At 68.2% G+C, this 56819-nt stretch carries 56 protein-coding genes, 1 tRNA gene and 1 other RNA gene (2 of these 58 cut by a window edge); 17 read left to right on the top strand and 41 right to left on the bottom strand.

The genetic code is table 11. From position 1 onward, the window contains the following. Together ACN6LB_RS02535 and ffs are read right to left on the bottom strand one after the other, a co-directional pair. Positions 1-2233 carry the 5' portion of a DNA polymerase III subunit gamma and tau gene (locus ACN6LB_RS02535; RefSeq protein ID WP_445024348.1) on the bottom strand. 119 nt of this gene lie to the left of the window's left edge, so the window shows 2233 of its 2352 coding nt (coding positions 1-2233); the start codon lies at positions 2231-2233; its stop codon lies beyond the left edge, outside the window. 83 nt (positions 2234-2316) lie between these two features. Beyond that, positions 2317-2415, bottom strand: an RNA gene (gene ffs / locus ACN6LB_RS02530) — signal recognition particle sRNA small type. 71 nt (positions 2416-2486) lie between these two features. Here ffs and ACN6LB_RS02525 point away from each other — a divergent pair. After that, positions 2487-2574, top strand: a tRNA-Ser gene (locus tag ACN6LB_RS02525). 666 nt (positions 2575-3240) lie between these two features. On the opposite strand, the gene ACN6LB_RS02520 is transcribed toward ACN6LB_RS02525, so the two are convergent. From ACN6LB_RS02520 to ACN6LB_RS02455, 14 genes are all read right to left on the bottom strand, one after another. Further along, positions 3241-4488, bottom strand: a complete 1248-nt coding sequence (locus ACN6LB_RS02520; protein WP_445024347.1) for a tyrosine-type recombinase/integrase — start codon at positions 4486-4488, stop codon at positions 3241-3243. A 10-nt stretch (positions 4489-4498) separates the two neighbouring features. Next, positions 4499-4720: an excisionase family DNA-binding protein gene (locus ACN6LB_RS02515; protein ID WP_445024346.1), complete on the bottom strand. Its 222-nt coding sequence runs from the start codon at positions 4718-4720 to the stop codon at positions 4499-4501. Then, complete coding sequence (locus ACN6LB_RS02510; RefSeq protein ID WP_445024345.1) at positions 4713-6032, bottom strand: replication initiator; 1320 nt, start codon at positions 6030-6032, stop codon at positions 4713-4715. Before ACN6LB_RS02510 ends, ACN6LB_RS02515 begins: the two co-directional genes overlap by 8 nt. 153 nt (positions 6033-6185) lie before the next feature. After that, positions 6186-6485: a hypothetical protein gene (locus ACN6LB_RS02505; RefSeq protein WP_445024368.1), complete on the bottom strand. Its 300-nt coding sequence runs from the start codon at positions 6483-6485 to the stop codon at positions 6186-6188. Positions 6486-6502: 17 nt separating this feature from the next. Further along, entirely contained in the window at positions 6503-6697 is a 195-nt protein-coding gene (locus ACN6LB_RS02500; RefSeq protein WP_356082405.1) for a hypothetical protein, read from the bottom strand. A gap of 10 nt (positions 6698-6707) precedes the next feature. Further along, positions 6708-6899 (bottom strand): mobile element transfer protein, encoded by a 192-nt coding sequence (locus tag ACN6LB_RS02495; protein ID WP_445024344.1) that lies wholly within the window; start codon positions 6897-6899, stop codon positions 6708-6710. Continuing rightward, positions 6896-7084, bottom strand: coding sequence for a hypothetical protein (locus ACN6LB_RS02490; RefSeq protein WP_445024343.1), 189 nt, complete (start codon positions 7082-7084; stop codon positions 6896-6898). The genes ACN6LB_RS02495 and ACN6LB_RS02490 overlap by 4 nt, the downstream gene beginning before the upstream one ends. Positions 7085-7102: 18 nt before the next feature. Then, positions 7103-7762: a DUF2637 domain-containing protein gene (locus ACN6LB_RS02485; RefSeq protein ID WP_445024342.1), complete on the bottom strand. Its 660-nt coding sequence runs from the start codon at positions 7760-7762 to the stop codon at positions 7103-7105. A gap of 5 nt (positions 7763-7767) precedes the next feature. Further along, positions 7768-7974, bottom strand: coding sequence for a hypothetical protein (locus ACN6LB_RS02480; protein ID WP_445024341.1), 207 nt, complete (start codon positions 7972-7974; stop codon positions 7768-7770). Between the two features lie 90 nt (positions 7975-8064). Continuing rightward, entirely contained in the window at positions 8065-9438 is a 1374-nt protein-coding gene (locus tag ACN6LB_RS02475; RefSeq protein WP_445024340.1) for an FtsK/SpoIIIE domain-containing protein, read from the bottom strand. 4 nt (positions 9439-9442) lie between these two features. Continuing rightward, entirely contained in the window at positions 9443-9793 is a 351-nt protein-coding gene (locus ACN6LB_RS02470) for an SCO3933 family regulatory protein (RefSeq protein WP_445024339.1), read from the bottom strand. A gap of 135 nt (positions 9794-9928) precedes the next feature. Then, positions 9929-10657 carry a GntR family transcriptional regulator gene (locus ACN6LB_RS02465; RefSeq protein ID WP_445024338.1) on the bottom strand — a complete coding sequence of 243 codons (729 nt, stop codon included), beginning with the start codon at positions 10655-10657 and terminating at the stop codon, positions 9929-9931. Between the two features lie 101 nt (positions 10658-10758). Beyond that, the gene (locus ACN6LB_RS02460) at positions 10759-11202 is read right to left on the bottom strand and encodes an ATP-binding protein (RefSeq protein WP_445024337.1); all 444 of its coding nucleotides are present in this window, start codon (positions 11200-11202) and stop codon (positions 10759-10761) included. 280 nt (positions 11203-11482) lie between these two features. Then, positions 11483-12223 (bottom strand): GntR family transcriptional regulator, encoded by a 741-nt coding sequence (locus tag ACN6LB_RS02455; RefSeq protein WP_445024336.1) that lies wholly within the window; start codon positions 12221-12223, stop codon positions 11483-11485. A 77-nt stretch (positions 12224-12300) separates the two neighbouring features. On the opposite strand from ACN6LB_RS02455, the gene ACN6LB_RS02450 reads away from it, so the two are divergent. Both ACN6LB_RS02450 and ACN6LB_RS02445 read left to right on the top strand, forming a co-directional pair. Next, positions 12301-13395, top strand: a complete 1095-nt coding sequence (locus ACN6LB_RS02450) for a DUF1152 domain-containing protein (protein WP_445024335.1) — start codon at positions 12301-12303, stop codon at positions 13393-13395. A gap of 443 nt (positions 13396-13838) precedes the next feature. Beyond that, entirely contained in the window at positions 13839-15119 is a 1281-nt protein-coding gene (locus ACN6LB_RS02445) for a hypothetical protein (RefSeq protein WP_445024334.1), read from the top strand. Between the two features lie 313 nt (positions 15120-15432). On the opposite strand, the gene ACN6LB_RS02440 is transcribed toward ACN6LB_RS02445, so the two are convergent. The 3 genes from ACN6LB_RS02440 to ACN6LB_RS02430 all read right to left on the bottom strand — a co-directional run bounded on the left by ACN6LB_RS02440 (position 15433) and on the right by ACN6LB_RS02430 (position 18905). Then, positions 15433-16638 carry a hypothetical protein gene (locus ACN6LB_RS02440; RefSeq protein WP_445024333.1) on the bottom strand — a complete coding sequence of 402 codons (1206 nt, stop codon included), beginning with the start codon at positions 16636-16638 and terminating at the stop codon, positions 15433-15435. Next, on the bottom strand, positions 16635-17117 hold the full coding sequence (locus tag ACN6LB_RS02435) for a DUF4365 domain-containing protein (RefSeq protein ID WP_445024332.1): 483 nt from the start codon (positions 17115-17117) through the stop codon (positions 16635-16637). Before ACN6LB_RS02435 ends, ACN6LB_RS02440 begins: the two co-directional genes overlap by 4 nt. A gap of 669 nt (positions 17118-17786) precedes the next feature. Further along, positions 17787-18905, bottom strand: coding sequence for a TIR domain-containing protein (locus tag ACN6LB_RS02430; RefSeq protein WP_445024331.1), 1119 nt, complete (start codon positions 18903-18905; stop codon positions 17787-17789). 1430 nt (positions 18906-20335) lie between these two features. On the opposite strand from ACN6LB_RS02430, the gene ACN6LB_RS02425 reads away from it, so the two are divergent. Further along, positions 20336-21631, top strand: coding sequence for a hypothetical protein (locus tag ACN6LB_RS02425; protein ID WP_445024330.1), 1296 nt, complete (start codon positions 20336-20338; stop codon positions 21629-21631). 371 nt (positions 21632-22002) lie between these two features. On the opposite strand, the gene ACN6LB_RS02420 is transcribed toward ACN6LB_RS02425, so the two are convergent. The 13 genes from ACN6LB_RS02420 to ACN6LB_RS02360 form a co-directional block, all read right to left on the bottom strand. Next, a complete protein-coding gene (locus tag ACN6LB_RS02420; RefSeq protein WP_445024329.1) occupies positions 22003-23286 on the bottom strand; it encodes a tyrosine-type recombinase/integrase in 1284 nt (427 codons plus the stop codon). Between the two features lie 79 nt (positions 23287-23365). After that, positions 23366-23584 (bottom strand): excisionase family DNA-binding protein, encoded by a 219-nt coding sequence (locus tag ACN6LB_RS02415; protein WP_445024328.1) that lies wholly within the window; start codon positions 23582-23584, stop codon positions 23366-23368. Positions 23585-23792: 208 nt separating this feature from the next. Then, the gene (locus ACN6LB_RS02410; protein WP_445024327.1) at positions 23793-24977 is read right to left on the bottom strand and encodes a DUF3631 domain-containing protein; all 1185 of its coding nucleotides are present in this window, start codon (positions 24975-24977) and stop codon (positions 23793-23795) included. Next, positions 24974-25324 (bottom strand): hypothetical protein, encoded by a 351-nt coding sequence (locus ACN6LB_RS02405; RefSeq protein WP_445024326.1) that lies wholly within the window; start codon positions 25322-25324, stop codon positions 24974-24976. The genes ACN6LB_RS02410 and ACN6LB_RS02405 overlap by 4 nt, the downstream gene beginning before the upstream one ends. Then, complete coding sequence (locus ACN6LB_RS02400; protein WP_445024325.1) at positions 25321-26232, bottom strand: bifunctional DNA primase/polymerase; 912 nt, start codon at positions 26230-26232, stop codon at positions 25321-25323. The genes ACN6LB_RS02405 and ACN6LB_RS02400 overlap by 4 nt, the downstream gene beginning before the upstream one ends. Positions 26233-26316: 84 nt before the next feature. Continuing rightward, complete coding sequence (locus ACN6LB_RS02395; RefSeq protein WP_445024324.1) at positions 26317-26454, bottom strand: hypothetical protein; 138 nt, start codon at positions 26452-26454, stop codon at positions 26317-26319. Positions 26455-26473: 19 nt separating this feature from the next. Then, complete coding sequence (locus ACN6LB_RS02390) at positions 26474-26938, bottom strand: hypothetical protein (RefSeq protein WP_445024323.1); 465 nt, start codon at positions 26936-26938, stop codon at positions 26474-26476. Between the two features lie 204 nt (positions 26939-27142). Next, positions 27143-29281, bottom strand: a complete 2139-nt coding sequence (locus tag ACN6LB_RS02385) for an FtsK/SpoIIIE domain-containing protein (protein ID WP_445024322.1) — start codon at positions 29279-29281, stop codon at positions 27143-27145. 81 nt (positions 29282-29362) lie between these two features. Beyond that, on the bottom strand, positions 29363-29533 hold the full coding sequence (locus ACN6LB_RS02380) for a pRL2-8 (protein ID WP_445024321.1): 171 nt from the start codon (positions 29531-29533) through the stop codon (positions 29363-29365). A gap of 2 nt (positions 29534-29535) precedes the next feature. Next, positions 29536-29853 (bottom strand): hypothetical protein, encoded by a 318-nt coding sequence (locus tag ACN6LB_RS02375; protein ID WP_445024320.1) that lies wholly within the window; start codon positions 29851-29853, stop codon positions 29536-29538. A gap of 2 nt (positions 29854-29855) precedes the next feature. Then, complete coding sequence (locus ACN6LB_RS02370; protein ID WP_445024319.1) at positions 29856-30236, bottom strand: RRQRL motif-containing zinc-binding protein; 381 nt, start codon at positions 30234-30236, stop codon at positions 29856-29858. Beyond that, positions 30236-31126, bottom strand: coding sequence for a DUF2637 domain-containing protein (locus ACN6LB_RS02365; RefSeq protein WP_445024318.1), 891 nt, complete (start codon positions 31124-31126; stop codon positions 30236-30238). Before ACN6LB_RS02365 ends, ACN6LB_RS02370 begins: the two co-directional genes overlap by 1 nt. Beyond that, the gene (locus ACN6LB_RS02360) at positions 31123-31389 is read right to left on the bottom strand and encodes a DUF6284 family protein (RefSeq protein ID WP_445024317.1); all 267 of its coding nucleotides are present in this window, start codon (positions 31387-31389) and stop codon (positions 31123-31125) included. Before ACN6LB_RS02360 ends, ACN6LB_RS02365 begins: the two co-directional genes overlap by 4 nt. Before the next feature lie 540 nt (positions 31390-31929). Between ACN6LB_RS02360 and ACN6LB_RS02355 the strand changes: the two genes are divergently transcribed. The 5 genes from ACN6LB_RS02355 (at position 31930) to ACN6LB_RS02335 (ending at position 38011) form a co-directional block, all read left to right on the top strand. Continuing rightward, positions 31930-32706 (top strand): GntR family transcriptional regulator, encoded by a 777-nt coding sequence (locus ACN6LB_RS02355; protein WP_445024316.1) that lies wholly within the window; start codon positions 31930-31932, stop codon positions 32704-32706. A gap of 13 nt (positions 32707-32719) precedes the next feature. Next, complete coding sequence (locus tag ACN6LB_RS02350) at positions 32720-33268, top strand: UTRA domain-containing protein (RefSeq protein ID WP_445024315.1); 549 nt, start codon at positions 32720-32722, stop codon at positions 33266-33268. Between the two features lie 606 nt (positions 33269-33874). Continuing rightward, positions 33875-34009: a hypothetical protein gene (locus tag ACN6LB_RS02345; protein WP_445024314.1), complete on the top strand. Its 135-nt coding sequence runs from the start codon at positions 33875-33877 to the stop codon at positions 34007-34009. Positions 34010-35394: 1385 nt separating this feature from the next. Then, positions 35395-36549: a M23 family metallopeptidase gene (locus ACN6LB_RS02340; protein ID WP_445024313.1), complete on the top strand. Its 1155-nt coding sequence runs from the start codon at positions 35395-35397 to the stop codon at positions 36547-36549. Positions 36550-37564: 1015 nt separating this feature from the next. Then, positions 37565-38011, top strand: coding sequence for an SCO4402 family protein (locus tag ACN6LB_RS02335; RefSeq protein WP_445024312.1), 447 nt, complete (start codon positions 37565-37567; stop codon positions 38009-38011). A gap of 58 nt (positions 38012-38069) precedes the next feature. Here ACN6LB_RS02335 and ACN6LB_RS02330 read toward each other — a convergent pair whose 3' ends face one another. Together ACN6LB_RS02330 and ACN6LB_RS02325 are read right to left on the bottom strand one after the other, a co-directional pair. After that, positions 38070-39017, bottom strand: coding sequence for a hypothetical protein (locus ACN6LB_RS02330; protein ID WP_445024311.1), 948 nt, complete (start codon positions 39015-39017; stop codon positions 38070-38072). A 273-nt stretch (positions 39018-39290) separates the two neighbouring features. Then, positions 39291-40499 (bottom strand): serine hydrolase domain-containing protein, encoded by a 1209-nt coding sequence (locus ACN6LB_RS02325; protein WP_445024310.1) that lies wholly within the window; start codon positions 40497-40499, stop codon positions 39291-39293. A 224-nt stretch (positions 40500-40723) separates the two neighbouring features. Here ACN6LB_RS02325 and ACN6LB_RS02320 point away from each other — a divergent pair, with 224 nt between their 5' ends. Next, positions 40724-41584, top strand: coding sequence for a tetratricopeptide repeat protein (locus ACN6LB_RS02320; RefSeq protein ID WP_445024309.1), 861 nt, complete (start codon positions 40724-40726; stop codon positions 41582-41584). 70 nt (positions 41585-41654) lie between these two features. On the opposite strand, the gene ACN6LB_RS02315 is transcribed toward ACN6LB_RS02320, so the two are convergent. After that, the gene (locus tag ACN6LB_RS02315; RefSeq protein ID WP_445024308.1) at positions 41655-42353 is read right to left on the bottom strand and encodes a hypothetical protein; all 699 of its coding nucleotides are present in this window, start codon (positions 42351-42353) and stop codon (positions 41655-41657) included. 250 nt (positions 42354-42603) lie between these two features. On the opposite strand from ACN6LB_RS02315, the gene ACN6LB_RS02310 reads away from it, so the two are divergent. The 5 genes from ACN6LB_RS02310 (at position 42604) to ACN6LB_RS02290 (ending at position 48427) form a co-directional block, all read left to right on the top strand. Further along, positions 42604-43209, top strand: a complete 606-nt coding sequence (locus tag ACN6LB_RS02310) for a hypothetical protein (protein ID WP_445024307.1) — start codon at positions 42604-42606, stop codon at positions 43207-43209. A gap of 123 nt (positions 43210-43332) precedes the next feature. Then, positions 43333-44586, top strand: coding sequence for a peptidoglycan-binding protein (locus ACN6LB_RS02305; RefSeq protein WP_445024306.1), 1254 nt, complete (start codon positions 43333-43335; stop codon positions 44584-44586). Next, positions 44583-45281, top strand: a complete 699-nt coding sequence (locus tag ACN6LB_RS02300; protein ID WP_445024305.1) for an ABC transporter ATP-binding protein — start codon at positions 44583-44585, stop codon at positions 45279-45281. The genes ACN6LB_RS02305 and ACN6LB_RS02300 overlap by 4 nt, the downstream gene beginning before the upstream one ends. A 149-nt stretch (positions 45282-45430) precedes the next feature. Further along, a complete protein-coding gene (locus tag ACN6LB_RS02295; RefSeq protein ID WP_445024367.1) occupies positions 45431-46558 on the top strand; it encodes an ABC transporter permease in 1128 nt (375 codons plus the stop codon). Between the two features lie 135 nt (positions 46559-46693). After that, complete coding sequence (locus ACN6LB_RS02290; RefSeq protein WP_445024304.1) at positions 46694-48427, top strand: sensor histidine kinase; 1734 nt, start codon at positions 46694-46696, stop codon at positions 48425-48427. Here the strand turns inward: ACN6LB_RS02290 and ACN6LB_RS02285 are convergent. The 6 genes from ACN6LB_RS02285 to ACN6LB_RS02260 all read right to left on the bottom strand — a co-directional run bounded on the left by ACN6LB_RS02285 (position 48413) and on the right by ACN6LB_RS02260 (position 55348). After that, the gene (locus tag ACN6LB_RS02285) at positions 48413-49120 is read right to left on the bottom strand and encodes a response regulator transcription factor (RefSeq protein WP_445024303.1); all 708 of its coding nucleotides are present in this window, start codon (positions 49118-49120) and stop codon (positions 48413-48415) included. The two genes, ACN6LB_RS02290 and ACN6LB_RS02285, sit on opposite strands and share 15 nt — an antisense overlap. An 82-nt stretch (positions 49121-49202) precedes the next feature. Next, the gene (locus ACN6LB_RS02280) at positions 49203-51104 is read right to left on the bottom strand and encodes a copper resistance CopC/CopD family protein (protein ID WP_445024366.1); all 1902 of its coding nucleotides are present in this window, start codon (positions 51102-51104) and stop codon (positions 49203-49205) included. A gap of 190 nt (positions 51105-51294) precedes the next feature. Next, entirely contained in the window at positions 51295-52068 is a 774-nt protein-coding gene (locus ACN6LB_RS02275) for an SDR family NAD(P)-dependent oxidoreductase (protein WP_445024302.1), read from the bottom strand. Continuing rightward, on the bottom strand, positions 52065-52544 hold the full coding sequence (locus ACN6LB_RS02270) for a cupin domain-containing protein (RefSeq protein ID WP_445024301.1): 480 nt from the start codon (positions 52542-52544) through the stop codon (positions 52065-52067). The genes ACN6LB_RS02275 and ACN6LB_RS02270 overlap by 4 nt, the downstream gene beginning before the upstream one ends. Positions 52545-52575: 31 nt before the next feature. Next, complete coding sequence (locus ACN6LB_RS02265) at positions 52576-53196, bottom strand: GNAT family N-acetyltransferase (RefSeq protein WP_445024300.1); 621 nt, start codon at positions 53194-53196, stop codon at positions 52576-52578. Beyond that, the gene (locus ACN6LB_RS02260; RefSeq protein WP_445024299.1) at positions 53189-55348 is read right to left on the bottom strand and encodes a penicillin acylase family protein; all 2160 of its coding nucleotides are present in this window, start codon (positions 55346-55348) and stop codon (positions 53189-53191) included. Before ACN6LB_RS02260 ends, ACN6LB_RS02265 begins: the two co-directional genes overlap by 8 nt. A gap of 80 nt (positions 55349-55428) precedes the next feature. On the opposite strand from ACN6LB_RS02260, the gene ACN6LB_RS02255 reads away from it, so the two are divergent. Both ACN6LB_RS02255 and ACN6LB_RS02250 read left to right on the top strand, forming a co-directional pair. After that, positions 55429-56151, top strand: a complete 723-nt coding sequence (locus tag ACN6LB_RS02255; protein WP_445024298.1) for a siderophore-interacting protein — start codon at positions 55429-55431, stop codon at positions 56149-56151. Between the two features lie 66 nt (positions 56152-56217). Beyond that, positions 56218-56819, top strand: partial view of an HhH-GPD-type base excision DNA repair protein gene (locus tag ACN6LB_RS02250; protein ID WP_445024297.1) — the 5' portion only. The gene runs 4 nt beyond the window's last position; only the first 602 of its 606 coding nucleotides appear in the window; its start codon is at positions 56218-56220; the stop codon falls past the right edge of the window.

Here is a 56819-nt window from a genome sequence, read left to right as displayed (position 1 = left end):
GAGCCACCGGAGGCGGTTCCGGGGCCGACTGCGTTACGGCGGGGGCCCCGGACGGGGCTGACGGGCCCCGGTTCTCGGACGGTCCGGGGCCCGGAGAGGCGGCGGGCCGGGAAGCCGGAGCCGCGGACTGCGGAGCGGGGCGCGGCGCGGCCGGGGCGCCGCCGCCGAAGCCCGCGTTGCCACCGTTGAACCCGGGGCCCCCGCCGCTGAAGCCTCCGCCGCCCCCGGCGCCCGGCAGCGGTGCCGAGCCGCCCGACGCGTCGACGATCGCCTCGACCCTCCACTGGACGTTGAACTGCTCGGACAGCGCCTGCCGCAGCACTTCCTCGCTGCCGCTGCTCGCGAAGTTGTCCCGCGCGCCCGCGTTGACGAAGCCGATCTGCAGGGTCGTGCCGTCGAAGCCGGTGATCTGCGCGTTCTGGCTGAGCAGGATCCAGGTGAACCGGCGCCGGTTCTTCACCGCCTCCAGGATGTTCGGCCAGAGCGTCCGGGGGTCGGGGCCGCCGCCGGAAGGTGCGGGGGCGGCGGAGGCAGGTGCCGAGGCAGAGGCGGGGTTGGAGGCGTAGGCGGCGCCAGGGGCGGGCGCGGCGGCCGGCGGGTTCGCGGGCGTCGCCGTGGGCCAGCCGCCGGGGCGACGGCCACCGCTGCCACTGCCCGCGGCCGTCGCTGCGGGCCAGGCTCCGGGTGCGGCCCCCGCCGGGGCGGGCTGGGCGACCGGAGCCTGCGGCTGCTCGGCCACCGGAGCGGGCGCCGGCGCCGCGGCGGGCGAAGGCTCGGTGGACGGCGGAGCGACAGATGGCGGAGCGGAGGACGGCGGAACCTGGGTCGGCGCCGGTCCGCCGGCAGGAGCCGATCCGGCACCCTGGGCCGCCGCCGCACCGCCCCCTGCCCCGTACGCCTGCGCAGGCGCTCCTGGCCCGGTGGTGCCCGCCCCCCGCGCGGCGGCCCGGGCCGCGGCGGCCCCGCCGCCCGACGGAACCGAAGGCCCCGGAGCGGCAGCAGCTCCACCGTGCACCTCGGGCCCCGGCACGTACCCCATGGCGGGCGCGGCCGCTGCGCCCGCGCCCACGAAGTTCACGCCGCGCTCGATGCGGTCCAGCCGGGCCATGACGGAGCGCTCGTCGCCGTAGGCCGCGGGAAGCAGCACGCGCGCGCAGATGAGTTCGAGTTGGAGCCGGGGGGAGGTGGCCCCGCGCATCTCCGTCAGGCCTTCGTTGACGAGGTCGGCGGCGCGGCTGAGCTCGGCGGCGCCGAAGACGCCGGCCTGGGCCTGCATCCGCTCGACGACGTCGGAGGGGGCGTCGATGAGCCCCTTCTCGGCGGCGTCGGGCACGGCGGCCAGGATGACCAGGTCCCGCAGCCGTTCCAGCAGGTCGGCGACGAAGCGCCGCGGGTCGTTGCCGCCCTCGATGACCGTGTCCACGACCTCGAAGGCCGCGGCCCCGTCCCCGGCGGCGAAGGCTTCGACCACCGCGTCGAGCAGGGTCCCGTCCGTGTAACCGAGCAGCGAGGTCGCCATGGCGTACGTCACACCGTCGGTGGCTGCTCCCGCGAGCAGCTGGTCCATGACGGACATGGAGTCACGCACGGACCCGGCACCGGCTCGCACGACCAGCGGCAGCACGCCGTCCTCGACGGGGATGCCCTCCTGCCCGCAGACCTCGCCCAGGTACTCCCGCAGGGTCCCCGGCGGGACCAGCCGGAACGGATAGTGATGTGTACGCGACCGGATCGTCCCGATGACCTTCTCGGGCTCGGTCGTGGCGAAGATGAACTTGAGGTGCTCCGGCGGTTCCTCGACGACCTTCAGCAGCGCGTTGAAGCCGGCCGACGTGACCATGTGGGCCTCGTCGATGATGTAGATCTTGTACCGACTGCTCGCAGGCCCGAAGAAGGCCTTTTCCCGCAGGTCACGCGCGTCGTCCACACCACCGTGCGAAGCGGCGTCGATCTCGATGACGTCGATCGAACCCCGCCCGTTGCGCGCGAGGTCCTGGCACGACTGGCACTCCCCGCAGGGCGTCGGCGTGGGCCCCTGCTCGCAGTTCAGACACCGCGCCAGGATCCGGGCGCTGGTCGTCTTCCCGCACCCGCGCGGCCCGCTGAACAGGTACGCGTGATTGACCCGGTTGTTCCGCAGCGCCTGCTGCAACGGGTCGGTGACATGCTCCTGCCCGATGACCTCGGCGAACGACTCCGGGCGATAGCGGCGGTACAGCGCGAGAGACGACACGTATACGAGGTTATAGGCGCCCACTGACAACGCGGACCGCCCGCGGGACAACCCTGAGCACGGCCCCCCGGCACGGCCCCGGAAACGCAAGCGCCCCCCACGCACCCGCCAGAGCCAACCTACCCTTGCTGCCTTCCGGCCCTGGGGGAGTTCAGTCAGATAGCGCCACGTGAGGGGCTCCGCACAGGGTACAGGATCCTGAGGGTGGGAACGAGTTCGCGAGCACTCCCTAACGTCTTGTATTGTTTGCCGCGGAGGATTCGCCTAGTGGCCTAGGGCGCACGCTTGGAAAGCGTGTTGGGGGCAACCCCTCACGAGTTCGAATCTCGTATCCTCCGCCAGTGCCTCACCGGGCACGATGTCGAAGGGCCCCACCGTTCGCGGTGGGGCCCTTCGTCGTTGTCCGTCTCAGTTTCCGTCTCAGTTGGCCTTTGGCGGCTGACAGGCCCACACCGCAGTGCCAGCCACAGCCGCCCGTTCCGCATGTGGTCACGTCCGTGCCTTGGGATGCGCCGGTTTCTCCACAGGAGCACGATGTTCCTATGAGGTTCGACAGCGCTCGGGCCCCGCGACGGACATGGTGGGCAGCAGGCCTGATGTCCCTCCTGCTGTGCCTAGCTGGCACAACTGCATGCGGTGGCGGTGAGTCTCCGCATGAGACGCCCACGCCGACGAAAACCGTCACGGAGACCACCCAGGTCCCCGGGGACACCGAGACAGACACTGAAGAGGGACTCCTACCAGACCTGACTGGCAAGGTCCTGCAAGAGGCCCAAGACACAGCGCAGGCCCACGGCTTCTACGATCTGGAATCCAGTGATGCCGCAGGCAGTGACAGGCTCCAGGTCTGGGATCGCAACTGGATGGTCTGTTCCCAAACCCCAGAGCCAGGGCAACACCCAACAGACGTCACGGTCACCTTCAACGTCGTCAAGCTCGACGAGAGCTGCCCTTGATTGATGTCCCGTCGGGTGGCGGAGCAACGTGAACCACGATGAAGGACCTGGTCAGTTCCCTTCTGAGTTTGGCGGCTCCCACAGGACCTCGCCGACCTGTTGCGCCACCTTCCGGAGCATGGGCCCAGTGATGTGCATGTACCGAGCGCGCATCCGTGCCGCTCCCCCGGGCTCCCACCCCATGATCGCGTCGATCACAACATCCGGGACGCCGAGGATCAGCAGCACCGTCGCCGCCGTGTGGCGAGCATCATGAAGCCGACCGTCCCGGACGCCAGCGTCCCGAAGAAGCCGCTTCCAGACGTGGAAGTCGGTGTTCGGGCTCAGCGGCCCGCCGATCGGCGAGGCGAAGACGTACCCCTTGCCCTCCCAGTCCGCGCCTGCCGCGATCCGTTCCCGCTCCTGCACCTCCTGGTGGTGCCGGAGGATCTTGATCAGCGGATCGGGCAGGCCGATCGTGCGCCGTCCCGCGCGGGACTTCGTGGACTTGTGCTCGCGGCGGGTCTGCTGCCGCTTGGGGCAGTACCCCGCCTTCCGGCCGCACGGTTCATCGTCGCCGCAGCCGTGCGCGTACTTAGGCCGGAGTCGGTTCTTGCGGATACGGAAGTACCCCGCATCAAGGTCGACGTCCTCCCAGTGGAGCCCGAGCGCTTCCCCTTGCCGTAGCCCGAGCGCCAGGGCGACGACCCACCGCGCGCTGTTGCGGAGCTTGGCCGCCTCGACGAGCAGGCTCTGAACCTCCTCGATCGTGTACGGCTCGATGTCCTCCTCTTCGAGCCGTGGAGCCTTGGCGATCTCGGCCGGGTTGGTGGGGACGTGCCCACGTCGTACCGCCTCGCCCAGGGCCGTGCGGATCGTCCGGTGCGCGTGGTGGGCGGTGCCGGCCGCGCTGCCGGTGCGCTGCATCTTTTGGTAGAAGCGCTCCAGGTGCTCGGGCTCCAGCCGCTCAAGCCGGTGGGCGCCCAGGCCCGGAACCAGATGCACGCGGACATCCACCTCGTACCCGTCGTACGTGTTCTCGGAGACGTACGGCTTGGCGATGTTCTCGACCCAGTGCTCAAGCCAGCTCTGGACGGTCCAGCCCTTGCCCGGCTTCCGGAGTTTCTTGTCGTCACGGGCCCGCTCCATCTCGCGGACAGCCTTGGTCACCTCGGCCTTTGTCCTGCGCTCGACGTGACGACGGTCGGGCGTGCCGTCATCGCGAACGCCGACCGTCACTCGCCCGTGCCACTTCCCGTCCTTGCCGAAGTAGATCGACGAGGCGCCGTTGGGCTGACGGGTGCGCTTCTTCTCTGCCATGGCCGCCCCCTCACGCCGCTTCGGCAGGACGACGACGGAGCTCGGAGACGTAGGTGCGCAGAGCGTCGGGCGGAACACGGCGGAGTCTTCCGACCATCACCGACTCGATCTCGCCTGCGCGCACCAGCTTGAAGCACGTCGTCCGGCCGATACGGAGCCGCCGTGCCGCCTCTTCGACGGTCAGCAGGACCAAGGAGGGATCGACAGCGCGCGTGCCTTGAGCCTCAGCCATGCGTCGGCTCTCCTTCCGTTCCGGGGGCAGGAGCGAGGGTCGCGGCGAGCCATTCCTCACCACGTGTGAGGCCGATTCCGGCGAAGGACCAGTGCGCGAGGACGTACGTCGTTTCCTCCTGGTCGTCGAGGTCGCGGCGCAGGTCCTCGGGCAGGGCCGCCAGTGCCTCTGCGCGCCGCCATTCGGCGCGGGCGGTGCGGAGGGCGCCCAGGGTGGTGGAGTAGCGGCGGGTCTTGGTCGAGAAGTGGCCGCGGAAGCCGAGCATGTGAGCCCAGGCCCTGAGCCGCAGCTCTTCCAGGTCGCGGCGAGCGCCGAGGGTCCAGGCGGTTCGGATCAGCCGACGTGCGTGCTCCGTGATCCGTACGCGGTCGAGCTCGGCGAGGAACTTGAGCGGCCGGTCCAGGGTGCCGGTCGCGGCCTCCGCGCCCTTGGTCGCGTACTTGGCGATGTAGGCCGCCACCGCGCGTTCCGTCAGCTCGGTCGAGCCGTCGAAGTCGGCGGATCGGATGGGGCGTACGTCGAGTTGGCGCCCGAAGGTGAAGTGGTGTGCCCGGCCGTCGAGCACGGGGCCGGGCACTGTTGCCTTGGCCGTCGCGGCGGCGATGGCGTCGGTCAGGAGCTCGGCCGTGGCCCAGGCCGGAGGGGCGCTGCTCCCGCCCTCCGGACCGTCGACGCGGATCACGGCGTGAAAGTGCACGGCGCCCCGCCGCTGGTACTCGGCCACCTTGGCGAAGGACACGCGGGCGTGGTCAGGAAAGGCCCGCTGGGTGAGCCCAGCGCGCTTGGCCACCTCTCTGCGGAGATAGATGGAGAACCGGCGCCAGAGCATTCCGGCGTGAGCGTTCCAGAGCACCGCCGCTTCGTAGTCGTACGTGGCCGGATCGAGCGGAGTGCCGAGGATGCCGTCGTCCTGGTCGTGGAGGGTGCCGCAGCGGCACGGGCGCACGATGCCGCGCCGGTCGGCGGGTCGGTTGTGGACCGGACCGAAGCCGGGCGCGGTGAAGGTGGCGAACACTCGGGGGTGCGCGGCGACGGTCTCGGGGGTTCCCTTGCCGCCTCGCAAGCCCGCTGTGATCAGGTGGTAAGTGTCGCGCCGGTAGGTCTCGGCGCAGGCCGAACAACGCGTCGTACGGCGGTTGTTGCACCGCACGAGCAGACGGCCGGCGGGGAGCGTGGACGAGTCCAGGTGGTGCAGGACACGGCCGATCTCTCCTGTCTGAGTGTTGAGTTGGTACTCGGTCCGGTGCCCGTCGAGGCGTACGGGGTTCGTACACCCGCCAAGGCCGCGCAACTGCCGCACGAGGGATGGCATGTTGCCGAGCGTCGCGAGCGCCCCCAGGTCTGCGAGCGGGGGCGAAGTGCGTCCGGTAGTAATGGAGCTGTCCTTTCGACTGTGTTCGGGAGGGTCCGCGCCTGCCGGGGCGGCGGGATGCTTGGCGGTATCGAGGCCGCCCCGGCAGGCTGGTCAGCGCTTCGGAGCGCCATTGAGCAGAGAGCGCACCACTACGGCCGCGATGGACACGGACACGGCCGTTATGGCGACCGTGGCCAGGAGCGCGGTCAACACCACGCCTACGACCACAACGGCGGCGACAGCACCGGCGCCGAGGCCCATGAACGTGGAGACCTGACGACCGGCGGAGGGCGCCGGGGCGTGAGCGCAGGAGCAGGCAACCGGGGTGTGGTGACGCTCGGCGGGAACGGCCGAGGTGATCACGTGAGTGGCCGGGAGCGGTGCCGCGTCGGGCAGTTTCGGGCGAAGCAGCATGGCGGTTTCTCCTCTCAGCGATTGGTGCCGTTGACGACGTCGACGCCGGACCGCGTACCGGACTCGATGGCAGGGGCGAGGAAGGTCTGCGAGAGCCAGAAGCCGAACAGCGCGATCACGACAGCGACCCAGAGGCGGATGCCGAGGAACTTGATCGCGGCCCAGGCGATGACGCCGAGGACGAAGACGAGGGGCAGGCTGACGATCACGGCGATCTCCTCAGCGGACAGAGCAGCGGTGGGTACGGGCAGCCAGCTCGGCGGCGGCCCGGCTGTCGTAGTCGGTCGAGAAGCCGCAACGGGGCGCCGTACAGGCCGCGGTGTGCTTCTCGCGGCCTCGGCCGTCGTAGAAGGTCCCGACCTGTACGGGGCCGATCCGGATCACTCGACGGAAGCGGCGTTCTGCGGTCATGACTGGCTCTCCTTCTGTTCGGTGAAGTCGGCGACGTGCTCGGCCAGCCAACGGCGGATCTCGGCGCCCTCCTGGTCGTCGGCGCTGAAGATCACGGGCTCGGCGACGAGCACGGCCTCGGTGAAGCAGTTCTGGCGGGTCAGTTCGGCAGCGCGCTGGAGAGCGCGCAGGGTGGACGGTCGCAACGGCGGATTCCTTGTCGATCAGGGGAGTTGGGCTGCGATGGCCTCCGCGAGCGGGGCCGGGACACCGAGCCGGGCGCGAAGAGTGGCGGTGTCGATGGGTGATCCCGTACGGGTGCGGTGTTCGGCGGCGACCTTCCGGGCGTGGTCGACCAGAGCCGCCGGAAGCCGGTCGACCGGACGGGCGGCAGGTTCGGTGACTGGTTCAGGCGCCGGGGCGATGGCGGGAGTCCCGGGGGCAGCCTCGGAGACCGGTGCCGGCTCGGGTGCCGTATCGACCGTGTCGTCGTACGACTCGGCGACCGGTACGGGGCGATCGGCCGGACCATGGGCGAGCAGGGTGCCGCCGAGGAAGGCGACCGCCGGCCAACCGGCAACGGCGATGCGGAGCCAGGCCGGAACGTCGTCGAGGTCGAGGAGACCGGCTGTGGCGACGTTCGCCCCGAGACTGGCAACGAGCGCGACCAGGAACCAGGACCACCCCGCCGCCTTGGACTCCCCCGACCGCAGCCGCTTCCAGGCGACGACCAACAGGAGGTCGACGCTCACCGGATAGGCCCACGCCTTCCAGCCGTCCTGTCCTGCGGCAACGGCCACGTCGTGCAGATGCGCGAAGGACAGCGCGGCGGCGATGACCGCTTGGATCAGTACGGCATCTACGCGGACCAGCCCGGCGCGCATCGGGCTCACCGTCCCTCGGCCTCGTCGGCAGCGGCACGAGCGATGCGCGCGACTTCAGCGGCCTCGGCATCACCGGGCATCGCGGCGGCGATCCGCTCCAGCAGATCGGCCTTACGAGCCGCCAGGCCAGCCGAGTTTCCGTCGCCGGTACGAATTTCCCTGACGTCTGCCAAGAACTCGGCGATCTCGTGCACGGTGGGGCGTTCGACCATCGCTGATCACGTCCTCTCATTCGATTTCGGGCATGGCGGGGGTAGGGACTCGGCGCGAGACGGTCACGCCAGCCGGTGAGGGGGTGGGGGTCAGCCGGTCGCAGGACTCGGCTTGGCCACCGCAACCGGAACGGTCACAGGCGAGACAGGCGCGTGCGGCCGGAAGCGCTCCAAGGCCGGTACATTCGGGGCGAGTTCGGCCGTCTCGCGGCAGGTGGCCGCAGCTTCGGCGAGGGAGAGGTACGGGGTACGGATGCGCGCCCAGCCGCCGGAGGAGTCGCCGACCACGGCCAGTCCCGGCAGCTTGGCCGGAATCGTGGAAGCGACGCCGACCGCCTCGGGGGCGATGTCGCCGAGCGCCATCTTGGCCGACGCCTCATCGTTGACGCGGTGGCAGACGCGGCCCGTGAGTTGAGCGCGAAGCATGGTCGCTCCCTTGCCGAGCTCGGCGCCGAAGCGCTGCCCGCAGACCTCCAGGTAGATCCCCGCCGCCCGGCCGAGCTGAGCGAGCCGGATGAGTTGGGTGACCATCTCGTCGCGCCGTTCCTCGTCCTTGCGCGTGGCGACGAGGAACAGTTCGGCGACCTCGTCCACGAACAGCACGATCGGCGCGGGGCGTTCGTCCTCCGGAAGACCCCAGATGTCCGAGGTGATCTCCTCGTCGGGCATGCCGGGCGCTATCCCCTGCCGGGCCTTGATCAGGTCGTACCGGTCCTCCATTTCCTTGATGAGTACGGGCAGCAGTTCCGCGGCCTCGCTCGGCTCGGTGGCCAGCGCCGACAGTCGAGGAGCGAACGGCGCCAACTCCACACCGCGCTTGCAGTCGATTCCGACGAGGGCGACCGGTTGAGTCGCGAGCCCTGTCAGCAGGTTCCGCAGGAACATCGACTTCCCCGACAGCGTGGCCCCGAGCACGAGTTCATGTGGGACGGCCCTGTAGTCACGGACGAACGCGGTCGCGTCCTCCCGCAGAGCCACCGGCACCGCCAGGAGGTCACACTCGACCCCGCGAGGCATCTTCACCTTCCGCAGCACGTCGAAGCCGACCAACCGCAGCTCAACCACACCCGGCTTGATGCTGCGGACGTGCACGGCATGGACGCCCCAGGCGTGCCGGAGCCGTTCGCATGAGGCAGCCACGTCAGCCGGCTCTTGGCCGGGCGCGAGCCGCAGCCGCACCCGCAGCCCCGTGGATGTCGGGCGGAGCAGACCCCGCCGGGGAGGCACCGGGCGTACCTCGCGGCGCGTCGTCGCCCTTACGGCGAGGGCCCGCAGCCGGGACGGTTCGACGGTCAGACCGCACGCATCCATCGTCGAGCCGTACGAGGTCATCAGCCGTACCGCCGACATCGGCAGCCCGACCGTGGCCCAGTAGACCGCCGGGTGTGCCTTCCGGGCGTAGACCGCTCCGCCTATGGCGGTGAGCGGCCCGCCCAGCTCTACCAGCGTCATCAGCTCGGACACGAGATCAGCTCTCCTGCCCGGTGGGGAAGGCTCCGGGAACCACAGCAGCCGCCCGGTAGGCGATGCCGTGGCGGGCCTGCCCGCTGAAGACGCTTTCCCACGGCCGGGCGATCAGCCCGGGGAGGGAGACCGGAGCGCCGACGGCCAGGCCGTCCGTCACCCCACTCTCCGGGACGGTCACCGCGATCAGCGAGGACTCCCCCTCGTCGATGTAGACCACGCCGACCTTCATCAGCGACTCGCCGCTGACAGCATCCTTGGCGATCTCGCCCGTCTGCCGGTCCTTGACCTTCGGCTCGGGAGCTTCGGTCAGCAGGATCGTCGCGGCCGAGGTCTCGACACGGATCACACGCACAGAACTTCTCCTTCGATCGGTACCCGCCAGACGACCTGACAGGTTGACTTAGCAAGTTCGAAGTTATGGATGCCAAGTTGACTTGTCAAGTGAGATCCCGGGGGAGGGGATCGCTCAACACCCCTTATCCGCTGGTCAGTTCAGCCGGTAGACGTCTTCGAGTTCCTGGCGATCAGCAGGCAGAAGGACGTCTGACACCTGGAGCGCCTCTCCCGACACGTCACAGGCCACGACGAGCACGCTGAGAACCGGCCCGCCTTCGGCCATGTCCAGGAGACCCGCCTCATCCTGCGAGGCCAGACGAGCCGACACGCGCTCGGTGACGTGATCGAACCGAACCCTCTTCCGTGATTCGAGATGCGCGCGGGCACTCTCGCCCAACTCCGCAGGTTCGGCCAGCTCCGTCCCCTCGGCCAGGCCCACGGGGAAGTACGAGGAGACCAACTCGATCGGCTCGCCGTCCTCCTCGACGAGGAATCGCCGGGCAAGCACCTTGGTCCGCTTCGGCACGCCCAACACCGAGGCAACCCGCTGCGGCGCCGGCACCACACCCACGTGCACGAGGCGCCCAGGAGTCTGCGACTCGTCGCGCTCCAGCGCGGCACGGCCGCGGCGGTCTCTCTCTTCGACCACTTCGGGGCGGCCACGAACGATCGTGCCGAACCCCTGCCGGGACTCAAGCCAGCCGTCCCGCTTCAGGAGCTCCAGCGCCCGTACGACGGTGGGCCGGGACATCCCGAACGACTGCACCAGCTGGTTTTCGCTCGGGACGCGGGAGCCGGGCGGATACGTGCCGTCCTCGATGCGGCGCTGAAGCGTCTGCGCCAGACGCACGTACTTCGGCGCCTCCACCTCGTACGCCATCGTTGTCCACCCGTCAGATTGGCCAAGTCAACTGGTCAACCACTCTAGCGTTCCATCCATGGGCGGAACATACCGTCCACGGATGGAACGATGGCTCCCGCTCAGGCAGGCCACGCCTTCTCGACGACGAACGACACCACGGTCCCGCCGTACGAGCTCGGCCCCGCGTACCAACTGTCCGACAGTGCGTTGACCAGGCATAAGCCCCGCCCGTGTGCGTCATCGGCAGTCGGATCCCGCAGGCGGACATTCGCCGGGAACCCAGGGTTGTGCACGTCGACGCGCAAGGAGCCGCGCTCGCGCCACCATTCGACTCGCACGAGCCACTCCTCGTCGGCCTTGCCGTAGAGGATGGCGTTGGTGACCAGCTCGGAGATCATCAGTACGCAGTCGTCGAGCGGGCACATCGGTTGGTGGGGCTCGATGAACTTGCGGAACCATCGACGCGCCCGGGGAACTGATTCCGCCATGGGATAGAGCGTCATGGCGCCGAGCGGTTCCCGCTTCTTCGTGGCGCCGCCACGGTCATCTTCACTGCCCTGCATACGCGCCTACTCCTCACCGGTGCCGTCACAGTCGAGGCAGCGGCGCTTGGACGTTGCGCGGGGCCGGCCGTTGGCCGACGCCATCACGAGAGCCGAGCGGGAGCTGACGTGCTTCCAGCCTCGCCCACGACACCCCCGGCAGACGGAACGTGCCTCGCTCCTCGGCCGGTCAACGCCCACGACGCGCCCCTCTCCATCCAAGTGGCTAAGGCCACTTTCTGGATAGTGGCATTAGCCACTTGGAGCCCGCAAGCACTTCGCCGAGATCGGCGGCATCAACTCACGTGAGGGGGTAGCCCTGTTCGAACGCCCAACGACCGGGCGGGTAGGTGGCCTCGGCGAATTCGAGGGGCCGATCCTGCAGGTCATAGACCACGTGATGCACGATCAGGACCGGCGCCGACGACTCCAGCCGAAGGTCTGCGACCTCATCCTCGGTGGCCGCTCGCGCACACATCCGGTCCTCGGCATAGCTGCCTTGACGACCCGTCATGTTCTCCACGTACATCAGCGTGCCCTCTTGGATGCGCTCCGGGTCCATCAACTTCGGTGCACGCTGGCCGACTTCCGGGGCGAACCAAGAGGTAGAGATCGTGATCGGACCGTCCTGGTTGTTGGTCACGCGCCGCCTGTGCACAGCCCGCCGATCCTTGACCAGGCCGAGCGCCTCCGCGACGTGGTCCGGTGCATCCATCCACCCGGCCGAAGTGATCACGGCGTACTCACCGGCCGTGTAGATCTTCCCGGTCTGCCGAGCCCGGCCGTAGAGCTCCCGGGCCCGCCGATTGACCTGAAGACTGCGTACGTACGTGCCCGAACCCTGCCGCTTCTCGACGAGACCCTGTTGCCGCAGCGCCTCCAACGACCGAGCCGCCGTCGGCCGCGAAACGCTCCAGTCCGAGGCAAGCTGCCGCTCCGAGGGCACCTCGTCGCCCGCCCGCAGGTCACCGCGCAAGATCTGATCGCGGATGAAGTGCGCGATCTGCAGGTACTTGGGCTGCGCCTCTTCGATCTGCGGCATGAACCCTCCCTCAAGTGGCTAAGTCCTCTTGCCACTATAGGGTGAGTGGCTAAGCCGCCAACCCGTAGGCTGACCGGGTGACTCGGTTGATCGTGGCAGCCGGAGGCGGGGGCGATGCAGTCGCCGCCGCGATGCTGGACGCCGCCTTGTACGGCGACGAAGACCCGGCGGTTGTCCTCACGTACGCGTGGGACCGCCTATTGATCGACCCGGTGCCGGGCCCCCGCGGCCCCGCCAACTTCACAGGCTTGCGTCCGCTGACCCCCACGGTCCGCGCCGTGCCCGGCAATGCGGCACCGATAGCGCCCGCGGGCTCGACGCTCCCCCGCCTGGCGCGCGAACTCCCGCAGACCTTCGCCCTCATCGACCCGCACCACGGCGCCGAAGGCATCACACGCCAGCTCGAAGAACTGATCGCCCACCTCTCGCCCACTTCCATCGATCTACTCGACGTAGGCGGCGACATCCTGGCCCAGGGCGACGAACCCACACTCCGCAGCCCGCTGGCTGACGCCCTCACGCTCGCAGCATGCTCCCAAGTCCTCGCCCCGGTACGCCTCTTGGTCGCCGGCCCCGGCCTGGACGGAGAGCTCCCCACCGAACAACTCCGCAGCTACCTCGGTCCAGTTGCTCTCACCCTGACGCCTGCGCACGTCGAAGCGATCAGCGGCGTACTGGAGTGGCACCCCTCCGAAGCAACCGCGATGCTGGCCGCCACAGCACGAGGCGTACGTGGCCTCTGCGAAGTCCGAGACGCGGGCCTGCCGGTCCCCCTGACCGACGAGGGCCCGATCATCCACGAAGTCGACCTGGACGAGGCCCTCAGCCGAAACCGTCTGGCGCAAGCCCTCGTGATGACGACGAGCCTCGACGAGGCCGAGCAGCACAGCCGCGAGATCTGCGGTCACTCGGAGATCGACTACGAGCGCAACAAGGCCTCGTGGCTCGGCACTCTGCCTCAGCAGGAGCTCGACCCGAAGACCACGCTGGACCAGGTCGCCCAGTTCGAAGCTGAGGCCCGCTCCCGCGGAGTCACACACACGACCTTCCGCCGCATCACCGAGGCCATCGGCCTTTCAGGAGCCCAGCGCGAGCCTCTCCGAGCGCTACTCATCGAGAGCCGACCGGAGCAGTACGCAGCTCCACTGTGGATCATCACTCCCGCAGACTGAGTAACAACCTTCCTCACGGGTTCAAGGCCCGCGCAAGCGCGGGCGCGCGCCGCCTCTGCGGCGCGGCCTGCCTCCTGTCTGCGCCCCGGCTGGCCGCGCCCGGCGGCGCGCTCGGCGGCTGCGGGCATGAAGTGGGAGAGACCCTCTGTGGCTGGGGCGGTCGGCTCCACGGCTTTAGGCAGCCACTTTGGGGCGAGCCTCTAAGATCATGGCCCCAACGTCGTGCTTTAACGGGCAGGTCCACAGACTGCCCGACTCGCCTGAAGCTTACGGGGCCATGATCACTCGCCCCAAAGCAGCTCCAGCCCAAAGCCGCTCCACCAACCGCGCGGTTCATCGTGGCCGACCAACCAGGCCCGCGAGATGCATCCCGAACTGACCAGCCGTATCATCGAATTGATGGGGGTTACTCAGTCGAAGCATTGCATCGAGGAGGCCGCCACATGGCATCCTGGCATGATTTTGGATTGAGACAGAGCCCCTACGATGTGCGCCCTCTCCGAGCGACAAAAGAAGGCAGTGACCTCCTAGTTGGTCGCGATCAGGACGCCCAGAGGCTATCGGACCACCTCAAATCTTCAACAACCCACGCGACAATTGAAGGTGATTTTGGGGTTGGCAAGACAAGCCTAGCGTCTGTGGTTGGATATCGACTCAGGCAGGCTTTCAAGGAGCAGGGTGGGCCGCCTTTCATACCACTCAACCGAAGGCCATTTCAGCCCGATGAGCGCGAAACCAATGAGGGTTTTGCCAAGCTCGTAATTCTAGAAATTGCGAGCACACTGGCACAAAATGAGCGTGTACTGAAAGAGGCAGGTTTCACGTTCCCTTCTATGGCCTCCATTAAGCGATCCATTGAAAATGCGGAGTACCGCGGCACAGGCCTAGGCGCGGCAATTCTAGGGTTTGGGGGAAACTTCTTCCGGAGTAGCAGCCCCAACACCTCCGACCTGTTCACCGAAGCGGGAATCCCTCTCTTCGTCGACACTTGCCTGAGCCAGTGTTTCCCGGACCATGCCAGCGGTGGCGTTATTTGCATACTCGACAACATGGAGATGCTGGGAAAGTCACCCGAGCACAAGGTAATGATCGAATCTCTGCGCGACACCGTCTTTGGGCAGGAGGGACTGCACTGGATCATGTGTGGAACCGATCACGTGATCCGGACTGTCGTCTCAACACCAATGCTTCAAGGGCGTCTAGCTGAACCTATATCCTTGCAGCCTATTAACGATGACCAGATCGGCGAACTTATTGCTAGGCGCCTGGAGGTATATTCCGATGGGCGAGTCGCCGCGCGCCCGCCCGTCGGTGCGGAGGAATTCCGGCACATTTACGAAGAAACTGGTCGACATCTGCGGCAAGCACTCAAAGCGGCAGAGGATTTCACGCGAGATTGCGGCGAAAGTATCTACCGAAGCGGTGGTCAAGATGACCTGAATCTCCTCGATAAGTGGCTGAAGGAACAGGCTACTCGTTATTTCAATTCTGCCAGCGCACGTGTCACAGACAGGGGTTGGCAGCTCTTCGCACTACTCGCAGAGTCGGGAGGTCGTTGTACATATAGTCAGCACCAGGAGTTCCATTTCCGAACGCCGGGGGCTATGCGGGATCAGGTCCAAATTCTAAAGAGCGCCGGACTCGTCGACATCGAGACATTGGGAAATAGACACTCGGTATCCATAGCATCTAAGGGCTGGTGGGTGGCGCTTCATTTTAGATAAGAAGTGACGCTGCCGCCCCCTCATAGGCGCGAGAATGACCGCCGCTCGCTAAACTGCCCATACCAGAAGCCTTCCCGGTCCTGACATCTGCAGCTGACATCAACGACGGCGCAGAGCCCCACTCTAGAGAGACCTAGCGCGGCAGTCGGACGTCCAGGCGTACACGAGGCACGAGGCCACCGATCGACCTCCAAATCGGTGGCCGACGGCGACCTTATGCCCTTCGACTGCCCGATCGACAGAACTTGGGCGGCGGCGCTGGACTGAGCCATTGAGACTCCACCGACGCCAGAAGGTTTTCGTGAGCTATGCTCTAGAAGAGCGGATGCTGTTCGGAACTCGGCGATTCGGCTTGAGTCTGGACCACTTCCATAGGGATAAGCTCAATACGCTCTGGATCATAAAGCCAGTAATAGCGGCCCTCGATCTCCTGCCTCCCGGTCACTTTAATCGCCATATTGTTGCGATGGGCATCCATGGCCAGATCGTAGTCCTCTGCTTTCAGACGGACACGCATTTTCTTGGCCGTGCTACCAGACAGAACATCTACCCGAATCAACCCAGGACGGCCGAATTGCGGACGATCAAGTAGCGTCACCGCGCCCAAAACAGTGACACGCTGGGGCCGGGAAGTAGCCGCAAGGACGTTTCCTGCCGTCTCCAGCACTGGGTAGTCCGCCGGGGAGAATTCCAAAGAGTATGTCTCAATGCGGGAATCTTGGAATAAATCTGCGGCCACATTCATCTCGATTCCGACTTCCGCCCCGTCTGAATTTCTAACGAGATCACGCACCGCCTGTGTAATCTCGAAACAAAATCCGCGATCCACGTTGTCGATGAACCCCGCATTGGAACCAGTTTCTGCATAGTGGTCGACAACTTCTCGTGTAATTTGAAGTACATCAACCAGGCTGCGAGTGATGTCGCGGCCAGTATGAGTTCCCGTAGTGGGAAGAGTGTCCCCAGGGCGCAGCTTCTTCTCGGTGAAGATCTCCGCAGGAGGCACGTACGCCGTCACGACGTAGCTACCTACCTCAGTCTGCCCCATCAGTACTGACTCTAGAAAAGATCTAGCAAGGTGTGCATTCGAGTTACCAAAGTACGCGAGTCTAGACTTGCGTGACTTCGCAGCGACGGCCATCGACTTTCGAGCAGCTGCATGCAAGTCTTCACCTGCCAGCCATGGAATCGTACCCTCATACGTTCTGGCTTCTTTGTGAAACTTCATCTCGTCACCCAGGGCCTGCGTGGTCATAGCCCTTTCCAGTAGCGCCCTGAGGCGCACACTTCCCAAATTCCAGGCCTGGGCAACTGCTTGCGCGAAGAGATCGGAGTAGTCTGCCAGTTCCTCATTCTGCGGAAGTAATATTCCACGCGCCGATTCATCCCCCATAGGGCGCCACCGGCTGTACACGTTCGCCTGACCGCCGAACCTCTCCCAGCCATTCTTCTCGAGCAAACGAGCAAGCTCGCTGTCGCTAATGCGAGAAGCGAATTCCGCAAACTTAGGTGAGTTCACGGGGCCCCTCCCTGTCCTATCCTCTCCATTATTTGACAGAGTGCCACATCATCGAATATTTGGCCGGTGGGCACGCGGATTGCAGTGCTTTCTTTCCCCGAGGGTGCCTCTCCAGTCACACTGCGCCAGTAGGCGCAATGTCGGAGGGAAAGATAGTCATGACTGGCTTCGACCCAACCAGCAAAATCCTTCGGCACGATCATGGCTACCAAGATTCGGTGCACCGTGACGGGAGTTCGTGCAAGCATCTTGAGGCGGTCATTACTCAAGTTCACGGATACAAATCCGTTGGGCGGATTTGGCGCAGAAGTAAACGTACTCTTTAATTGGATCTTCAGGTCGATCTGACAATCGACCACATGCGACGTGGAGGAGTGCGTCAACTGCCAGTCGATGCCGTCGTCAGGTTCGGGCTTTGCCATGGTGCATCCAGAAGCGGCAGCAACAGCCCGCAGGTAGCTGTCCTGCAACATCTCCATGCGATCCGTCTGCCGAAGGTCGCCTCTGAGCGGCTCAATAGGCATCTGTGCGCTTATGCTCAACACGTGGCGTGTCTCCCCCCGGAGGTACTAGGGCCATACGGTAGGTGCCCATCTCGCAGTTGGGTAGATCGCGTGGCAGCCCGTCTGTAGATCGTGACTGCACGATCGAAGTGGCCGCACACTAGAGAACCATCGACGAGGCAGCCGTGCGCGTGCCCGTCCACATCTGTCGAATGCGTGTCGAAGTTCCTCGTCCGGCGACGCCCCAATCAGCCGTCGGATCAGCTCAGACGCGTTGCGCGGGTACATCAACCAAGCGCCTTCTAAGTGCTTGGCCGCAGGTTCGAGTCCTGCCGGGGGCGCCCCTGGGAGCCCTTCTTTCGGGGAGGGCCTTTTTGTTGCTCAAAGGGTGTTTGGCGGCTGCCGTTCGAGGTGTGAAAGTTGTCCTGAACTCAACGGGCGTGAGTGGCCGGCGGGGCGGGAGCGTGTCGTCCGCCGCTGCCGGGGCGGCGGTCTGCGCGAGACGACCTGCCGGCGGAGCCGCGGCGGGCACGGACGGACGGGCCGACGTACTGGCGGCCGTCCGGGTCGCGGTAAGCGCGAAGGCCCGGAGGCTCGACGCCGTGACCACGAAATGACCATCCGGCTCAATTGCGCCATTGACGGTTACTGCGGTCCCAGCAATCCTTCCCTCTCCAACACTTGTCGAACCTCCTCAAATCGCGCCGAGATATCCCCTTTAGGGAACCTGATTTGAGAGAGTCCGGTAATATTCGAGAATTCCTCGCACCCGTCTTCCAGCATCACGATCGCACGCTCAAAGCCTAGCCTTCCCTGAAACAGTCCTACCTCGTGGATCACGTTTTGACGCGCTAGAACCCTACCGTCTGCAGTTTCATCTTCCGCGGTCAAAACCAAGAATGCCACGGCCGCCCGGTCGAGCATATCTCCCAACCGACTGACCGTGGTAACCCCCGCCACTGGAACTCGATTAAATTCGTCATGGGGTAGCTTGAGGCGATCGGTCACGAAATCTTTGAGAACTCTCCACACTCCACTGCCGCCATGTCCAATGAAGACACGCTCACCCGTCTGACGCACAGTGATAGCCGGAGCGGTCGCCCGTCGATCGACGTGATTAGCTGCCCTTTCCAGCAGGAACAGCATCTCCCGACATACCGCAAAGGATCTGCGGACTGAAGTGACTTGAGACCAGAGCTTTTGATGTTCTGCCGCCTTCCACCCTTGATTGATGGCGGTCGCATCTCGGGACACCATTCCGTCTGGGCGCAGCGCTTGGATTAGCTGATGTGGAGTCGGAGCGGACAGCTTATCAATCTGCTGCGTGAGATCCTCAATGTATTCGTCAGGCGTAAATTGAAGGTAAGAACTCAAAATTGACCGCGTCTCGGCTTTTGCAAGCTTGAGAGCCTCTCTGGCTTCGATCGACCTCTGTAGTGCTCCGGAGAGATCTGCACCTGCCGATAGCTCTCGCAACTTTTCGGTGATGTCCTCCTCGGAATACTCCACCCACTCGCCAGTTGTTCCTCGAATGGCACCAGTAAGTCCCCATTCCTTGTTGAAGTGGGAGCCGGGCGGCGGTTGCGTGAAATCCATGTGATAGACGCAGGAGTGGTAGCCGATATTGGAGCCAGACCAAGCTTTTGTGAGCGCATTAATGGCGTTATCGGCAGAGTTTAGAGTCTCCGCGAAAGCGTCGGACTCGGTCGGGAAACTCGCTTTCAGCTGGTCGTGCTGTGCGCGCAGGTCGCTTGAGTAGGTCATGACCTGGATTGTGCCGCAGACTGCACAGAACGTTATAGGTATCCGCAAAACTGACACCCACCAGAGTCGACGAGGCCCTCCGGCCGCCGGTATGTCGGACTTCGAGACACCGGGAACGGGTCCGGCGCGAGGGGCAGTGGTGCATGGAAGTGCAGCACCTGCAGGTTGGGAGGTGCTTCGCTCTTGCCAGACCTTCCTCGCAAAGCACCATGCCGCAATGGATGGAGTGTTTTGGCTGGGGCTTGTCCTCGGCGCCTTGGTCGGCGTCGCAGCAGATTTCTGGAAGCGGCCCCTTGACCGCCTTCTTGACCGCAGGCTCGAACACCGCACAGCAGTACGCGGCGACAGCATCATGAGGCAGGTGCAGGACGATCGTCAGGCTCTCCGTGACCACCTAGTAGAGGTCATCCTTCAGACAACACTCGTGGGCTCCCTGATCGGCATTTTGGCTGGGCTGGCCTGGGGCGTGTCCAACTTCCTTGCACTGGCGGACTCTTCGGCTCCAGCCGGTGTACAGGTCACACTCGCCACTACCGGACAGGTGCTGTCCGTCGTCGGAGCCGCGTACATCGTCAGGATGGCCGGGGATGCCCTGGTGATTGCTCGACGCGTCTCCAGCGCCCGCCGGGAGGACCCCCCGCCAGACCCTGATCCGCCTGTACCGCCAACGCCACCCACTCCTTGACAACGACCATGAGGCGCCGACCAGCAGTGTTGTCCGAGAACCAAGGGCCTCCGGAGCCGTTGCGGTTCTGGTGCCGCGGAGTTCAGCGCAGGGACCGCCGCTCGTCTATGCGGCGCGTCGGCACACCAAGGAACACCTCGGGCATCGCAGAGCCATAAAGGATATTGAACGTCTCCAGTCGATAGGACCAGGACCCGTCACAACGGCCGACGAACCGCTAGTTGATCTGCCTGTGCAGCCATTGGCCAGGAGCCAGACGAACGGGAGGTTGCCAGATACTGCGGGGAACCACGGGGACCAGCGGTCACCAACCCAGAGACGCCCTCAAGTCATGGCGTCGCTCAGCAGCAGGTCAGCGGGACAGTCGACCCTGTAGAACCCAAGCTTCCCAAGCTGAGCGTTCTCGGGATGGACGCAGGCGTTCTGACATCTTCTCGGGCCCGGTTCGGTGTCGAGTTTGAGCGCCGCGGTAGGCGCCAGAATCACGACACGAGCAGCGGGGAAGACTGCGGCTGAGGTTTGGAGCGCTTCTATGCACCGGGTTCGCATACTCGTGGCCGTAGTGGACGATCCACACGAGGTGACATTGGCCAAGCAACTGTTCGCGGAACGTGGTTGGCATGTACGTCCATGGGAAGCATCGCAAGAACGTGTCACCACCTTGGGCAACCGGCGCACTGGCCTCGTAGTCGAGGCGGGGTTGGAAGGGTCCCGCTCCGGTGCTGTCCGGGCCGCAGTGCGTTTAGTGGACTTTCTTGCCAGAGACCGCCACATCGGAATGTGGGCACTGGACGCAATTGTGTACAACCCGCGCCACGAGGACGACCCGTTCAGGATGTACGAGGTCCGAGACCAGCCTGAGGAAGACACCAGGCGTCCGTGGCGCCATCCGTGGCTGTGGTTCATGCGCCTGTGGCGCTCAGCCGAGAACCGCGTCGTCGCTCGGCCCATGAGCTCAAGCCGAGACGGGGTCGAAGCAGAGTTAGCACTCTGCCAGGGAGCCTTACTCGACTTCCCTTTCGATCCCGTGCGGCACAAGGTGTCAGAAGCTGGAGACTCCATATCCCCCCTTCTCTCGGCCTTTGCCAGCAGAAGGGCACAGTGGGGACGACTGCTACTCACCATATTCTTCGCCGCTGTCGTCGGCGCCTTGGCTCACGTGGTCGTCTTGCTGATCGTGGTCGGGGTGCCGGTGTTGCTGGTACTTGCTTGGTGGCTCGGAGAGGACGTCGTCCCAGTCGGACATCCTCGGGCCTGGCGACTGCCACGCGGGATTGTCCTCGTAGCCATACTCGGCTGCGCCCCGTATCTCGCGGCGAGCCGACAGCAGGGCCCGCAGGTCGTACGTGGAGCACTGCTGATCATCATGAGCGGGCTGGTGCTCTGGCTGATGGGACTCGCTGTACGCAACTCGTGGATCAGCCGGAACGCTTCTTGGATAGTGCCGGTACTCCTGCCCGCGCTCGCCGTGAGCCTGCCGTGGCTCGGTCGGCTTCAGTACGCCACCTACCTGGACAGCGGATTCGGCATCCCGTCAGACGCCGTGTCTGTCGCCATACCCGCGCAGTACGCCGTCACTCAACTCCCGCTCATCTCGGCAGGAGCCATGTTCATCGGGGTGACGTTCATCGTCGGAATCTGCCGTTACTACTACATTCCGGTCGGACGCGATCGACTCGCGATCAGTAGCCAGCGGGTTCTTCTGATCACTGGCACCATCGCCGCAATCGCCGTGCCCGTGATCGTCGGCATCTCGACGGCCGACAATAGAGCCGACGAGGCGCGTACGGCAGCAGACGCCGACCGCACACCTGAGCCGTACTACGGTCTGCACGGGAGGCTGGTGTGTGTTCGCATGCTCCAGCCGGACCTCCCCGTCTTTAACGGACCGATTCCTGCTGGCCGGCCCATACTCACGTTCGGCTCATCCGGTGACCAGGTGTGGCTTTGGGACCCCATCGCGGGCGAGGCGCTTTCCGTACCGGTCGACGGCGTCGCACTGGAACGGTTCGTCGGCGGAGAGCCACGGTGCGGCGTTTGACCCAATATCGAAGGCGCAGCGGGCACACGCGGCGTGCGGGAGGGTATGACCATGGTAGGTAGAGGTTCGCCTGACGCATGAATGGATCTGAACGCTCCCCGCCGAAGTCCCGCTGCCGTCTCAGTTTCCGTCTCATTCATTGCCGTTCACGGACGTTCAGGCGAGACCAGTAGCCCGGTCGTGCCCACGAAGCCAGCTGCGCATGAACCCAGGTGAACGCCCCTGCACGCAACCCAACGTCCCACCACCACAGTTGGAAAGCGTGTTGGGGGCAACCCCTCACGAGTTCGAATCTCGTATCCTCCGCCAGTGCCTCACCGGGCACGATGTCGAAGGGCCCCACCGCGAGGTGGGGCCCTTCGTCGTTGTCCTCAGACCCCGTTGTCCTGGTTTTTGTCCACAGCGGGTGTTTCCGGGGTTCCCCAGATGGCTTCGGCGATCTTCCGGGCGACGTCCTTGAGCATCGCGTCCGGCACGTGGAGGTACCGCGCCCGCATGCTCGCGGAGGTACCCGGCTCCCACCCCATGATCTGATCGATGACGCGGGCCGGGACTCCGAGCAGCATGAGCACTGTGGCGGCCGTATGCCGTGCGTCGTGCAGCCGCCCGTTCCGGACTCCCGCGTCTTTCAGAAGCCGCTTCCAGTCGTGATAGTCCGTGTTCGGGCTCAGTGGGCCACCCAGCGGTTTGGTGAACACGTAGTCCGACTCGGTCCACAGGTCGCCAGCCGCCTTGCGCTCTCGCTCTTGTGTCTCGCGGTGTACACGAAGCATGGCGACCAGCGGCCCCGGCAGGGGCACGGCGCGGCGGCCCGCTCGGGACTTTGTGTTCTTGGTCTCGCGCCGGACCTGCACCTTGCCGGGGCAGTACCCCGCCTTCCTGCCGCACGGGGAGGCTTCCGGGCATCCGTGCTCGTATCTGGGGCGCAGACGGTTCCGGCGCAGCTTCAGGTACTCGTTGTCCAGGTCAACGTCAGACCAGCGCAGTCCGAGCGTTTCACCCTGCCGCAGTCCGAGCGCGAGCGCGAGCATCCAACGGGCGCTGTTCCGGCGCTTGTTGGCTTCGAGCAACAAGCACTGAACCTCTTCCACGGAGTAGGGCTCTACCTCGGATTCGTCCTCTTCCATCCGTGGCGGCTTCGCCAATGCGGCGGCATTCTTCGCCGCGTAACCGCGCCGTACCGCCTCCCCCAGCGCGGTTCGGGCGGTGCGGTGGGCCTGGTGAGCCGTACCGGCCCTGCGCTCCCCGTTCGCCTGCATACGGCGATAAAGGCTCTCCAGGTGTTCGGGCTGCAAGCGGTCAAGGCGGTGCTTGCCGACACCAGGCACGAGGTGAACACGAACGGCGACCTCGTAACCGTCGTACGTGTTCTCGCCGACGACCGGCTTGGCAATGTTCTCAACCCAGTGCTGAAGCCACTTCTCAACCGTCCACGCCTTGCCCGGCTGCTGCGCCGAACCCCCATCGCGCTGCTTCTCCAGCTTTTTGACTTCCTCGACCAGCTCCTCACGCGTTTTACGCGTCAGATGCCGACGGTACGGCTCCCCGTTGTCCTTGTAGCCCATCGGCACACGGGCGTGCCAACGCTCGTCTTTCCCAAAGTAGATGGCCGATTCGCCATTGGCCCGGCGGGTGCGCTTCTTCTCTTCTGCCACAGGCAGACTCCTGCTTCTGAAAGTCGAGATGGAGACCGGGGCGACGGACTGTCTGAGAGTTCCACCGCCCCGGGCGTCGTCAAGCGGCTCGTCGTGCCGCGCGGCGGCGGGCGACGTATTCGGCGGGTGCGCCGGCGGGGACGCGACGGAGACGGCCAACGTCGATGGACTCCAGCTCTCCGGTACGGATTAGCGCGAAGCACATGGTCCGGCCGATGCGGAGTCGGCGGGCGGCCTCTTCGACGGTCAGGAGAACCAGGGTCGGGTCATCTTCGGTGGGCGTTACGGCGGTGCTCATCGGAAGGTGTCTCCTCTGTGGGGCTGCTCGGGGTGCCTCTCAGAAGTCCGCTACATGTGCTTCGCCGCTACATCGCAGGTCAGCGGCGTGTTTCGCGTAGCGGAGGGGTGGGGTGTAGCGGCTATGCCCCGTTGCGGGCCCGGCGCGTCCGTAGGTGTGCCGGACCCGCAACGGGGGCGCGTGTAGCCGCTACGTCGTGCGGGTCGCGCTACGCGTTCGTGGCCTCTGAGCTGGGCGGTAGCGGCTGAAGCGGGAGTAGCGGACTTTCAGGCGCGGCCGTCTGCGGGGGCGGGCAGTAGCGCTTCCATGCGTCGTGCAGGTCGACGCTGTAGTAGCCCTTGAGGATGCCGCCGGTGGTGCGCATGTTCCGGGATGCGACGGGGTCGCCGTCGGCAGTGACGTACTCCCCGAGCATTCGGGAAAGGCGCCGGTTGTCGAGAGGCTTGCCGTTGAGGTCGGCCCACGGGGCGTCGTCCAGGGCGTTGAGGCGGTCGAGGATGGCGACGGTGGGCAGGCGGTCGATGCCGATCAGGACGTGGTCTCGCAGGTCGGTGAGCAACCGGATCCCGAGACTGCCCTTGTCGTTGGCCTGTGAGGCCTTGACCAGGGCCGTGCAGGCTTCGCGGGCCCGCTTGGGCCAGTCGCCTCCGGCAGCGTCCGCAATGGCGAGCAAGGGTTCCCACACGTCGGCGGGGCGGTCGGAGACGCCCTCGGGCATCTCTGGCCAAGCTCCCATGACCCAACCCCGAGCCTGCTCCGCCCACTTGGCGAGCCGCTCGCGCAGGGCGACCCCTTCCTTCTCGTGCAGGCGGGCGCGGAAGGGTTCGATCTTTTCGTTCCGGGCACGGCGGCGCATGCGGATGATGACGGAGCGGGTCAGGATCGTGTCAGGCAGCGAGCCGAGTCCGGCGACCGCGACGGCGGTGTAGGACGGGAACGGGGTCACGGTCTGGCTGTCACCGACGCACCGGTAGGTGACCCCGGTACGGCGGTGTCCCGCGTTCAGGAAGCCCCGCAGCTCCTCGTTGTCGCCCGCCTTCGGGCCGAACACGGTGTCGATCTCGTCGAAGAGGATCGTGGGCCGTCCGTCGGGACCGGACACCGCGCGGAAGAGCGCCGGTGCGGACGCGTTCACGGCGACCATGGGGCGCGGTACGAGGGTTTCCACGATCTCCAGTGCGCGGGACTTCCCCGACCCCGGCTCGGGGGAAAGGAACGCGATGCGAGGGGTGGAGTCGAAGCAGTCGAGGAGGTGGGCGTGCGCGTCCCAGAGGGCGACGGCGACGTAGGCCGCTTCGGTGGGGAAGATGTTGAAGCGGCGGTGGAAGGCTTCCACCTCGTTGAGCAGCGCGGCTCCGTCGATGGTGGGCGGGGTGGGGGTCGACTTGGTCATGCTGCGGCCCTTCCTTCCTGGGTGGTGCGAAGTGGGCAGGTGTCGCGGTGGGCTTCGTGGTCGGCGATCAGGGCAAGCACCCGGGTGTGGCCGACGGCGCTGCGGTCCCTGCCGCACAGGCACTTCGAGGTGGCCGTCGGCGTCGCGCCGCGCGGGGCGGTGATGCGCAGCCACGCGACGGGGTATCGGCCGTCACCCGGGCGCGGGTCAAGGCGAACAGCAATGGGGACGCCTTCGGCGACGCCCTTCGGCTCGCCCATGGCCGGTGTGAGCGGGGCGAGTTCGGCGACCTGCGCTCCGCTCGCGGCGGGTTGGCCTTCCAAGGGGGAGCGGGTGGGGGTGTTCATGTCGTCTCCCGGGGTCGGGCTTTGCGGAGGGAGCTGTCCAGGGCGCTGCGGATGGTGGCGCGGCACTCGGCAGCGGTGAGTCCCCGCGCTTCTCCCGCCCCTTGGAAGGCCTCTTCCGCCACGTGCCGGGGGAGGTCGCCCCATGCGACGAAGCGCCCCACCTTGAAGGCGCAGCGGTTGAGCGTGGTGTTGCGCTGCTTGTCCGGCGCCGTCGCGACGATGGCGCACTCGGCTTCCAGAGCGGCCCGTGCCGCGCGGCTCCCGTCGACCGCAGGAAGCCTCAGCGGCCCCGCAGGACGCGCGGGGGCGGGTTTCAGGATGGTTTGTAGCCATTCGGGCAGAGGGGCCGCCACGGGGCCGCCTACGGCTTCGTAGGGTCCGGCGGGGGTGATGCTGCCCGCGGCGACGACGTAGCCGCCCCACGCGCGGGTGTCGACCAACGGGGCAAGCGTGCCGGCCGTGTTGGCCAGCCGCACGCCCGACGGGGTGGCGAGGTAGAGGTGCCTTCCACCGCTCGCGGTCCGCGTCGCGTAGGTGGCGGGGACGGTGTGGCCGGTGCGCTCGCAGAGCGCTCCAAAGGTTGCCGCGCCGTCAGGCGCGTCCGCATCGCTGTTGGGCTTGGGCATGTCGAGGTCGACGACCAGCAGCCCGGAAGGGCCGGTGGCAATGCCGACGTTGAACGGGGCCCGTGTCCAGGTGGCGCGGATGCGGTCGGGGTCGGTGGTGGCGCGCCGCTCCCACTTGCGGTGACCGTCCGTGCAGACGCCGGTGCCGGGGCAGGTCGCTTCGCCGTGCAGGGCGGGGCGCTTGGTGGCGGGACGGAGCGGGAAGACGTGCCAGCCGCGCTCCGCAGCGGCGAGAGCGGCGGCGAGTAAGGACGCTCGCGTTGTGTCGGTCGGTTGGGTCATGCTGGAGACCTCCGCAGGTCTGTTGAGGACTGGAGACAAGGGCGGCCCCGGACTTTGCCGAGACGGGGGCCGCCCTTGGCGTAGCTACTCGCAGGTGCATTCCGGTACGTCGCCCGCTCCGGTGTCGCCGCACTGGCAGCAGTGGGCGTAGGGGTAGGGCTCGGTGTCGTCGGTGGGGTAGCAGAGTTCGCAGTCGTTGAACTCGTCGTCTTCGTCGAACACGGGGTTCCTCTCGGGTGGGTCAGCCGTGGAAGTGGTTGCGCTTGATGACGGCCTTGCGGATGTTCACGGTCGTGCCGCCGCGGTGGCCGCTGGCGCCGAAGATCTGCGCGGCGATGAATCCGCCGAAGATCACAGCGGCCAGGATGATGAGCTGGTGGACGAACGCGGCGAGCGCCGCGATGAACGCGGTCAGCAAGACCAGGCCACCGCAGACCGCGAGGAACCCCACCCCGCCGAGCGCGACGTTGACGGCCGTGTGGGAGACGGCCGGTTTGGCGGCGACAGGTTCGGGCTGCATGGGGTTGATGGCGTAGCCGGTGACGACCCGCCCGTCCGGCAGGACGACGCTCGCCACCGCCGGGATGCTGCTGGGCTGGACGGGAACGAGGGGCGCCGACACCTGGACTGTGGGCGGCATCGGGGTGGGCTGATGAACGGTCACGGCTCGTTGTGCGGGCAGGTTGTCGAAGCGCTCGGGGTACATGCGGAATCCCTTCCGGCAGATGGCCAGGGAGGCTGAGGCACCCCCTTGCGGGAGGCGTGTGGAGGGGGTTTCAGGGGTGCTGACCTGCGGGCCTCCCTGCCTCCCTGAACGATCATTCATGCAGGTCAAGGCCAGGGAGGCGGGACAGGGAGGGGGTCAGGGAGTTCTCCCTGCCTCCCTGACCCGAAGCGGGTCGCCTCCCTGTCACTCGGAGGCGGAAGCGGAACCCTCGGTGTCGCGGTTGGCGAGGGCGGCGGCGACGCGGTCACGGCGTACGACGATGACGCCGTCGGACTTGTACGGCTCGGCTCCGGTGCCGCCGAGAACGCGCTTGAGGTCGAGGAAGGACCACTTGCCGTAGGCGTCCGTGTTCAGCGCCCCGAGCCGGGTGATGACCTCCTGGGTGCGCACACGCTCATCGCGGCCCAGCACGGCGAGGATGTCGGCGAGCGGGTCGCGCTGCTCGCCGCGTTCGATGGCGTGCACGGTGGCGACGCCGTTGCGCAGCGCCTTGGCGCGCTCGGCGATCTCGGCGGCGGGGTCGTCGTCGATGAAGTGGGTGCGCACCGTGATGGACGACTGGCCCTTGGGGACGTCGATGCCGTCCGAGGTGACGACCAGGGTTCCCTTGTCCAGGCCCTGCCGGAGCAGGTGGGGGGCGGCGCCGTCGTCGACGGCCTTGTCCCCCAGGGCCATGCGGGACTGGGATTCGGTGCCCAGCACGAGGGAGGCGCGGGTGTGGGCGCCCTCGCGGACCAGCTTGGGAAGGTTCTGGTCGGTGGGGTCCTGGGTGCCCTGCCACATCAGGACGTCGACCGCGCGGCCCTGGTTGTGGATTTTGCGCACGGCCATGAAGTAGCGGGAGGTGGCCTTGGCGCCGCCGTAGGGCTTCTTGTCCTCATCCAGGACCGGGCACATGAACGCGACCTGCGCCTCGTCGACGATGACGATGAGCGGCGGGAACACCGCGTGCGGGTCACCCCGGCGCACGTCGATGCGCCGGTTCATCTCCTCGACGGCGGCCTCAACCATCTCGGTGACCTGGATGACGTGGTCATCGGTGGGTCCCTGGATCAGGACGTCGGCGATGCCGTCGAACATCTTCCAGTCCCCCACGCCCTTCAAATCGCCCAGCCAGAACTGCACCGACTTGTCCAGGGCCAGCCACAGGGCGACCGAGCGCAAGGACGCGGTCTTGCCCTGGTTCGAGCGACCAGTGATGAGCAGGTGGCGCTGATACACGCCCAGCTCCGCCGCATCCCCGCGCAGGTCCTGACCCCACGGGGCCTTGCCCGTACGGTAGTTGGCGGTCATCGTCTCGTCCGTGACCAGCGGCGAGGGGCCGATCGGCTCATCGAGCGCCCCGGAGTCCGCGATCCACAGCCGGACGGTGCGGGCCGCCTCGGGGATCACGATGAACACCTCGTGCTCGTGCCGGGTGAGGTTCTCGGCGAGCTTGCGGCGGCGCTGCTGCACCTCGTTCGTCGACACCCCGGACGGGAGCGTGACGTCGACCTCGACGCCGCATCCCGCGATGCGGATCGGGCCCAGCATCGCGGCCCCGGCGTCGCCCATCTCCTTGATGGCGTTGCGCAGCGCAGGCACCCCCAGATCCCGCAGCGCCTTGACCACGATGGACGGAGTGATGGGCTCGCCCTCACCACTGCGGACGTTGGCCGGAAGCGCCCATTGCGGTGCGGCCTGCTGCTTGCTGCCGACCGTCCACAGGGCGAGCAGCGCGAGGAACGGGCCGATGGTGAGCGCGGGCCCCCACACCACCTGCACGATGCGGATGAGCAGGCCGATGAAGTCGACGGTGGCCCTCAGCGGGGTGATGACGTCGGCGACGTCCTTGGTGTTGAGGGCCATCACCACCCCGAGCGCGACCAGCACCCCGATGCCCATTCCCGTACCGACGGCAGCGCCCTTGGCGACGTCCACGGGCGAGTGGAGCAGGTCCATACGGCGGTGGTGGCGGGCCTGGCGGAAGCGCTGCAACCGCTCCTCCCACTCCTCTGCCACTTCCAGGTTCCCCGCGGCTTCCGCCGCGCGGATCATGCGCTCATAGCGGGCCCCGGTCTTGCCGTCCCACGTGCGACGGGCCACGATCCGCGCCCCACCGGCGACGTAGAGGGTGTGGCGTGCCACCGCACGGGCGGTCGTCTTGGTGGTCTCGTGGGTGACTGCGGTTTTGACGGCGCGGCCGGAGCGCAGCCACAGCGGCACCGGCTTGGCGGGTTCCGGGTCGGGAACCACGGTCAGCGTGGTCACGCTCGCCGCATCGGCCAGGATTTCGGCCGGCGGGGCGGGCTCCTTGTGCAGACGGACGACGTTCTCGGACATGCGGCGGTGTCTCCTGACTGCCCCGAGCGGGGCGGGAGTTGAAGATTCAGGCGGCGGGAAGAACGCGCGGTGCGGGGGGGGTCACCACCACCGCGACGTCGTCTTCGGCATGAGGGTGGGGTGGCCGTTGACCATGTGGTCAACGCACTGCGGGCAGTCCTCGCGCGGCCGCAGCCTGCGGTGAATGGTCCGGTCGTGGGCGTGCTGCCAGCACTGCGGGCACTCGCCCGGAGGCGCGGGCTTGGCGGCCATGCTCACCACCACCGCGACGACTTCTTCGCGGCCTTCGCCTTGGCGGCCTCGGTCACCAGCCGCGTTCGCTCGCCCTGCAGAGCGGTGATCTCCGCGATCAGCCGGGTCTCAGCGGCGCTCCATGCGGTGTCGATGCTTCGCTCCGCGCGGCCGGTGCTCTTGCCGCGGGCCGCCTTGATGCCGCCCCCTGCCACGGCGGCGAGGATCGCGCGCCGCTCGCGGCCGTCCAGCGGCCACAACTCGCGGTTCTGCACGGCGGTCAACTTGCGGCTGGTGTGCTGGATCTCGCGCTCCAGGCGACGGGTATCGGGCTTGCCCATGGTCAGTTGCTCCTCGAAGACGTGGGGTAGGCGCAGGGCACGCACATGCCGAGTGAGGTGGGGATGACGTATCCGGCGTCCCGGCGGCAGGCCGGGCAGATGCGGCGGGCGCACATCGCCTTGGCGAGCGCGGCCCGCTTGCCCGGCGTCATCGGCCGCACGGGCTTGGCGCGGTCGACGCGGTACAGGAAGGCGACCAAGGGACCGCGCCGGTAGCGCGGGCGAAGCACCTGCGCCGCGATCGGCTGACCCCCCGGACGTAAGCCACGGGCGCGCAGTTGGCGGCGCGTGGCCAGCCCGTCAGGGGCGTAGCGCCACGGGTAGGTAGGGACGCCGAAACGGCTGCCTGCGGGGTCGTAGCACTTGCCGAACGCCCCGGACATCACACGGCCTTAGCGGCGCGCTCGGCAAGCAGCGTGTCCCGCAGCATCCGGGCGTTCGCCGCAGACGTGTGGACCTCGCGGCGGATGCCCTCGGCACTCACCCGTGCATCCGGCCAACCGGCCGTCGCCTTGCGCGCCTGGGTCAGCAACTGCTTGGCAGTGCGGCGGGGGCGCTTCGGTCGGGCCGACTCGGGAAGTCGACCCGTCGCCCGACGCGGCCGGGGCGACTCCGCGGCCACCGCACGCGGTGCGATCGCCGCGACGGGAGTCGGGGCAACGGTCGGAACGGGCTTGAGCGGGAGAGTCGACTTCACGAAGTCGACCGCGACCGGATCGGGCATCCGCAGCGGTGCCACCGTGATCGGGGCGGAGGTCGATTCCGGCAGGTCAGCCGTAGACCGAATCATCTCGGTCTCGGTAGATTCCTCCGCATTTGAGTCCGGCGCCGGGATCGGGGCGGGGCGGTGGTGCAGCACCTTGGCGACCAGGTCCGATCCGAAGTAGATCGATCCGACTGGAAGCGAGGTGGCGAGCAGTACGAGGGCCCAGTTCGCGGGGTCGAAGTCGGCGAGCCGTCCCCAGTCGACCGTGGCCCCGTGCAGCTCGGGAACGAGTCCGTGGACGTAGTTGAGGACCAGCGAGGCGAGCGTGTAGGTGCCCAGCACCCGCAGCGCGAACGTCCGGTCCTGGTCGGCGAGCACGAGCGTGGCGACCAGGGCCAGAGCCATCAGGCCGTCGACCACGAACGGGTACAGCATCGCGGCCGTCGTGTCCGCACCGACCGTGGTCGCGATGTCCCGCAGCGCATTCCATGAGACGCGGAAGGCCATGGCGACTACGACGACCAGGGCGAGCACGAGGGCGGTACGGCCCTTGCGGTTGAGGCTCACGCGCCGACCCCCGGAACGAATGCCGCGCCGGTGTTCATCAGGGCGAGGCGAGCGGCGAGCGCCTGGCGGCGGGCCCGGCGCAGGCGGCGTGTGTCCAGCTCGTTCGGGGTGCGGTCCAGCGTGATGATCTGCGCGTCCAGCAACTCGACGTCCGCCTCGATGACGGGCATCTCCAGCTCGATGGCGTCCAGCTCAGCGGCCGTCGGCTCCATGAAGTCGGCGAACGCGGTAACAGCTTCCTGAACAGTGACGATGTGGCTCATTGGGTCGTGGTTCCTTTCGCAGGGGAACGGCCCGAACAGCGGCCCCAGTGTTCGAGCACCGGGGCCGCACGCCGTTGAAGTCGGTCAGTCCGGCTCCCCTCAGCCCCGCCCGTACGACCAAGGGCCGGACGGGCAGGGGAGGCAACCGGCCGCCGCACCAGATGCGGCGGAGGTTGAAGTTGTGCACGTCTCCTTCGGAACTGCGGCTCCCGTGTCAGGTAGAGCCGCCATGGTCCGTTTCAGGCGGAGACAAGACCTCTCGGTCTGCCCTCCGGCTGCAAAGGTGCCGGGAACCTCCCCCCGTCCAACGCGGGGCTCCTGGTCGTGCGAAGCAGCCCAAAGAAGGGCCCCTCCGGCGCTTCGCTGAACTAGTTCTGCGGTGCGCTGTGACGATTAAGGCACGCTCCGGAGTGGGTGTCAACAGAACTAGTTCAGAGGTCCCGAAAATCGTTCGGACGCCCGCGGAGCGATCCCGACTATCCTGTTAGGACTAGTTCTGTAAGACTGGGGTCGCGAGTCACACATCCAAGGGAGTCACGCGTGGAGGAGACCAAGGTTCCGAAGGTTCAGCGGCTCGCCGCTGAGCTGCGGACGAAGATTCGACAGGGGGCGTATCCCCCGGGGTCTGCGCTGCCCAAGGTCCGGGAACTTCAGGAATCCGAAGGCGTCGCCTACCAGACCGTCCGCGACGTGTACCGGGTACTGGAGGACGAGGGCCTGATCATCTCCCGCAGAGGTGAGGGCACCTTCGTGTCGCCGATCCTCGGGAAGATCCACCGGGACGGCACCGGCCGCTACATCAAGTCGGCTCGGGAAGAGGCTGGCGCTCGGGGCGCGTTTGCGGCGGAAATCGCCAGGCTCGGCATGACTTCGAGCGCGACAACCGTGATCAGCCGGGAACGGCCACCGAAGCGGGTTGCCGAGATCCTCGGCATCCATCACTCCGCGAAGGCACTCGTCAGGGCGCGGGTCATGCGCGCTGACGCCACCGTGGTGCAGGTGGCGACGTCGTACTTCCCCGGGGATGTGACGTTCGGTACGCAGCTTGAACAGCAGGACACCGGGGACGGCGGAAGCAAGTCCCGTCTCGCCGAACTCGGCTACCAACAGACCCGCATCCGAGAGTCCATCGACGTACGACCCCCGAGCAAGACTGAAGCCGAGTCGCTTGGCGTATCAGCCGACAGGTTGGTCTACGAGATCACCCACGTTGGCCTGACCGAGAGCGGAAGGGCCGTGGAGGTCTGCGTGCACGTTATGCCCATCACCCTGTGGTCACTCAGCTATGAGTGGCCCATCGACCTGCCCGCAGTCTGAGAGGAACACCGAAGTGAGCAGCAACACCGCCATCGTTCGCGACGCCACAGAGCGCTACCGCACTGCTCGACGGGAGGCAGGCGAGAGCCGGGGCGCTTTCGAGACCGAGATCAAGCGGCTCGGGGGGACTCCCCGAGTGGAAACCGCGATCCGTCGCGACACCGCACCCTCCGAGGTGGTCGAACTTCTCGACATCGCGGCCACCGACCAGACCGTCATCCGCGCCCGGCACATGTACGACGGTGACCGCCTGGTCCAGCTTGCCGACTCGTACGTCCCCCTGGACGTGGCAGAGGCGGCAAGCATCGAGAACCCTGACCCGGGTCTTGGCGGCATCATCAGCCGGATGCGTGACGCGGGATACGAGCAGACCGAGGCGATCGAGGAGATCACGCTGTACGCGGCGACCTCGGTTGAAGCGGAGGCCTTCGGCGTCGAGGTCGGCAGCAACCTGCTTCAGATCACGCACACCGGTTACACGAAGACCGGTCGCGCCGTTGAGGTCACCGTCCACCGCCCCAGCCCCGGTTGGGTTCTGCGCTTCAGCCCGCCCATTAGCTGACGCCAGCACATCGCGACGGCCCGCACCGAATGGTGCGGGCCGTCGCTGTTTCTTACCTGAGAGGATCCGGGCGCTCCGAGAAGGCAAGGGCATCGAACGCGAGAGGCTGCACGGGAATGCGTGACTCGCGTCACGCCCGACAGGGGTTCGATCATGAAGTGATCCGGATGGCAAACGCGGCAGGCGAAAGATCAACCAGTGGGAATCGTCTTAGCGGGTAAGAGGCTTGGGGATCTCGCGCTAACTGGAGCTAACTGGAGCTAACTGGAAGAAGCTCAATCAAGCTCACTCAAACTCACTAGGGCTTACTAGAACTTACTAGAAACCGCGTGCGACCAGCCCTGTCTGTCGCGAGCATAATAGTGATCATGATTCCAGTTCACCCCAGTCGACTACCTGGTTGTGCACTTAATTATACGCAAGAGCAAAGTTGCTTTCCTGGTCGATAGTCCGACGGGATTTGGCGCCTGCTCTTGGAGTCGAGCCAACTCCTCTATGCTGGGGGGCACTTCCTCTCAGAGGTCCCCCGAGTCGTTCGCCTCGCGGGAGGCGAACTCCTGGGCTTAGCTCAGGGTTTCCCCCTCGGACCGAAGGGAGGGATACGAGGTGACCGAAGAGTCTTCTTCTGGCGATCACTGTGCACGGTGCGAGCGCCGTCTGTCTTTCAGGCAGGCGATGATCGACTGGGCACCAGTGATTGTTGTGGTCATCAAGGAAGTGGTGCTGCTCTTCTGGTCCTGACCAGAAGCACGGCGTACCGGCCGGTGGGCTCAGCAAAGAGCCCGACCGTGGATAGATCGGCCGGGCTCGTGACTTGCACCTCTTTGGGCCTGGCGCTGTTGGAGCAGCGGCGGGCCCTTCCTTGTCTCTTAAGACTTGCGAGGCCAACTGCATCGTAAGGCATTCCCATTGCATTGCCATGGCCTACGAGGGACAGTGGCGACTGTTAGCGTCCCCGACCCACCGTAAAACTACACACGGTCCGCACAGGCTCGTTTCCGCAGCTCGGGCTGATCGACGCTGAGCCGGGGCAAGGCGTTTTTGAGTTGCCCACATGGGCTCCAGCAGCGTTGGTGGGTGCGCGTCCCGACATCAACGACTGACATCAACAGTCGCGTACACCAGTGCACAACTGTGGACCAGCGCAGGCCTATCGTCATGGACCGGGGGCGCTCAACGGCTGGTTGACGGGGCGCACATCCGGGGTGAACGCGCCTACGGATCAGAAGGTTGCCAGTTCGATTCCTCACTGCTCAACACGGCCTCGTTGTCCTGGTCTTTGTCCAGTGCGCTGACGGACGCCACCGTTCACCGTGGTACACACACCCACTCTGACCTGCCTCGCGAACCCCCACGAACGCCCCCGGACGGCCATGCGGACAGTTGGAAAGCGTGTTGGGGGCAACCCCTCACGAGTTCGAATCTCGTATCCTCCGCCAGTGCCTCACCGGGCACGATGTCGAAGGGCCCCACCGTTCGCGGTGGGGCCCTTCGTCGTTGTCCGTCCCAGTTGGTCTCTGAACGAGCACCGGGTACACACCGCGCTCGCGTCTCGCCCCCAGCGCCGACCGGTCTTCTCCCACTCAGCAGGTTCTACGCAACCACCTGTTACCAACAACGGCCGGACCACGGCTGGCCAGCACGCAGATACGCCGCCTTCGCGTGCGCCCAAGCACACCGGCGAGAGGGTTGCGCGCCCAACCACCCAAGGGTGTAAGGCCCTGCGGATCACCGCGTCGAGTCGACAAAAGCGCAGTTCGGGTGAGGGTTGCGGCGCTAACCCTCACGTCCCTCATTCTCAGCGCGCTGTCGGGAACCCCCGCAGTCCCTAAAAGAGGTGGAGTCCAGGAGCCGGTGGTCGATGCGGCTGGACGGGTGCAGTTCGGCACCTGAGTCCGGCGGCCTCCAACCGGAGCGACGCGCCGCCGGATTACATGAACCTGCGTCTCGGCGCGGGGCGTGCCGGCGTCCTTCATGGCCCCGGATCCGACGAATGAAAGAGCGCAATGGCAGAGCGCGACCCTCGCAACCGCACTGGCCGCAGCCCGCTACTTCGCGGGCTCGCCGCTGCCGTGCTCGTGGCCGGCATGCTGGTGGCCTCAGCGGGACCGGGATACGGAGCCGGCGTGGCCACTGCGGCGCCCGGCGCACAGTTCACGCCGTTGACGGCGGCAGTCATGACCGAACCGACGCCGTTCGTCGCCACGGACGGCAGGACACACCTCTCGTACGAACTGCTCACCACGAACGCACTGTCCAGCAGCACGCCGGTGCGGCTCGACCGTGTCAACGTCCGAGACGCCCACACGCACCGGGTCGTCGGCTCGCTGAGCGGGCAGGCGCTGGCCGAGGCCGCCAATCCGGTGGGCGACCCCCTGCCCGGTGCGGACGGGTACACCCCGGCGCCCCCGGCCCCGACGCCGACCGTCATCCAGGGCTCCCAGAAGTGGATCATCTGGCTCGACCTGGTCCTCGACCGCGGTCAGCCGGTGCCCAAGGTCCTCGAACACCATCTCTCGGGTGCCGTCCTGGCCCCCTCCGGCCCCTCCGCATTCGAGGAGACGGTGCAGGCCACGCGGACCGGCCGCACCCCGCCGTTGAACCTGGACCCGCCGGTCCGCCCCGGCACCTGGTACGCCAGCGAGTCGTGCTGCGGCAACACCCACCACCGGCGCGGCCTCGGCCCGATCAACGGCCGCTTCTACGTGCCGCAGCGCTTCGCGATCGACTGGTACCGGGTCGGCAGGCAAGGGCAGACCTGGGAAGGCGACCCCGCACGGCTCACCAGCTACCTGAGCTACCGGCAGCCGGTCGTGGCCTCGGCCGGCGGCAGAGTGGTGGAGGTCCAGGACGGGGTCCCGGACAACACGCCGCCCCTCACGCCGCCCATCCCGCCGATCGAGAACACGGTCGGCAACCACGTCACCGTGGAAGTCGCGCCGGGCCGCTATCTGCTCTACGCCCACATGAAGCCCGGCTCGCTCAGGGTCCGGGAGGGCGATCACGTCGAAAGCGGCCAGGTCCTCGGGCTGATCGGCAACAGCGGCAACTCGACCACGCCGCACCTGCACTTCCAGGTGATGACCACGGCCGAGTTCTTCCCGACCGACAGCCCGCCGTTCACCTTCCGGCAGTTCCGCGTCCTCGGCCAGGTCGAACCCCGGCTCTGGGACGACAATCTGGGCGTGCAGCCGACCGGCGTCCTGCCGATCACGCCCTCGCCGTACGAGGGCCGTCACCGTGCGCGGTATCCGCTCGACCGCGAGGTACTGGAGTTCTGACCGGACCCTGGCGAGCCCACGGCCGGGCGCCCGGCTGCCGCAACGTAGGACTCTCATGCCCCGTTTCTGTGGGAGCCCAGGGACAGACCCCAGGTCAATGACCTGGGGTCTGTTTCTTGTCCAGGCCCGATCGCGCCTTCTGCCTGCCTCCACCGAATGCCACGCCCGAACCGCCGCAGACAATCGCCGCGATGTGGCCTGCCCGGTACACAGCGCTGATGTCGCGGAGATGTCGTCGACGGGGGAGCTGCCGAGCACGAGGAGGTCGACGTCTGCGCCGGGGCGCAGTACGCGACGGCGCTCGGGTCGAAGGCGAACGGCACCGCGGAGCCGCCGCACCGGCCCGGCCCCGCCACCTCGAGAGCGGGGCGGACCCAGGGCAGGCCGGCGGACCCGGCATTGGGGTCGATCACCCATGATCCAGTGCTCCGGCAACGGTCGCTGGGGTCTCGTGCCCTGGGGGGACCTGGCCGAAGTCGATATCCACTCCGCGATGCGGCTCCGGATCGAACATGCCCTGGATACGGCTCGGAGCGCGCCCTGCCTCGGCTGAGATCCCAAACGCCCGGATCAGGGGGCAGGCTATCTTTATTCCTGTGGCGAGCCCGCGTCGCTAGCCGGACAATGGAGTTGTGCTCAGCAGAGATCACTCGTTTCTGTTTCGCCTTTCATCCCGAACAGACGCGGCTCCGCACGGAGGTGTTTCCGTGATGACGAAAGCCAGCGGCCAACCAGCTCACGCGGGGCCGATACCCAAAGCGCAATACGATGTATATTGCCCGCAGGAAGGGTACGAGGTCCTCTCGGGGTTCGACAGCATAAACGAGGCCAAGAAGGCCGCAAAGAAGCACAACCTCGAAAACTCTCCACCACATGAGGCTCGGGCAGTACCACATCACTATGGCCCCGATGAGGGGTCGGTCCACTCCTAAAGCTCAGTTCGAAGCGTTCAGCCAGGCGGAGTCGCCTGACATCATGGCTGACATCCATGGCTGACATCCATGGCTGACCATCGATGGACTCCATCTACCGCGGGAAGTTCTTTGTGGTTAGGCTCGGCGCCGTGAGCGAAGACGCCCGCCTTTTGGCGAACCACCGTGTCCACGTCGTACCCGTGGTTCTGGCCCTGGCCAACCCGCCTTGGCAGCGGGACGTCTGGCTTGACCCGTCGATGTTCGAGAACCTGGACCACGTCTTCCATACCCTCTTCGATGACTTCTGCGACGCCGACGAGCCAGAGCAATACCTCGGCGTCAGTCTGAGAACTGAGGAAGAGGTCGCTCTCATGCGTGAGCTGGGCATCGCGCTCAACGCCGCGGCTACCGAGGCGCCAGAGGAAACCGACGCGGAGTATCTACGGACCCCCTCGTGGCCAAAGGTCGTCGCGGTCGCGGGTCGTCTCGCTCAGGTCATGGTCGCGAACGACCTGAAGGAACTCGCTGCCATGCACGAACCGATCTGAGTACGGGCTGAGCGGGCTGAGCACTGGCACGCAAGGCGAGCTGCCGCACGAATTGCGTCTAATGTTCTTGATTTCGCACCCCGATGACAAGGGAACCCTCGGGACCGCTCGGAGATGCCGCTTTCAGGAGTTCGTCTTCCCTGGAGTCGATGAACCGGGTGAATATCTGCTGCGAGTACCCGAATATCGCCGCGAAAGCAAGGATCTCCCATCCCGTGTCGATATGGAACCCCGGGGTCGCGAACAGCAGGAGCAGTCCCAGCACTGCTGTTATTCCGCCCAGTGAGACCTTCAGTATTGCCTGGCCTACGTGTACCAAGTAGGGGTCTTCGATTCGCTGCTTTCGCGCCAGCGAGTAGACGGCTGAAACTGTTGCCCCTGCTGCACCAATGAGCTCGATCAGCAGAATGTCGCTGCGGCTCGGCCTCGTCCCCAGTGGGCAGACCATCTCCTTCCCGAAGTTACTGCACGCGAGATCGGACTTCCAGTGTGCGTTCACGACTCCGAGCAGGACTGTAAGCGCTATGAGTACCACTGCCGCCACCAGGAGAATGACATTGAACGTCCGGAGTCGGCCACGGGTGAAGCCGTTCGAAATGTAGGCTCCGCGCAGCGCGCTCTCTATTCGCTGGCGATCGGCAGGAGGGATTTCTTCCCCGTCCTTCTCCTTGAAGTTGTCAAGCCATTTACGGCGTTGGTCTTGAGGCATCAAGTAGCTTTGGACGGTTTGCCTGATCCTGGGGAGTTCACCGCAGAGCATTTCATCCGTCAGCAAGCGAAGCAGCAATGCGTCGGCCGCCTGCATTCGAGAGATGGCAATATCTGCTGAGCCCGCGTATCGCCAAGGTGCGATTCTCGCCTGCGCCGCCTGCTGTGACAGTTTTGCATTGAGCACGACCCCCTCGTAGGCAACGTGGAGTTCCTCTGCCCCGGCGACCCATTTTCCGGAGTCTGCCTCGACGGTACAGTCGCGCTTTATCGCCGCTATCCTGGCTGTGTATTCCATCCAGTCCGTACGGGTTTCACAGCTGACCCGCCAGCGTGACTTCGCGACGTTTGGCACAATGATCCCTCGTCGATCTTGGCCTTGGATGGCAAGAGGCCCATGACGTTCCCTCGCGAAGCGGGCATCGTCCGGACTGTTCCTCGACTTTCAGTCTGCGCCGGAGGTTCGCCGGGTGCATCTCGGACGATCTCCCATGGGCCTACCGCTGCTTCGGCCTGGGCCAGGCGCCCGGAGTGGTCCGACGAGAACCCGAGCTTCGCGAGTGGGGACGTTCTAGCGCGGGGGGACCGGGCGGTCGTAGACGTTGTCGGGGGTGACGATCTCGGTGATCGCTCGGGCTACCAGTGAGGACGGCTCCTGGCCGGCGTGTGTGATGTCGGTGTTGAGGATCAGCACCAAGGTCGCCTTCCGCGAGGGGAGGTAGACGGTCACGGTTTCGTAGCCGGGGATGGAGCCGTTGTGCCCGATCCAGCCGCCGCTCTTGAAGATGCCGAGGCCGTAGCTGGTGCCGGGGTGGCCGGTCGGCAGCATCTTGAGCCGCTGCCTCTGGGTCTCCGGGCTGAGCAGCGTCCCGGTGGCGACGGTCTTGGCCCAGCGGCGCAGGTCGTGCAGGTTCGAGATCATCGCGCCGGCCGACCAGGCCCAACTGGGGTTCCAGTCCGTGGAGTCCTCGACCTCGCCGCTCAGCGTCTGGTTGGTGTAGCCGCGCGCGTGCGGTTCGGGGAACTCGGGGCCGCTGGGGAACAGCGTGTGGCCGAGGTGGGCCGGGCGGAGCACCCGATGGTGGATGAAGTCGGCGGCGCGGTGGCCGCTGACCTTCTCGATCACCAGACCGAGGAGGATCAGGTTGCTGTTGGAGTACTGGAACTGCGTGCCCGGCGCGAAGGTGTTGCGGTGCTTGAAGCCGTACGCGAGCACCTCCCGCGGGGTGAACGGGCGGCTCGGGTCGCTCAGCAGGTCGTGCACGAAGTCGGGGTCGGCGCTGTAGGGGAACAGGCCGCTGCGCATCTCGGCCAGGTGGCGCAGCGTGATGTGGCGACCGTTCGGCACGCCGTGGACGTAGCGGGAGATCGGGTCGTCCAGCCGGATCCGCCGGTCGTCGACGAGCTTGAGCAGCGCGGTGACCGTGAACGTTTTGGTCTCGCTGCCGATCCGGATGTACAGGTCGGTGGTCATCGGCTCGCGAGTGGCGGTGTCGGCGACACCGGTCGCGCGGACGTAACACCCCTTGCCCGGCATCCACAGTCCGACGGCGGCGCCGGGGATGCCGGCCTCCCGGCGGACGTTCTCGACGGCCTTGTCCAGCCGAGCGGTCGTGCCGCGGCCGAGGCCTCCCGGCGTGCACTTGTCCTGGCCGTGCCGGTCGACGCCGGCGGGGTGGACCGCAGTGGCGGACATGGCGGAAGTCGCCGTAACCGGGGCCAGTACGGCTGCCACCAGCAGCGCGGCTGCGAACAGACGTCGGGAGGGAGTACGTCGCATGTCGGCTCGCTTCTTCCGGATCGGGGCTGATGCTGCAACGCCACCATCCGACTTCCGGTGGGACATCCTTCTGCGGCACGCGTCCCTCCGAGTCCACTCGATCGGACCGATGTTCGCCCGCGGTACGTGGCCAACCGACGCGGAGCAGCTCCAGGCATCCGTCCGGTCGGAAGTCGCCGCCCTTACGCGAGGTGCCGATCTGCCGTGCGGCAGGATGGCGCCTCATGAGTGATGCTCCCGTCCCCTCAGGGGGTGATTCCGCCGCCGAGTTCATCGAGCGAGGTCAGCAGGCTGCCGCGAAGGGAGACTGGAAGGCGGCTGTCGCGGCTTGGATCGCCGGTTCCAACGCCGGAAGCCTGGACTCGGCGAACCTCGTGGTCACGGCGGTCCCCCCGCTGAAGGCGCAGGCCGACGAAGGGGACGTTGAGGCACAGGCTCTCGTGGCCGGCGTGCTGCTCGACTTCTTCACCGACGCCGCCCAACCGATGGTGCTGTCCTACGCGACAGCCGCGGCGCGGGCCGGGCATCCGGCAGCCCAGCGCACCTTGGGCGTCATGTACCGCACCGGCCGCGGAGTCGAGGCGGACGCGTTCCAGGCCGAGGCCCTCTTCACGGCGGCCGCGGAGGCCGGCGACGCGTACGCCGCCTTCAACCTGGCGGGCATGCACATCACCGGCGATGCCCGGGTCAGGGACCACGACCGGTGCATGCGTCTGCTGCGCCAGGCGGTCAGCGGGGGCGTGATCGAGGCGGCTGCCGTGCTCGGCGACCGGCTCTCCGCCATCGACGAGGACGCCGAGGCCCTGAGCTGGTACCTGTACGCCGCCCAACGGGGGCACGCGGGTTCGATGTTCGGCGCCGGCTGCCGGTACCGCGACGGCCTGGGAACAGCACCGGACCCGGTCCAGGCCGTGCGGTGGTTCCTGGCGGTGCTCGACAAGGGGAATGGAGACGGGATCCATGAGGCGATCCAGCTGGTGAAGCAGGGCATGACCGACGAACAGATCCGCACCGCTGGTCGACTGGCCGGCCGCCCCTCCGAGGCCGAAACCCTCATCCGCACGGCCCGCCGGCACGGCGGGTGATCCCCGCCCCACCACACCGCGACTTCCCGAGTTCAGGGCTTCGCCCGGCCGCCTGATGCCGCCGGCGCCGTCACTTCCCGTCGCGCAGTGCGTCACTGATCTCCAGAAGCCGCCTCTCGGGCAGAGCGAAGGCATTGCCGGGGTTTCGGAAGGAGTGGCCGCCGTCGTTGGTCCAGACGCCGGCTGTCGGCGTCCAGTGGGCGGGAGCCCACAGGCCCTGGTTCTCAAGGAGCATCCTCGCCACTACCGCGGGCTCCTCGATCCAGGTGAGAGCGGCTAGGGCAGTGGTGAGGACAGCAGCGGCGTCGTCGGGAAGTTGTGCGTCGCCGAGTGTGGGGAAGAGCAGCAGGAGACGGGCGGCCGCGTCGCCGGCGCCCTCTGTTGCCGGCTGTCGAGCAACGGACAACAGTTCCGGCCAGGCCATGCCGGGCCCCATGAAGTGACCGTCGACAACGGCGAGCGTTTCCGATTTGGACCAAGCCGCGTGATGGATGACGTAGTCCACGCCTTGGTCGTCCTCGAAGTTGCGGTAGACGACATGGATGGTGTGGCCGGAGCGCAGGGGCACGTTGAAGACCGGCCACTCGTGCTCGGCGGACAGCGTGCGGTTCAGCTCCATGGCCGCGTCCCAGTCGGCGCCGAACGCGGCTCGTTGTGCGTCCTCCCCGCGCAAGCTGGTGCCGAGGTGTACGGGCCAGAACAGCGGGTTGTCCAGGTAGGCGCTGCCCTGGACCAGTGGGCCGCCTTCGTATCCGGGGATCTTGAGCACATGCGGATGATGGCACGCGGGGCAGACACCACTTCGGGGTCGAGGTCCGGCCCCGCTCCGTGCGGATTCCTGTGCGCGGGCACGGTGTCGAAGGGCCTCACCGTTCGCGGCGGGGCCCGGCGTGCCAGCGGCGTGCCGGCGGCCGCATGATCGGCTGACAGGTTCTTCAAAGGTTCTTCATTGTCTGCGTCCTACCGTCGGCCTGCCCGCCGCGTCCGTGGACGGGTTCGACAGGAGAGCGGGAGAACCGATGAGGATGAATCGGGTACTGCCGGCCGCGGCGGCCTCGGTCGTGGTCTTCGCACTGACCGGCTGCGGCAGCGACGGCGGTGACTCGAAGGTTCCGACGGCGGACCGTGGCGACTCGTCCGCCTCGGCCACGAAGGCGGGCGGCCAGAGCGGCGGGGACGACGTGGCCGCGTACGTGAAGGCGCAGCGGGGTTGGGTGCAGTGCCTGCGGGACAACGGTGTGGACGCGCCGGACCCGGACGAGAAGGGCGAGGTCGACTTCGGTGGTGGTGGCGGCGACAAACTGCTTGCCCTGAAAAAGGATCCGAAGTTCCTCAAGGCGTCGGTGAAGTGCGCCGACAAGAAGGCCACCGTCCCCGAGAGCATCGAGGATGCCAAGCGGCCCAGGCTCACCGCCGCGCAGATCGAGGTCGCGCGCGACCTGGCCGCCTGCATGCAGAAGCACGGCGCCCCCGACTACCCCGACCCCGGCCCCGACGGCTACCCGACGAACAGCAACTCGGGCGTCCCCGAGTGGGACCAGAGCTCCGCCGGTGCGCAGCGCGCGATACGCGTCTGCGCGCCGATCGCAGGCAACCCGACCAACCCGCCCGCGGCCAAGGGCTGAAGGTTGACAGAGACAGAGACAGAGACAGAGACGGTGGCGGGGGCGGGGGTTGGTGACACGGACGGGGGCGTTCCCGCGCCGCCACCGCCTCGCGGTCGGCGCGGCCGGCGCAGGCGGCGTACGGTGCTGATCGCTTCGACGGTCGCCGTCGTGGCGGCGGTCTCCGTGGTCGGCGCGCTCGGGCTGGGCGGCGGCAAGGACGAGGGGTCGGCTGTCCCGCGACGGGCCGGCTCCGTCGTACCGGTGACGCGGGAGACACTGACCGAACGCACCACGGTGGACGGCCAGCTGGGCTACGGCACGGAGCTGCCGCTGCCGGTCAAGGCGACCGGGACCGTGACCTGGCTGCCCGAGCAGGGTGCGACGGTGGAGCGCGGCGGCGAGTTGCTCCGGGTCGACGACCGGCCCGTGGTCCTCATGTATGGACCGCTGCCGATGTACCGAAGCCTGGGGCTGACCCCCCAGGAGAACGAGCAGGACTCGGGCGGGCAGCAGCCGAGCACCGCCGGGAACGGCAAGTCCCCGAGCGCCTCCGGTTCACCGGCACCGAAGGCCATCGCAACCGAAGGAGAAGGAACCGGGGGAGGCACGACCGGAGGAGGCGCGACCAGCGAGAGCGCGACCGGAGGAACCGCAACCGGCGGGGACACCGGCACCCCCCACGCACCGAGCGAACCGTGGGGCATGGATGTCATGCAGTTCGAGACCAACCTGGCCGCCCTGGGCTACACCGGTTTCACGGTGGACGAGCGGTTCACGCCCGGCACGGCCGCGGCAGTCAGGCGTTGGCAGAAGTCGCTCGGACTGGCCGAGACCGGCGCGGTCGGCGTGGGCGACGTCATCTACTCCGCCGGAAGGGTACGGATCGGCTCCGCCGGCGCCCGGCTCGGCTCGGCGGTCGGCGAGAACACCCTCACGTACACCGGTACCGCCCGGAAGGTGATCGTCAACGCCTCGGCCGCGGACGCCTCCTGGGCCGTACGCGGGTCTGCCGTCACGGTCGAACTGCCCGACGGCACACGGGTGAAAGGCAGGGTGGCGTCGGTCGGCAAGCAGGCGAACGCGCCCGAGGGGGGCGGCGGCGAAGGCGGTTCGGGACAGCCCGCCACGGTTCCCGTGACCGTCACCGTCGAGGACCAGCGGTCCATGGGGCGGTGGGAGAGCGGCCCGGTGACGGTCGAGTACGTGGGCAAGCAGGTCACGGACGTGCTGGCCGTCCCGGTCGCCGCGCTGGTCGCCCTCGCCGAGGGCGGGCACGGCCTGGAGACCGCGGCCGGCCGGTTCGTCGCCGTACGGACGGGGCTCTTCGCCGACGGCAATGTGGAGGTCAGCGGACCCGCGGTCCGCGAGGGCATGAAGGTGAGGATCCCGGAGTGACGGCGGTCGTGGAGTTCGACGCGGTCTCCAAGACCTACCCGGGCGGCGTGGCCGCGGTACGGGACGTGAATCTGCGCATCGGACGGGGTGAACTGGTCGCGATCGTCGGCCCGTCGGGCTCCGGGAAGTCGAGCATGCTCAACCTCATGGGCAGTCTCGACCACCCTTCCGCCGGCCGGGTCCTGGTCGACGGCCACGACGTGGCGAGCCTGTCGGACCGGGAGGTCTCCGCTCTGCGGGCCACCCGGATCGGCTTCGTCTTCCAGCAGTTCCACCTCGCGGTCGGTGTCCCCGTACTGGACTCGGTGGCGGACGGCCTCCTCTACGCGGGCGTGCCGATACGCCGCCGCCGCGCCAGGGCGGCGGCCGCGCTGGCCCGAGTGGGGCTCAGCCACCGCGTGCACCACCTGCCTCACCAGTTGTCCGGCGGCGAACGCCAGCGCGTCGCGGTCGCCCGGGCGGTGGTCGGCGGACCGTCGGTGCTGCTGGCGGACGAGCCGACCGGAAACCTCGACTCGGCGTCGGGAACGACGGTCCTCACCCTGCTGCGGGAGTTGAACGCCACCGGCACAACCGTCGTCGTCATCACCCACGACCGCGACATCGCAGCCGGGCTGCCGCGCCGCATCGAGATGCACGACGGCCGTCTGGTCGCCGACACGGCACGGCCCACGAGGATCGGGGCACCTCGGTGACGGACCGCACGACGAACTCCTCCGGACGGGAGCCGAGGCCGGACCCGACCCCCACCCCGACCCCCACCCGGGCCTCGACCCCCGCCCCGTCGCGGCTACGCGCCGCGCGGCTCGTTCCCGCCGACGTCGTACGGCTCGGCGGCACCGGCCTGCGCACTCGTCCGCTGCGCGTCTTCCTCTCCGCGCTCGGCATCGCCATCGGCGTCGCCGCGATGATCGCGGTGGTCGGCATCTCCGGCTCCGGGCAGGCGGAGGTCGACCGCCGGCTCGACGCCCTCGGCACGAATCTGCTGCGGGTGGCCCCTGGCCAGACCCTCACCGGCGACGAGGCCAAGCTCCCGCCGGAGTCCGTGGCCATGATCCGCCGTGTTCCCCCGGTGCAACAGGTCGCCGCCACCGGCGAGACCGGGGCCGACATCTACCGCAACGAACGCATCGCCATCGGCCACACCGGCTCCCTGCACGTCCTGGCGGCCGGCGCCGATCTGCTGCCTGCCGTGGGCGGAAAGGTCCGCAAGGGCCGCTGGCTGGACTCCGTGACGCAGGAGTACCCGGCTGTCGTGCTCGGCTCGACCGCCGCCCGGCGGCTCGACGTGTACACCCCCGGCACCCGGGTCTGGCTCGGCGATCGCTGGTTCTCGCTGATCGGCGTCCTGGATCCGGTGCCGCTCGCACCGGAGATCGACAGTGCCGCTCTGGTCGGCTGGCCGGCAGCCGAGAAGTACCTGCGCTTCGACGGCCATCCCTCGACGGTGTACGTCCGTGCCGAGGACAGCCGGGTCACGTCCGTACGGGCGGTGCTGGCGGCCACCGCGTACCCCGAGAGGCCCGGCGAGGTGCAGGTCTCCCGCCCCTCCGACGCTCTCGCGGCCCGCGAGGCGACCGAGTCGGCTCTGACCGGACTGCTGCTCGGCCTCGGCGGCGTGGCACTCCTGGTCGGCGGGGTCGGCGTCGGCAACACCATGGTCATCTCGGTCCTGGAACGCCGCCCCGAGATCGGCCTGCGCCGTGCCCTGGGGGCGACGCGCGGTCAGATCCGCACGCAGTTCGTCACGGAGTCCCTGCTGCTGTCGCTGATCGGCGGGCTCGGCGGAACGGTGCTCGGCACGCTCATCACCGCCGGATACGCCCTCAGCCGCGACTGGCCGACGGTCGTCCCGGCGTGGGCGAGCGCGGCGGGCATCGGCTCGACGCTCGCCATCGGCATGGTGGCCGGCCTGTATCCGGCAGTCCGGGCCAGCAGGCTGTCACCGACGGAGGCGCTGTCCGGTACGTGAGCCGACCCGAAGCCGGTGGCCTTCCGTACGGTGACCTTCGTACGGACCTGGGGGCGGTCTCGGCCGAGGCCGCCCCCGGACCGCCTGACCTGGCACCACTCAGAAGGAGTCCCGTGCGATGAGGAGTCCCGTGCGATGAGTTTCCGGCTCCGGGTCCTCGCCCTGCTGATGCTGGTCGCGATGGCCGCCACCGCCGCCACCGCCTGGCTCACCTTGCGCCAGGCGAACCGCCAGGTGCAGGAGACCGTCACGGCCGGCCGGCAGGAGACCTCCCGGATCACCGGCGAACTCCGCGCGTACGGGTTCGCGCACGGCACCTGGGACGGACTCTCGCCGACGGTGGCCGGGCTCGCGAGGGACACCGGCCAGCGCGTCCGGGTCGCCACGGAGTCCGGCGTCCTGCTCGCCGACTCCGACGCCCTCGCCGGTCGTGATCCCCGCGCGCTGAGCAGCCAGCCCCCGGTCCTGGTCGACCCGCGTCCCGTCCTGCGGCTCCCCGAGGGCCTGGCACCGCGGCTCTCGCTGAAGCAGACCGCCCAGGCGATCGCCGACTACCGGGCGGCAGTGGTGTACGCGGCCTGTCTGACGCGGGCGGGGGCCGAGCCGACGGCCCGGCCGGACGACCGGGGTGTCCCCCGGATCAGTACGGGCCGCCGACCGGCGCGGTGCGCGGAGCCCAACGGGGCAGCGGATCCGCGCATCCAGCAGGATTTCGACGCGCTGCGGGTGTGCGAGTCCGAACAGCGGTTCGCCGGCTGCGTGCAGCGGGTGTTCAACGAGCGGGCCGCTTCCGTCGCTCCGCCACGCCTGGAGATCCACCTCGGCGTCCGGAACGAGTCCCCGCCCACCCTGGCCGCCACGCCCACCGTGGCAGTCGCGGTGGGCGTCGCCCTCGCGGTCATCCTCGGCGCTCTGCTTCTGAGCAGGGCCGTACTGCGCCCCGTCCGAGCCATGACACTCGCGGCGAAGGGGCTGGGCGAGGGCGACCTGGCGCGGCGCGTCCCCGTCTCCGGCCGCGACGAGATCGCGCAACTCGGCGGCGCCTTCAACCGCATGGCCGACTCCATCCAGGCCGGCGAGGCACGCCAGCGCCGCCTCACCAGTGACATCGCGCATGAACTGCGCACACCGCTGGCCAATCTGCGCGGCTATCTGGAGGCGCTGCGGGACGGGGTCGTCGAGGCGACCCCGGAACTGCTCGCCTCCCTCCACGAGGAGGCGCTCCTGCAGCAGCGGATCGTCGACGATCTCCAGGATCTCGCCCTGGCAGAGGCAGGCGCGCTCACCTATCACCGCTCCGAGGTCGACCTGCGCGAGCTCCTGGAGACCAGCCGCAGGGCCCACCGCGCCCAGGCCGAGGCGGCGGGCGTCGCGCTCGAACTGGAGGCACCACGGCCCGTGTTCGTGACCGCCGACCCTGACCGGCTGCGCCAGGTCGTCGGCAACCTGGCCGGCAACGCACTGCGGGCCACCGAGCCGGGCGGCATCGTGACCCTGGCCCTGATCCCGCACGATGAGCTGGCCGTCGTGGAAGTACGGGACACCGGCAAGGGAATACCGGCAAAGGACCTGCCGCATCTCTTCGACCGTTTCTGGCGAGCGGACGCGTCACGGGGCCGGGCGACCGGCGGCAGCGGCCTCGGGCTGTCCATCGCCCGTCAGATCGTCACCGACCACAGGGGGACGATCGATGTGCTCAGCACGGTCGGGGAGGGCACGACGTTCACGGTCGTACTGCCCACGGCTCCGGGAGGCGACGGCGCATCGGGCGATCGCAGATCAGGCGGCAGCGCTTCAGGCGATCGCACATCAGGCGGCAGCGCTTCAGGCGATCGCAGATCAGGCGACGGCGCGTCAGGAGGGCGTTGAGCCCGAACCGTCGGCGAGGCGATAGCCCCGCCCGTACACCGTCTCCAGGTGGCCGGCCCGGCCCGGCTCCGCCGCCAGCTTCCGGCGCAGATTCATCACGTGCGCGTCGACGGTCCGCACCTGCACGTCCTGGTCGAACCCGAAGACGCGCTCGATGATCTGCGCCCGGGTGAAGACCCGGCCCGGTTCACGGGCCAGTGCCTCCAGGATGGAGAACTCCTTGGCGGTCAGCGCCACCGGCCGCCCCTCCACCCGGACTTCGAAGCGCGCGGTGTCCAGTTCCACCTCACCGACCCGCAGCACCGCGGGCTCCGCCGCGCCGCCGGCCTTCTTGGACCTGCGCAGCAACGCACGTACCCGCGCGGTCAGTTCGCGGGGACTGTACGGCTTGGTGAGGTAGTCGTCGGCGCCGAGGTCGAGGCCGAGGAGCATGTCCTCCTCGGTCGTGCGGGCGGTGAGCAGCAGTATCGGGACATCTGACTCGGTGCGCAGAATGCGGCACACATCGAGCCCGTCGACCAACGGCAGCATCACATCGAGAACGATGAGATCCGGCTTCGCCGAACGCGCCCGTTCCAGCGCCGCGCGGCCGTCGGCCACGACCTGCACCGCGTTTCCCTCCCGCTCCAGATAGATCCGGATCAGTCGGGACTGTTTCTCGTCGTCTTCGGCGACCAGAATCCGAGCGCTCAACGATTCTCCCCCAGCAAGGTCCTGCGCTTCCCGGAACCGTAATGCAGAAGCAGCCGGGGTATCCGGCCCTCATGGGCGAGATTCAGCGCACGATTCGTACCGTCTTCGACGCGGTCACCTGGTCCAGTTCGGAGACCCGGACCGTCACCTTCATCGTCCAGGTGCCGGGGAACGGCAGGTTGACCGCCTCCGTGCCCCAGTAGCCGCCCTGGTCGGTGAGGTCGGCGTCGAGGGGGCCGATCTTCTGGTCGGCCAGGGTGAAGGTGAGGCGCAGTTCGGGGACCGTGGAGACGCCTCCGTCGGGGCCGAACACCACGGCCTGGACGGTGTTCTCGCCGACGCGGCTCGGTTCGAGGGTGATCTGCACCGTGCCGTGACCGTTCGGGGTGCCTACGTCGAAGGGGATCACCGTGGTGGACGAGGTGGGCTCTCCCGCCGTCGACCCCGTGCCCGTGGCGGCCGACGCCTCGGTGGCGGCCCGCCCCGGCAGCGTGCCCGTGAGCACCGTGGTGATCACCAACACCACGATGCCGACGGCGACTTCGGCCAGGACCGAGCGGCGCAGACCACGGAGAGGAACCGGGGGCGGTGCGTCCTCGGGCGCGGCAACGCCGGTAGCCGCCTCAACCGACGAGGCGTCGACGGTAGCCGCCTCAACCAACGGGGCATCGGCCGTGGTCGTTGCAGCCGACGGCGCATCGGCCGTGGCCGCCGCAGCCGTCGAGGCCGCCGCCGTCGACGATCCCCCCACCGTCTCCAGCACGCGCTCCTTCTCCGGCGACTCCACCTTCGCCTCCGTCCCCACCCCAGCCCCCGCCAACCGAGCCGTCCACCTCCGCGAGACCCCCGCCGCCGCCAGCATCAGAGCCACCGCGCACAGCTTGGCGATCAGGATTCCGCCGTACGACGTGGAGGTGAGGGCGTGCCAGGAGCCGAGGCCGCGCCAGGACTGGTAGATGCCGGTGAGGGTCAGGACGGTCACGGAGGTGAAGGCGAGGCGGGAGAAGCGGGGGAGGGCGGTCGCGGGGAGGGGGGCTGCGGAACGGGAGCGGTAGAGGGTGATGAGCAGGGCGGCGAGTCCGCCGAGCCAGACCGCCATGGCGAGCAGGTGCAGGATCGAGGACGTCATCGCCAGCGGCACCTGGATTCCCGCGGAGGCGTGCTCGGCGGAGACCCAGGTCAGCGCCAGACCGACGCAGAGCGCGGCGCCCACGGCGAGCAGGGCGGGGGTCGGCCGTGCCTGATCGGCCCGCCTGCGCAGTCGTAGGAACAGCGCGGCCGCCACCGCCAGGAGCACCAGCCTTGCCAGGAGCGCCACTCCGGGGCAGCTGGTGAGGGTGTGGCGCAGGGCGGACGGGTCGAAGGCCGTCGCGGGGCCGCTGCCCGTCTCGTACGGGCCGCGCAGTACGAGCAGCGCGAGTGTGGTGGCGAGCAGGGTCCACCAGCCGGCGAGGAGTGGCTGCTTCAGCGGCGCGATGTCGTTCGGGCGGCAGACGAGGGCGAAGACGGCGGTGCCGATGAGAAGGGCGAGCGCGGTGTAGGCGCCGTAGCGGGCGATGTCGTAGAGGCTGCCCGTGGCCGGGTCCTCGACGGGGGTGTCCGGCACCGCCGCCGTGGTGGCGGAGCGTTTGCCGACGGAGAACGTGAACGCGCCCGAGACGGGGTGGCTGTCCGCCGAGACGACACGCCAGGCGACGGTGAAGGTGCCGGTGCCCAGGTCGCGCGGCAGGGTCACGCGGGCGGTGTCGGAGCGGCCGTCCGCGTGCTGCGGTTCGCCGGTGTGGACGCGCCGGTTGGCGGGGTCGAGAACACGGAAGGAGCCGTCGAGGAGGCCGACGGACTCGGTGAAGGTCAGCGTGACGGCACGCGGGGCCGACTTCAGGACGGCTCCGTCGCCCGGGTCGACGCTGCTGAGGCCGGCGTGCGCGGACGCGGTGCCCGCCCCGCCGAGGAGGAGCAGGCCCAGCACGGCGCCGAGCAGCACCAGGCCGCGAAGGACCCGCCGTCGTCCGCCGGGTTCCGCTCCCGCCACCGGGCCTCGTGCGCCACCGTGTCCTTCTTGCTGCCGTACGCCCACGTCGCGCTCTCCGTCTCCGGATCCGGGTATCCAGGTGTACGGGTATACGGACGGGCACCGTGGTGTGCTCACCGCGTTCGCGCCCTCAGTCGCTCCCTCACCAGGTCGGCCGCGTCGACACCCCTCCGTCGACCACCAGGTCGTGGCCGGTGATCCAGGACGCCATCGGTGAGGCGAGGAACACGCAGGCGTCGCCGATGTCCTCGGGGCGGCCCAACCTCCCGGTGGGCGCGGCCTGTTGCCAGCGCCGTACACCGTCCGGCCAGGCCTCGGCGAGTCCTTCACGGTCGACCAGACCGGGCGAGACGGTGTTCACGCGGATGCCGTGCGGCCCGTATTCGAGGGCCGCGGCGCGGGCGTGCATGACGACGGCGGCCTTGGAGGCGGAGTAGTGGGCGTGCAGCGGGGCGGGGTGGCCGGCCTCGATGGAGGCGATGTGGGTGATGGTGCCGCCGCCGGTCTCCCGCATGATCTCCGCGGCCGCCTGGGTGCAGGCGAAGACGCTCGACAGGTTGGTGTCGACCACGGCCCTCCAGTCGGCCAGGGACATGCCGGGCAGCTGCTGAACCGGCTGTACGCCCGCGTTGTTGACCAGCGAAGTCAGCGTTCCGCCCCACTCCGCCGCCTCCCGGACCACCCGTCGGCAGTCCTCCTCGCCCCGCAGATCGCCCCGCAGCGCGACCGCCGCCCCGCCCGACTCCCGTACGGCGTCCACCACTTCACCGGGGTCCGACGTACGGGCGTGCACGGCGACCGCCGCCCCCGCCCGGGCGAGCCGCAGCGCGATCCCGCGGCCGATGCCGCCCGCGGCCCCGGTCACGAGGGCGACCTGCCCGGCAAGGAGTGCCGGGAGTGGTCCGGGCGCCGTCACGGGCGGCCCAGCCCGGTGATCCGCGCCGCCTCCGCGGGATGGCGGGCGGCCAGTTCGGCGGCGTCCCCGTGTTCGTAGTCGCCGTAGGTGAATCCGGGGGCCATCGTGCAGCCGAAGAACGACCAGGCGCCGCCCGCGATGACCTGCGCGCCCATCCAGGTGCCCGCGGGGACGGTGAACTGCGGGTGCTGGCCGCCGAGTACGTCGGGGCCGAGGACGGCCGTGCGGGAGGTTCCGTCGGGGGCGAGGAGGAGCATCTCCAGCGGGTCGCCGAGGTAGAAGTGCCAGATCTCGTCGGTGGGGAGCCGGTGGAGGGCCGAGTAGTCGTCCGGTTCGGCGGTGAGCAGGGCGACGATCGCGGAACCTTCGGGGCGGCCGTCCGCGCGCTCGGGCCCCGCCCACGTACGGCGGAAGAGGCCGCCCTCTCGGGGGATGGGCTCCAACGCGTAGTGCGCGATCAGGTCTTCAGGGGTCACCCGGTCACCGTACGACGCCGCCGAAAGCCGCCTACCGGGTGACACTTCCGAAGACCGTCTCCCGCGTGAGGAAGGCGAGTCGGGCGCGCTTCTCCGGCAGGTACACGTCCGGCAGGTCGATCTCGGGCAGGACGACGGAGGGCCCGGCGACGAAGCCCTGGCGGAGGAAGCGTGCGATGGCCTTCTCGTTGCGCTCGTCGGGGTCGACCACGACACGGCGGCGGCCGAGCCCGAGCAGCACGTACGAGGTGAAGGCGCTCAGCAGGGCGGCGGAGAAGCCGGGGCGGGCGCCGCCCTTTCCGGAGGGGCCGATGAGGACGTGGACGCCGATGTCGCCGGGCTCGACGTCGTAGCACTCGCTGACACGGTCGGCCTCGGGCTCATAGGTCTGGAAGAGGGCGACGGGTTCGCCGTTCCCGACCACGAGGAAGGCGTGGTGGGTGTCGAGCGAGTCCAGATGGACGTACGTCTCCAGGACCTGCTCCCGGCTCAGCCCGGTCATGCCCCAGAACGCGGCGCGCTCCTCGCTCACCCAGCCGTGCACGACGTCCAGGTCGGCACGGGGGTCGAGGGGCAGGATGCGGACGGTTCCGAAGCCGTCGACGACCTGCTCGTGGACGGCGGCGCGGGCGGGGGCGTACGGCTCAGACATCGGACGCGGTCTCCTTTTCCTCGGGTTTCTGGGAGGGGTTGGTCAGGTGGTTCCAGTCGGTCACGACCGGGGCCAGATCTCCCTTGAGCCACAAGGGGAGTTGGTCGCGATGGTGGCGCGAGCCGGGGATTCCGGAGGCGCCGAAAGGGACCACCCAGAGGCTGTCGTCGCGGCGGGCCAGGTCCCAGACGTAGCGGGCGGCGGGCCCGCGCGCCGCCAGGTCGGTGAGGCCCGGCACGGCGGAGGTGCACAGCACGCAGTCGTGGTCCCCGGACAGACCCGGTTCGTCGTACGACGTGGTGGCGAGCGCCCGCCAGGGGGCCAGGCGGTGGGTGTCGCCCCAGGTGCCCTTCGGCTGCAGGGCGGCCACCTCCTCGATGGCCTCGCGGACCACGACCGTGCGGTCGACGCCGTACAACTCCCGTGCCGTAAGGAGGTGTTCGAGAGCGAAGGCGACCCGCGGGGTGAGCGCCAGCCACGGCCGGAAGACGTCCGGGTACGCGGGCGACGGGGGTCCCCCCGGTCGAGCGGAGCCGAGAGTGGGGGAGGTCAGGCACGCGAAGGCGGGGTGCGCGGCGAGCCGTCGTACGACCGCACTGCGGACGGCGGCGAACGCGGCGGCCCCGGTGCTGCTCGCCTCCATGTGCCGGTCCCAGCACAGGAGTTGGGCGGTGAGTTCGGCGGCGGCCGGGCTGAGCCGCTCGTCCGGCAGGGCGGCGAGGTGGTCCAACAGGGCTGCGGCGGAGGCGAGATGCGTGTCCGTATGGACGGCGGGCATGTCCGACGCCGACCACTCGACCCGGTCCGAGAGGAGGTGCCGGATGCGCGTGGCGCGGTGCGGTGGGGCGAACTCGACGCCGAGGGGGGTGGCGGGGCCGCGCTGGTTCGCCATGACGGCGATGCCGTCGTCGACGGTGCCGTACGGCATCTCGTGCCAGCCCTGCCACTCGTGGCCGGGCTCCCACGCGGCCACGATCCGCGTACGGTTCGCCGCGGCGCGCACCGGCACCCGGCCGGCCACCCGGTGCAGCAGACCGCCCTCGGTGTCGGCGGCCTGCACGACGTTCACGGGCTCGACCCAGGCGTCGAAGGCGCGGTCCACGTCGGCGACCCGGCGGGCCCGCAGAAGGGGGAGCAGCGCGCTGAAGCCGAGGTCGTCGGTGACGCGGGGCGGGTAGCGGAGGCTGATCGGCCCGGGAGCTCCGGTGTCCCCGTCGGCTCCGGTGCCTCCGTCGGCTCCGCCGATGACAACAGGTCCGCGCGGGGTCTCGACGACCTCGACCTCGACCGGTTCGCCGCCCGCGACCTCGAACGTCTCCACGTGCCGGGCGACGGGCCGCCACGCGCCGTCGGGATCGAGGGCCTCGACCTGCGCGCCCCGGCGTCTGAGCCGCTCGCGGTAGAGGTCCTGGTAGTCGGCCATGGCGTTGGTGATCGCCCACGCGACATGGCCGGTGTGGGCGAAGTGGGCGATGCCCGGGACGCCGGGGACGGCGAGGCCGACGACGTCGAACTCGGGGCAGGCGAGGTGGATCTGCTGGTAGACGCCGGGGTCCTCGATGAAGCGGTGGGGGTCGCCCGCGATGACCGGGAGCCCGGTGGTGGTGCGCTCGCCGGAGACGAGCCAGCCGTTGCTGCCGGAGGTCCCGGGCCCGTCGGTGGCGAACAGCCCGACCGCGTCCGCGCCCAGGTGCCGTACGGCCTCCTCGCGCCACAGCTTGGCGGGAAAGCCCGCGAACAGAAGGTGCGTGCCCAGCCAGACGCCGAAGGGGGACCAGGGTTCCCAGCGCCCGGGGGCGAGCCCGGCCGCGGCGAACTCGGGTGCGTGCCGGGCCCCTTCCGCCAGCCCTTCGTTCACCCCGTCGACGTACGCGACGATCCAGTCGGCGGTCTCCGGATCGCGCCGTTCCAGGGCGGCGAAGCAGCGCCGGGCGGTGTCGTCGAGGCGGGCGCGGCGGGCCAGGCGGTCCCAGCCGGCGGCTTCGGCGCCGAGGAACGCGGCCGAGGTGCCCTGCGAGCGGTGCCGTTCGACCTCCAACTGCCAGGCGCGGTCGAGGGCGGTGACGCGGCCCTGGGCGTGGGCGAGTTCGCGTGCGCTGCCCGCGCGCAGATGCGGGATCCCCCAGTCGTCACGGCAGATCTCGACGGCCACGATTCTTCCCCACTCTTTTCAGGTTAGGCTAACCTAACTTAATTCGTGGTGAAAGCGTACGCGAGGGGCGGAGACGGCGGATGGGCCAGGGTCATGGCTGGGAGGGCGCGGTCCTCAAGCTGCTGCGCGCGAAGGACTTCACCTTCACCGTGACGGACGCCGAGGACGTCACCCCGCACTACCGCCGCGTCCACCTCACCGACGGCGGCATGCTCGCCGCGACCGGCGTCCACCCGACGATGTGGGTCCGGCTGTGGTTCGACAACGCGGGCAGGCCGCATCAGCGGGCCTACACGCTGGTCGACCCCGACCCGGCGGCCGGCACCTTCGGCCTGGAGTTCGCGCTGCACGACGGGGTCGCCAGCGACTGGGCGCGGGCGGCGAAGCCCGGCGACACCGTCGAGGCGACCGTCCACGGCACGGGCTTCGAACGGCCCGCCCCAGGGCCCTCCCACCTCTTCGCGATCGCCGACCCGGCCTCTCTGCCCGCCCTCAACTCGCTGCTCGACGCCCTCGATCCGGTACCGGCGACCATCTGGTTCGAGGGCGACGGCGACGACCTGCCCTTCCGCACCGACCCGACCCGGCACGACACACGCCACGTCCTGCGCCTGGACTCCGGCGCCCACCTGGTCTCCCGCGTACGCGCCGACCTCCCCGACCTGCTGACCGCCACCCCCGACCCATACCTCTGGATCGCCTGCGACACGACAACGACCCGCACCCTGTCGTCGTACGTCCGCAGGGAGCTGGGCGTTCCCAAGCAGCGGGTGCATGCGCTGGGGTACTGGCGGGCGGGGTGACCGGTGTCGACACGGACGACCTGCGACGCGGTGGAGCTCTGGCGCACGCCGGGGCATGATCGGGGCATGGACGTCACTCTTCACCTCGCCCAGGACCCCGAGGCCGACGAGCTGCTCGGGCGGTCGCCGCTCGCCGCGCTGGTCGGGATGCTGCTGGACCAGCAGGTGCCGATGGAGTGGGCGTTCAAGGGGCCCTCGACCGTCGCCAGGCGGCTGGGCGCCGAGGATCTGGACGCGCACGAGATCGCCGTCCACGACCCGGAGGCGTTCGTCGCGCTGCTGTCGGAGAAACCTGCCGTGCATCGCTACCCGGGGTCCATGGCCAAGCGGATCCAGCAGCTGTGCGAATACCTCGTCGAACACTACGACGGGAACGCCGAGCTGGTCTGGAAGGGCGTCGACGACGGGCCGGAGCTGCTGCGGCGGCTGGAGGAGCTGCCCGGCTTCGGCAAGCAGAAGGCCCAGATCTTCCTGGCGCTGCTGGGCAAGCAGCTCGGCGTACGTCCGAAGGGATGGCGGGAGGCCGCGGGCGCCTACGGCGAGGCGAAGTCCTTCCGGTCCGTCGCCGACATCACCGGGCCCGAGTCGCTGGTCAAGGTGCGGGCGCACAAGCAGGAGATGAAGGCGGCGGCGAAGGCGGCGAAGGCGGCCGGGGCCGGGACCGGGAA

This window comes from Streptomyces sp. SAS_270 (assembly GCF_052543295.1).
Note: the sequence above shows the minus strand (reverse complement) of the source record. Positions and strands in the feature narration are given on the sequence as shown.

Bases quoted from the DNA above. Each gene is read 5' to 3' on its own strand.
- ACN6LB_RS02455 (WP_445024336.1), bottom strand. From the start codon at position 12,223: ATGCCGCAGATCGAAGAGGCGCAGCCCAAGTACCTGCAGATCGCGCAC.
- ACN6LB_RS02435 (WP_445024332.1), bottom strand. From the start codon at position 17,117: ATGGAGATGTTGCAGGACAGCTACCTGCGGGCTGTTGCTGCCGCTTCT.
- ACN6LB_RS02330 (WP_445024311.1), bottom strand. From the start codon at position 39,017: ATGGAATACACAGCCAGGATAGCGGCGATAAAGCGCGACTGTACCGTC.
- ACN6LB_RS02410 (WP_445024327.1), bottom strand. From the start codon at position 24,977: ATGACCAAGTCGACCCCCACCCCGCCCACCATCGACGGAGCCGCGCTG.
- ACN6LB_RS02390 (WP_445024323.1), bottom strand. From the start codon at position 26,938: ATGTACCCCGAGCGCTTCGACAACCTGCCCGCACAACGAGCCGTGACC.
- ACN6LB_RS02515 (WP_445024346.1), bottom strand. From the start codon at position 4,720: ATGGCTGAGGCTCAAGGCACGCGCGCTGTCGATCCCTCCTTGGTCCTG.
- ACN6LB_RS02325 (WP_445024310.1), bottom strand. From the start codon at position 40,499: ATGCGACGTACTCCCTCCCGACGTCTGTTCGCAGCCGCGCTGCTGGTG.
- ACN6LB_RS02335 (WP_445024312.1), top strand. From the start codon at position 37,565: ATGGACTCCATCTACCGCGGGAAGTTCTTTGTGGTTAGGCTCGGCGCC.
- ACN6LB_RS02380 (WP_445024321.1), bottom strand. From the start codon at position 29,533: ATGGCCGCCAAGCCCGCGCCTCCGGGCGAGTGCCCGCAGTGCTGGCAG.
- ACN6LB_RS02460 (WP_445024337.1), bottom strand. From the start codon at position 11,202: ATGCAGGGCAGTGAAGATGACCGTGGCGGCGCCACGAAGAAGCGGGAA.
- ACN6LB_RS02310 (WP_445024307.1), top strand. From the start codon at position 42,604: ATGAGGATGAATCGGGTACTGCCGGCCGCGGCGGCCTCGGTCGTGGTC.
- ACN6LB_RS02360 (WP_445024317.1), bottom strand. From the start codon at position 31,389: ATGAGCCACATCGTCACTGTTCAGGAAGCTGTTACCGCGTTCGCCGAC.
- ACN6LB_RS02320 (WP_445024309.1), top strand. From the start codon at position 40,724: ATGAGTGATGCTCCCGTCCCCTCAGGGGGTGATTCCGCCGCCGAGTTC.
- ACN6LB_RS02465 (WP_445024338.1), bottom strand. From the start codon at position 10,657: ATGGCGTACGAGGTGGAGGCGCCGAAGTACGTGCGTCTGGCGCAGACG.
- ACN6LB_RS02495 (WP_445024344.1), bottom strand. From the start codon at position 6,899: ATGACCGCAGAACGCCGCTTCCGTCGAGTGATCCGGATCGGCCCCGTA.
- ACN6LB_RS02445 (WP_445024334.1), top strand. From the start codon at position 13,839: ATGGCATCCTGGCATGATTTTGGATTGAGACAGAGCCCCTACGATGTG.
- ACN6LB_RS02520 (WP_445024347.1), bottom strand. From the start codon at position 4,488: ATGGCAGAGAAGAAGCGCACCCGTCAGCCCAACGGCGCCTCGTCGATC.
- ACN6LB_RS02485 (WP_445024342.1), bottom strand. From the start codon at position 7,762: ATGCGCGCCGGGCTGGTCCGCGTAGATGCCGTACTGATCCAAGCGGTC.
- ACN6LB_RS02510 (WP_445024345.1), bottom strand. From the start codon at position 6,032: ATGCCATCCCTCGTGCGGCAGTTGCGCGGCCTTGGCGGGTGTACGAAC.
- ACN6LB_RS02375 (WP_445024320.1), bottom strand. From the start codon at position 29,853: ATGGGCAAGCCCGATACCCGTCGCCTGGAGCGCGAGATCCAGCACACC.
- ACN6LB_RS02255 (WP_445024298.1), top strand. From the start codon at position 55,429: ATGGGCCAGGGTCATGGCTGGGAGGGCGCGGTCCTCAAGCTGCTGCGC.
- ACN6LB_RS02370 (WP_445024319.1), bottom strand. From the start codon at position 30,236: ATGTCCGGGGCGTTCGGCAAGTGCTACGACCCCGCAGGCAGCCGTTTC.
- ACN6LB_RS02405 (WP_445024326.1), bottom strand. From the start codon at position 25,324: ATGAACACCCCCACCCGCTCCCCCTTGGAAGGCCAACCCGCCGCGAGC.
- ACN6LB_RS02415 (WP_445024328.1), bottom strand. From the start codon at position 23,584: ATGAGCACCGCCGTAACGCCCACCGAAGATGACCCGACCCTGGTTCTC.
- ACN6LB_RS02430 (WP_445024331.1), bottom strand. From the start codon at position 18,905: ATGACCTACTCAAGCGACCTGCGCGCACAGCACGACCAGCTGAAAGCG.
- ACN6LB_RS02480 (WP_445024341.1), bottom strand. From the start codon at position 7,974: ATGGTCGAACGCCCCACCGTGCACGAGATCGCCGAGTTCTTGGCAGAC.
- ACN6LB_RS02400 (WP_445024325.1), bottom strand. From the start codon at position 26,232: ATGACCCAACCGACCGACACAACGCGAGCGTCCTTACTCGCCGCCGCT.
- ACN6LB_RS02265 (WP_445024300.1), bottom strand. From the start codon at position 53,196: ATGTCTGAGCCGTACGCCCCCGCCCGCGCCGCCGTCCACGAGCAGGTC.
- ACN6LB_RS02290 (WP_445024304.1), top strand. From the start codon at position 46,694: ATGAGTTTCCGGCTCCGGGTCCTCGCCCTGCTGATGCTGGTCGCGATG.
- ACN6LB_RS02385 (WP_445024322.1), bottom strand. From the start codon at position 29,281: ATGTCCGAGAACGTCGTCCGTCTGCACAAGGAGCCCGCCCCGCCGGCC.